Annotated in this window: 45 protein-coding genes and 1 tRNA gene; 22 read left to right on the forward strand and 24 right to left on the reverse strand. The window is 71.0% G+C overall.

Features of this window, described 5'->3' with window-relative positions:
* The 5 genes from ABGB21_RS34400 to ABGB21_RS34420 all read left to right on the forward strand — a co-directional run.
* The coding region (locus ABGB21_RS34400) for an aldo/keto reductase (protein ID WP_347681334.1) at nucleotides 1–708 on the forward strand (708 nt) is incomplete at its 5' end.
* Nucleotides 709–1,887: 1,179 nt separating this feature from the next.
* A complete protein-coding gene (locus ABGB21_RS34405; RefSeq protein ID WP_347651356.1) occupies nucleotides 1,888–2,229 on the forward strand; it encodes a toxin-antitoxin system HicB family antitoxin in 342 nt (113 codons plus the stop codon).
* 296 nt (nucleotides 2,230–2,525) lie between these two features.
* Complete coding sequence (locus ABGB21_RS34410; protein ID WP_347656710.1) at nucleotides 2,526–2,891, forward strand: helix-turn-helix transcriptional regulator; 366 nt, start codon at nucleotides 2,526–2,528, stop codon at nucleotides 2,889–2,891.
* The gene (locus ABGB21_RS34415) at nucleotides 2,888–3,883 is read left to right on the forward strand and encodes a hypothetical protein (RefSeq protein WP_347656711.1); all 996 of its coding nucleotides are present in this window, start codon (nucleotides 2,888–2,890) and stop codon (nucleotides 3,881–3,883) included. Before ABGB21_RS34410 ends, ABGB21_RS34415 begins: the two co-directional genes overlap by 4 nt.
* 445 nt (nucleotides 3,884–4,328) lie before the next feature.
* A complete protein-coding gene (locus tag ABGB21_RS34420) occupies nucleotides 4,329–4,562 on the forward strand; it encodes a hypothetical protein (protein ID WP_347656715.1) in 234 nt (77 codons plus the stop codon).
* Between the two features lie 71 nt (nucleotides 4,563–4,633).
* Here ABGB21_RS34420 and ABGB21_RS34425 read toward each other — a convergent pair.
* Nucleotides 4,634–4,723, reverse strand: a tRNA-Ser gene (locus ABGB21_RS34425).
* 76 nt (nucleotides 4,724–4,799) lie between these two features.
* Here ABGB21_RS34425 and deoD point away from each other — a divergent pair.
* Entirely contained in the window at nucleotides 4,800–5,507 is a 708-nt protein-coding gene (gene deoD / locus ABGB21_RS34430; RefSeq protein WP_347656747.1) for a purine-nucleoside phosphorylase, read from the forward strand.
* 127 nt (nucleotides 5,508–5,634) lie between these two features.
* On the opposite strand, the gene ABGB21_RS34435 is transcribed toward deoD, so the two are convergent.
* The gene (locus ABGB21_RS34435) at nucleotides 5,635–7,041 is read right to left on the reverse strand and encodes an FAD-binding oxidoreductase (protein WP_347681336.1); all 1,407 of its coding nucleotides are present in this window, start codon (nucleotides 7,039–7,041) and stop codon (nucleotides 5,635–5,637) included.
* A gap of 53 nt (nucleotides 7,042–7,094) precedes the next feature.
* Nucleotides 7,095–8,108 (reverse strand): alcohol dehydrogenase catalytic domain-containing protein, encoded by a 1,014-nt coding sequence (locus ABGB21_RS34440; RefSeq protein ID WP_347681338.1) that lies wholly within the window; start codon nucleotides 8,106–8,108, stop codon nucleotides 7,095–7,097.
* Between the two features lie 402 nt (nucleotides 8,109–8,510).
* Here ABGB21_RS34440 and ABGB21_RS34445 point away from each other — a divergent pair, with 402 nt between their 5' ends.
* Nucleotides 8,511–9,131 (forward strand): TetR/AcrR family transcriptional regulator, encoded by a 621-nt coding sequence (locus tag ABGB21_RS34445; protein WP_347681340.1) that lies wholly within the window; start codon nucleotides 8,511–8,513, stop codon nucleotides 9,129–9,131.
* Between the two features lie 139 nt (nucleotides 9,132–9,270).
* On the opposite strand, the gene ABGB21_RS34450 is transcribed toward ABGB21_RS34445, so the two are convergent.
* The 4 genes from ABGB21_RS34450 to ABGB21_RS34465 are packed head-to-tail and all read right to left on the reverse strand — an operon-like array spanning nucleotide 9,271 to nucleotide 12,951.
* Complete coding sequence (locus ABGB21_RS34450; RefSeq protein ID WP_347656754.1) at nucleotides 9,271–10,488, reverse strand: ABC transporter permease; 1,218 nt, start codon at nucleotides 10,486–10,488, stop codon at nucleotides 9,271–9,273.
* Nucleotides 10,488–11,225, reverse strand: coding sequence for an ABC transporter ATP-binding protein (locus ABGB21_RS34455; protein ID WP_347656809.1), 738 nt, complete (start codon nucleotides 11,223–11,225; stop codon nucleotides 10,488–10,490). The genes ABGB21_RS34450 and ABGB21_RS34455 overlap by 1 nt, the downstream gene beginning before the upstream one ends.
* A 14-nt stretch (nucleotides 11,226–11,239) precedes the next feature.
* On the reverse strand, nucleotides 11,240–12,379 hold the full coding sequence (locus ABGB21_RS34460; RefSeq protein WP_347681342.1) for a peptidoglycan-binding domain-containing protein: 1,140 nt from the start codon (nucleotides 12,377–12,379) through the stop codon (nucleotides 11,240–11,242).
* 32 nt (nucleotides 12,380–12,411) lie between these two features.
* The gene (locus ABGB21_RS34465; protein WP_347656758.1) at nucleotides 12,412–12,951 is read right to left on the reverse strand and encodes a hypothetical protein; all 540 of its coding nucleotides are present in this window, start codon (nucleotides 12,949–12,951) and stop codon (nucleotides 12,412–12,414) included.
* A gap of 186 nt (nucleotides 12,952–13,137) precedes the next feature.
* Between ABGB21_RS34465 and ABGB21_RS34470 the strand changes: the two genes are divergently transcribed.
* Nucleotides 13,138–13,794 (forward strand): response regulator transcription factor, encoded by a 657-nt coding sequence (locus tag ABGB21_RS34470; protein ID WP_347656760.1) that lies wholly within the window; start codon nucleotides 13,138–13,140, stop codon nucleotides 13,792–13,794.
* Nucleotides 13,791–14,969, forward strand: a complete 1,179-nt coding sequence (locus tag ABGB21_RS34475; RefSeq protein WP_347681344.1) for a HAMP domain-containing sensor histidine kinase — start codon at nucleotides 13,791–13,793, stop codon at nucleotides 14,967–14,969. Before ABGB21_RS34470 ends, ABGB21_RS34475 begins: the two co-directional genes overlap by 4 nt.
* Before the next feature lie 246 nt (nucleotides 14,970–15,215).
* Here ABGB21_RS34475 and tadA read toward each other — a convergent pair whose 3' ends face one another.
* From tadA to ABGB21_RS34495, 4 genes are all read right to left on the reverse strand, one after another.
* Nucleotides 15,216–15,725, reverse strand: a complete 510-nt coding sequence (gene tadA / locus ABGB21_RS34480) for a tRNA adenosine(34) deaminase TadA (protein WP_347656810.1) — start codon at nucleotides 15,723–15,725, stop codon at nucleotides 15,216–15,218.
* Nucleotides 15,689–16,228, reverse strand: coding sequence for a tRNA adenosine deaminase-associated protein (locus ABGB21_RS34485; protein ID WP_347656764.1), 540 nt, complete (start codon nucleotides 16,226–16,228; stop codon nucleotides 15,689–15,691). The genes tadA and ABGB21_RS34485 overlap by 37 nt, the downstream gene beginning before the upstream one ends.
* Before the next feature lie 161 nt (nucleotides 16,229–16,389).
* Entirely contained in the window at nucleotides 16,390–16,557 is a 168-nt protein-coding gene (locus ABGB21_RS34490) for a hypothetical protein (RefSeq protein WP_203857601.1), read from the reverse strand.
* Between the two features lie 118 nt (nucleotides 16,558–16,675).
* Nucleotides 16,676–16,981, reverse strand: a complete 306-nt coding sequence (locus ABGB21_RS34495) for a hypothetical protein (protein WP_347656811.1) — start codon at nucleotides 16,979–16,981, stop codon at nucleotides 16,676–16,678.
* Between the two features lie 439 nt (nucleotides 16,982–17,420).
* On the opposite strand from ABGB21_RS34495, the gene ABGB21_RS34500 reads away from it, so the two are divergent.
* Complete coding sequence (locus ABGB21_RS34500) at nucleotides 17,421–18,245, forward strand: M23 family metallopeptidase (protein ID WP_347681346.1); 825 nt, start codon at nucleotides 17,421–17,423, stop codon at nucleotides 18,243–18,245.
* A gap of 28 nt (nucleotides 18,246–18,273) precedes the next feature.
* Nucleotides 18,274–19,284, forward strand: a complete 1,011-nt coding sequence (locus ABGB21_RS34505; RefSeq protein WP_347681348.1) for a prephenate dehydrogenase/arogenate dehydrogenase family protein — start codon at nucleotides 18,274–18,276, stop codon at nucleotides 19,282–19,284.
* Between the two features lie 90 nt (nucleotides 19,285–19,374).
* Here ABGB21_RS34505 and ABGB21_RS34510 read toward each other — a convergent pair whose 3' ends face one another.
* Nucleotides 19,375–21,222: a M48 family metallopeptidase gene (locus ABGB21_RS34510; protein WP_347681350.1), complete on the reverse strand. Its 1,848-nt coding sequence runs from the start codon at nucleotides 21,220–21,222 to the stop codon at nucleotides 19,375–19,377.
* 187 nt (nucleotides 21,223–21,409) lie between these two features.
* On the opposite strand from ABGB21_RS34510, the gene ABGB21_RS34515 reads away from it, so the two are divergent.
* Nucleotides 21,410–22,483: a PHP domain-containing protein gene (locus tag ABGB21_RS34515; protein WP_347656772.1), complete on the forward strand. Its 1,074-nt coding sequence runs from the start codon at nucleotides 21,410–21,412 to the stop codon at nucleotides 22,481–22,483.
* Nucleotides 22,484–22,507: 24 nt separating this feature from the next.
* Here ABGB21_RS34515 and ABGB21_RS34520 read toward each other — a convergent pair whose 3' ends face one another.
* Nucleotides 22,508–23,482, reverse strand: a complete 975-nt coding sequence (locus ABGB21_RS34520) for a DMT family transporter (RefSeq protein ID WP_347656774.1) — start codon at nucleotides 23,480–23,482, stop codon at nucleotides 22,508–22,510.
* 138 nt (nucleotides 23,483–23,620) lie between these two features.
* Between ABGB21_RS34520 and ABGB21_RS34525 the strand changes: the two genes are divergently transcribed.
* On the forward strand, nucleotides 23,621–25,291 hold the full coding sequence (locus ABGB21_RS34525) for a DUF885 domain-containing protein (RefSeq protein WP_347681352.1): 1,671 nt from the start codon (nucleotides 23,621–23,623) through the stop codon (nucleotides 25,289–25,291).
* A gap of 89 nt (nucleotides 25,292–25,380) precedes the next feature.
* On the opposite strand, the gene ABGB21_RS34530 is transcribed toward ABGB21_RS34525, so the two are convergent.
* On the reverse strand, nucleotides 25,381–25,995 hold the full coding sequence (locus ABGB21_RS34530; protein WP_347681354.1) for a lytic polysaccharide monooxygenase: 615 nt from the start codon (nucleotides 25,993–25,995) through the stop codon (nucleotides 25,381–25,383).
* A gap of 334 nt (nucleotides 25,996–26,329) precedes the next feature.
* Between ABGB21_RS34530 and ABGB21_RS34535 the strand changes: the two genes are divergently transcribed.
* From ABGB21_RS34535 to ABGB21_RS34555, 5 genes are all read left to right on the forward strand, one after another.
* Nucleotides 26,330–27,877: a sensor histidine kinase gene (locus ABGB21_RS34535; RefSeq protein ID WP_347681356.1), complete on the forward strand. Its 1,548-nt coding sequence runs from the start codon at nucleotides 26,330–26,332 to the stop codon at nucleotides 27,875–27,877.
* The gene (locus tag ABGB21_RS34540) at nucleotides 27,865–28,512 is read left to right on the forward strand and encodes a response regulator transcription factor (RefSeq protein ID WP_347656782.1); all 648 of its coding nucleotides are present in this window, start codon (nucleotides 27,865–27,867) and stop codon (nucleotides 28,510–28,512) included. Before ABGB21_RS34535 ends, ABGB21_RS34540 begins: the two co-directional genes overlap by 13 nt.
* A gap of 152 nt (nucleotides 28,513–28,664) precedes the next feature.
* Nucleotides 28,665–29,795 carry an SMP-30/gluconolactonase/LRE family protein gene (locus tag ABGB21_RS34545; protein ID WP_347681358.1) on the forward strand — a complete coding sequence of 377 codons (1,131 nt, stop codon included), beginning with the start codon at nucleotides 28,665–28,667 and terminating at the stop codon, nucleotides 29,793–29,795.
* A gap of 104 nt (nucleotides 29,796–29,899) precedes the next feature.
* On the forward strand, nucleotides 29,900–30,394 hold the full coding sequence (locus tag ABGB21_RS34550; protein WP_347656786.1) for a DinB family protein: 495 nt from the start codon (nucleotides 29,900–29,902) through the stop codon (nucleotides 30,392–30,394).
* 43 nt (nucleotides 30,395–30,437) lie between these two features.
* Nucleotides 30,438–31,064: a hypothetical protein gene (locus ABGB21_RS34555; RefSeq protein ID WP_347681360.1), complete on the forward strand. Its 627-nt coding sequence runs from the start codon at nucleotides 30,438–30,440 to the stop codon at nucleotides 31,062–31,064.
* Between the two features lie 166 nt (nucleotides 31,065–31,230).
* Here ABGB21_RS34555 and ABGB21_RS34560 read toward each other — a convergent pair whose 3' ends face one another.
* The 3 genes from ABGB21_RS34560 to ABGB21_RS34570 all read right to left on the reverse strand — a co-directional run bounded on the left by ABGB21_RS34560 (nucleotide 31,231) and on the right by ABGB21_RS34570 (nucleotide 32,551).
* On the reverse strand, nucleotides 31,231–31,716 hold the full coding sequence (locus ABGB21_RS34560; RefSeq protein WP_347681362.1) for a DinB family protein: 486 nt from the start codon (nucleotides 31,714–31,716) through the stop codon (nucleotides 31,231–31,233).
* 162 nt (nucleotides 31,717–31,878) lie between these two features.
* The gene (locus ABGB21_RS34565; RefSeq protein WP_347681364.1) at nucleotides 31,879–32,244 is read right to left on the reverse strand and encodes a hypothetical protein; all 366 of its coding nucleotides are present in this window, start codon (nucleotides 32,242–32,244) and stop codon (nucleotides 31,879–31,881) included.
* 13 nt (nucleotides 32,245–32,257) lie between these two features.
* Complete coding sequence (locus tag ABGB21_RS34570; RefSeq protein WP_347656794.1) at nucleotides 32,258–32,551, reverse strand: hypothetical protein; 294 nt, start codon at nucleotides 32,549–32,551, stop codon at nucleotides 32,258–32,260.
* Nucleotides 32,552–32,840: 289 nt separating this feature from the next.
* Here ABGB21_RS34570 and ABGB21_RS34575 point away from each other — a divergent pair, with 289 nt between their 5' ends.
* Together ABGB21_RS34575 and ABGB21_RS34580 are read left to right on the forward strand one after the other, a co-directional pair.
* The gene (locus ABGB21_RS34575; protein ID WP_347681366.1) at nucleotides 32,841–33,614 is read left to right on the forward strand and encodes a helix-turn-helix transcriptional regulator; all 774 of its coding nucleotides are present in this window, start codon (nucleotides 32,841–32,843) and stop codon (nucleotides 33,612–33,614) included.
* Nucleotides 33,605–33,799: a DUF397 domain-containing protein gene (locus ABGB21_RS34580; RefSeq protein WP_347656797.1), complete on the forward strand. Its 195-nt coding sequence runs from the start codon at nucleotides 33,605–33,607 to the stop codon at nucleotides 33,797–33,799. The genes ABGB21_RS34575 and ABGB21_RS34580 overlap by 10 nt, the downstream gene beginning before the upstream one ends.
* A gap of 101 nt (nucleotides 33,800–33,900) precedes the next feature.
* Here ABGB21_RS34580 and ABGB21_RS34585 read toward each other — a convergent pair whose 3' ends face one another.
* The 3 genes from ABGB21_RS34585 to ABGB21_RS34595 form a co-directional block, all read right to left on the reverse strand.
* Nucleotides 33,901–35,673: a serine hydrolase gene (locus tag ABGB21_RS34585; protein ID WP_347681368.1), complete on the reverse strand. Its 1,773-nt coding sequence runs from the start codon at nucleotides 35,671–35,673 to the stop codon at nucleotides 33,901–33,903.
* Nucleotides 35,674–35,997: 324 nt separating this feature from the next.
* Nucleotides 35,998–36,219, reverse strand: coding sequence for a hypothetical protein (locus ABGB21_RS34590; protein WP_347681370.1), 222 nt, complete (start codon nucleotides 36,217–36,219; stop codon nucleotides 35,998–36,000).
* A gap of 250 nt (nucleotides 36,220–36,469) precedes the next feature.
* Nucleotides 36,470–37,273 carry a helix-turn-helix transcriptional regulator gene (locus ABGB21_RS34595; protein WP_347656812.1) on the reverse strand — a complete coding sequence of 268 codons (804 nt, stop codon included), beginning with the start codon at nucleotides 37,271–37,273 and terminating at the stop codon, nucleotides 36,470–36,472.
* A gap of 136 nt (nucleotides 37,274–37,409) precedes the next feature.
* Between ABGB21_RS34595 and ABGB21_RS34600 the strand changes: the two genes are divergently transcribed.
* A complete protein-coding gene (locus tag ABGB21_RS34600) occupies nucleotides 37,410–38,132 on the forward strand; it encodes a DUF1330 domain-containing protein (protein WP_347681372.1) in 723 nt (240 codons plus the stop codon).
* 83 nt (nucleotides 38,133–38,215) lie between these two features.
* Here ABGB21_RS34600 and ABGB21_RS34605 read toward each other — a convergent pair whose 3' ends face one another.
* Genes ABGB21_RS34605 through ABGB21_RS34615 form a run of 3 tightly spaced genes read right to left on the reverse strand, consistent with a single transcriptional unit; the run spans nucleotide 38,216 to nucleotide 42,733 of the window.
* Entirely contained in the window at nucleotides 38,216–40,267 is a 2,052-nt protein-coding gene (locus ABGB21_RS34605; RefSeq protein ID WP_347681374.1) for an ABC transporter ATP-binding protein, read from the reverse strand.
* Nucleotides 40,264–41,997, reverse strand: coding sequence for an ABC transporter ATP-binding protein (locus ABGB21_RS34610; protein ID WP_347681376.1), 1,734 nt, complete (start codon nucleotides 41,995–41,997; stop codon nucleotides 40,264–40,266). The genes ABGB21_RS34605 and ABGB21_RS34610 overlap by 4 nt, the downstream gene beginning before the upstream one ends.
* Before the next feature lie 34 nt (nucleotides 41,998–42,031).
* Complete coding sequence (locus ABGB21_RS34615) at nucleotides 42,032–42,733, reverse strand: helix-turn-helix domain-containing protein (protein WP_347681378.1); 702 nt, start codon at nucleotides 42,731–42,733, stop codon at nucleotides 42,032–42,034.
* Nucleotides 42,734–43,056: 323 nt separating this feature from the next.
* Between ABGB21_RS34615 and murD the strand changes: the two genes are divergently transcribed.
* On the forward strand, nucleotides 43,057–44,475 hold the full coding sequence (gene murD / locus ABGB21_RS34620) for a UDP-N-acetylmuramoyl-L-alanine--D-glutamate ligase (protein WP_347681380.1): 1,419 nt from the start codon (nucleotides 43,057–43,059) through the stop codon (nucleotides 44,473–44,475).
* 1 nt (nucleotide 44,476) lies between these two features.
* Here murD and ABGB21_RS34625 read toward each other — a convergent pair whose 3' ends face one another.
* The gene (locus ABGB21_RS34625; RefSeq protein ID WP_347681382.1) at nucleotides 44,477–45,469 is read right to left on the reverse strand and encodes a hypothetical protein; all 993 of its coding nucleotides are present in this window, start codon (nucleotides 45,467–45,469) and stop codon (nucleotides 44,477–44,479) included.
* Between the last annotated feature and the right edge of the window lie 76 nt (nucleotides 45,470–45,545).

Consider the following 45,545-nt stretch of genomic DNA (forward strand, 5'->3'; position numbering starts at 1 on the left):
CCCGCACAACCCTGCCCCGAGCAAGCCGACCACGTAATCGGCGAATCCACCCTGCCCCGAAACCACATCGGATCAAATCTATTCAACTGCGATCAACACGAACCGCATCGGTGGATCGAGGCTGAGGAGATCGTCGAGGCGCATCACGTCTCCGAGCGTCGTGGCCTCGGACGCTTCCGCACCGAGCAGCCGCCGTATTCGATCCTGGCCCGCGGGATCGAGGCCTCGGTCCTGCCCGTCTGCCAGCGCTACGGAATGGGCGTGCTGGTCTGGAGCCCACTGGCCTTCGGGTTCCTCACCGGCAAGTATCGCAAGAACCAGCCCATCGACCTCTCAACCGGCCGTCCCACAATCCGGCCGGAACGATTCGATCCCACGATCGCGGAAAACGCCGCCAAGCTCGACGTCGTCGAGCAGCTCGTCGAACTCGCGGAAAACATCGGTTGCACCCTCCCGCAGCTCGCCATTGCGTTCACCGTGGCCCACCCGGGGGTCACCTCGGCGATCATCGGACCGCGGACCATGCCGCAGCTGGAGGATCTCCTCAAGGGCGCCGCGCTAACCCTGGACGATGCGGCCCTCGACCGGATCGACGAGATCGTGCCGCCCGGGACCAACCTGTACAACCCCAACGCTCCCTTGCCCCCGCGCTCACTGACCGACACCGCGCTGCGTCGCCGCACACTCGCCGACCGCGCCGCGGCCTGAGCGAGCTGATAGTTGGTGGGCCAGATTTTGAATCGAGGGAGACGGGCGTCCCCCCGTCTCCCTCGCGCTTTCCGAGTCTTCTGGTTCGGTGAAGCCGTCAGCCCTGTTCGGTACCGCGACCACGGCGACGCTGCTGTCGCTGCTCGCGGCCACGCAGCTGGATGCCGGTCCGCCGGATGGGAGTCCTGGCGGCGGCGAGCTGGTCACCATGGCTAATCCTCGGCCTGCCAGCCGGTGCGCTCGCCGACCGGTGGTCGCCCCGCACGACGATGATCGTGAGCGATCTGGCCGCGACCGCCGCTGCCGCGATCGTGCCGTTGCTGTGGGTGACCGGCACGCTAACGCTTGCGGCACTGATCGCGGTCGCGTTCGTGATCGGGACTTCTACGAGGACAGTCTCACGGTCGCCGAGGCGCTCAGCGACCGAAACTGCGACCACAGGCAGAACGCCCGGTGGGTCGTTTCTGACCCACCGGGCGTTCTGCCTGTTCAGTGGCGGTGGCGGCGGGATTTGAACCCGCGGAGGGCGTAAACCCTCACACGCTTTCGAGGTCTGCCGGTCACCGTTCAACCAAGACCGGCGCCGTCCGTGGACTGCGGCGATGGCCGTTGCCCGGATGCGGCCGGTCGCCGCTGAACGCGCCTGAACGAGACGACGATTGAGACGACCTCCGCCTCCGGCACACGCCGCCACTACGCACCCGTCGACACGCACCGTCGGCCCGGTGAGGCGGAAACCACAACGGCTGTTGTCGGCGAGCTTCGCAGCTACACCCTGCTCGACGCCAACCAACCCCCGTCGATGGCAGCTCCCGGGACATCCTGCTGTCGGAGGCGTGGTCGAGGGTCGAACAGCCACAGGCACAGACATGGCTACGGGTGGGCACGACCCAAAGCATTGCCGCCCTGGTACCACCAGCAGTACTATCAAGGTGTGCCCTCGGTAGAAAAGATCATAGAGGCGATGCGAAGCAACCCGCAGAACATCACTTACAACGATCTCAAGAGGGTGTGTGAACACTACTTCGGAGAGCCTCGACAAGTCGGCACTTCCCACGCAGTGTTCAAAATGCCGTGGGCGGGAGACCCGCGCGTGAATATACAAAACGACAAAGGCAAAGCCAAGGCGTATCAGGTAAGGCAAGTACTGAAGGCGATCGCCAGGAAGGAGGGCATGTAATGCAAGCCACCCATCCCGAGGTGACCCACTACACCTACCGCGTTACGTGGTCAGCCCAGGACAACGAGTTCGTCGCCACCTGCGCCGAGTTCCCATCCCTCTCGTGGTTGGCCTCCTCCCAGATCGAAGCCCTGCAGGGGCTTCAGGACGTACTGCGTGACGTGGTCGCAGACATGCAGCAGCGGGGCGAGGAAGTACCGGAGCCATTCGCCGAACGTAGCTACTCAGGAAAGTTCAATGTTCGCGTCGGAGAAAGCTTGCACCGCGAGCTGGCAATCCACGCCGCAGAGGACGGGCTGAGTCTCAACCAATATGTCCTACGGAAGCTGACGGCAGCCTGATCATCGCGAGACGCCTCGGCCCCTGCAGGGATGTCGGGGCATCTCGCCGCTGAACCCGAGTACAGCCGCGAATGAGACTACGGGTGGGCGTCGTCCCGACGGAACATCGCCGGACAGCGGTTCGCGATCGACCCGGCACCCTGTCGGCTCGAAAGGCCCAGGAGCCACCGCCTCGGCGTGGCCGACGGAGGGTATCGGCTACCGGCACATGGATGCGCCGCGACCAGCACCGACCGGGTCAGACGTTCGTCAACGATCTGCCACTGCCATACCTTCGCGGCCGATATATTGCCAGGGTGAACACACCGCTGCAGGAACCGACCTTCTGGATCCTCACCGCTCTCGCTGGCCCGCCACTGCACGGCTACGGGATCATCGGGGAGGTGGCGGCCCTTTCCTCGGGTCGGCTATCCATGCGGCCCGGCACCTTGTACGGCGCACTCGACCGGTTGGTGGAGGCGGGCCTCATCGAAGTCGACCGGGAGGAGGTCGTGGACGGTCGCCTGCGCCGCTACTACCGTCTCTCGGTCGCCGGCAATGCCACCCTTGCGGCCGAGACCGAGCGCCTGCGGCGCAACGTGGAGGCGGCCACGGCCCGCTTGGGCCACCCGACTCCGGCGGCCCGGCCCCTTATCCCACGTGCGCTGGCAGGACTGGCATGAGGGACCTGGAACGCCGATACCGGCGACTGTTGCGGGCCTACCCCGCCGGCTACCGCCAGGCACGGAGCGGCGAGATCGTCGGCACGTATCTCGACCTGGCCGGCCCCGACCGCCGTTGGCCGTCGATCCTCGACACGGTGGACGTGCTGGTGGGGGGTGTCCGTGAACGCCTACGCGCTGCCGGCGCTGCCGATCTCATACCCGGCCTGCACCTCGCCGCTGTCCTGAGCTACATCACCGCGACCGCGCTCGCCGGCTTCTGGATCGCTGCCGAAGTGGTCACCATCTCAGGTCTGTGGGGCTCGCCAGCCTTCGGGCCATTCGCTACCACTGGCGTCATCGTATGGGCCTGTTGGCTGCTGGCCGCCGTCGTTCATATCTTCGCCCCATCCCGGTGGGCGCGCGTTGCCATCGGACTGGCACTGTTGCTCACCGTTGCCGTGGTACCCGTCGCCGCTCTGTTCGACCTGCCCCGCCCGTACTTGCTCGTCCTGCTTCCCCAGGCGGCGCTGGGCCTGCTGGCGCTGGCAATTCCCTCCCACACAGCGTTGCGCCATCGCCTCATACCCTTGGCGACAACGCCGGCGGCAGCCCTCATCGCAGTCGGTGCGCTGTCCGGGAGCAGCGCATGGTTCTACCGGTTCAGCTATGGAGCCGCAATCCTCCCGGAGGCCGGCGCGGTTCTCTTGCTAACCGCCATGCTCGCCGCAGCCATGCTGTCTCTGCGCGGTGACGCCCGAGGGCTCTGGGCGCTCCTCGTTCTGCTCACCCCGGTCGGCCTACTCGCGCTGTATCCCCTGTCCGAAAACATCGCCCCCGTCGTGGGCGCCGGATACGCCGACTTCCGCGTCATCACCGGGACCACCGCCGCCATATTCATCCTGGGCGGGGTAACCCTGGCTGTGGCGCTCGCGATGCGGGCACGTTCCAGCGAGACAGCTGGCATTCCGACAATCTCCGTCCACGACCGTTGCCCGACCTGCGGCAAATAGCGGCTCACGAATCGTGGTATTGGCGCACGCGGTGCGCCAATACCGGCAGTTGCGGCGCAGGCCGTCCCGTACGGCCGTCTCGTCTCCTCGCACCGCCGCCTCGGCCACCTTCCGGTGCTGCTCGCGGATACCGCTCCCGTCGACCTTGATGACGAGGGGCCACGACGGCACATCCCGCAGCACGGCGACGGCCGCCGCGGTCCGAGGCCCGTCTCCGGCGGTGTAGGCGGTCAACCACTCGGCTTCCCAGGCGCAGGCTGCCCAGAGGGCGTACATCGCCTGCACGGCAGTCACCTGTATCGTCGCCGGTTCGTCGCCCAACCCGGTGATGAACACGTTGACGTCCGGGGTGAAGGAGTAGCCCGGCGGTGCCGGTACCTCTGCCGGACGCAACTGCTCGACCACCTGGCGGAAGTCGACGCCGTTGGTACGCAGCTTCTCGCTCGTGTCGTTCTCCGTGTATCCCGGCTGGCCGTACTCGCCGGTGCGCGCACTGTCGGCCTTCGCGAGGGCGGTGCCGGTGGTCAGGAACACCACGAGTACCCCTACGGCGGCGGCCGCCCGGCAGGTCCGGCGGGACATCGCGAACCCCGTCGGTGGGCTGCGCTGGGAGGGGCCGAACGTTCCGGCTGACGATGGCGACCAGGGCGCCACCGGGGCCCGCGTACCCGCCCGTTGAGGGACAACTGAGACCACAAGCAGAACGCCCGGTGGGTCGTCTCCGACCTGCCGGGCGTTTCGCCTGTTCAGTGGCGGTGGTGAAGGGATTTGAACCCTTGGAGGGCGTAAACCCTCACACGCTTTCGAGGCGTGCTCCTTAGGCCACTCGGACACACCACCGCCGAGAAGGGTACCTGACGCCTCCGGCGTACGTCGCGGCGGTATCCGTCGGGCCGACGTGGCAGGATCACCTCACATGAGTACGCACATTGGCGCCAAGCCTGGCGAGATTGCCGAGCGGGTCCTGATGCCGGGCGACCCGCTGCGGGCCAAGTGGATCGCGGAGACCTACCTCGAGGACGCCAAGTGCTACTCGACGGTGCGCGGCATGCTCGGCTTCACCGGCCGCTGGCACGGTACCGAGGTATCGGTGCAGGGCTCCGGGATGGGCATGCCCTCGGCCTCCATCTACGCCCACGAGCTGATCAACGAGTACGGGGTCCGTTCACTGATCCGGGTCGGCTCCTGCGGGGCGCTCAGCGACGACCTGAACCTGCGGGACGTGATCGCGGCGAACGGCGCCTCGACCGACTCGAACATGAACCGGGTCCGGTTCGACGGACTGATCGACTACGCCCCGGTCGCCGACTTCGGGCTGCTGCGTACGGCGGTCGAGGTGGCCCAGCGGCGCGGCATCAGCATGCGGGTCGGGCCGGTGCTGGCCGCGGACGCCTTCTACACCGACCGCCCCGACCTGTACGACAGCCTCGCCGAGTACGGCGTACTGGCGGTCGAGATGGAGTCGGCGGCGCTCTACACGATCGCGGCCCGGTTCAAGGCGCGGGCGTTGACCGTGTTGACCGTCAGTGACCACATCAAGCGGGGTGAGGCGACCACCGCCCAGGAGCGTGAGCAGACCTTCGGGCAGATGGTCGAGGTCGCCCTGGACACCATCGTCGCCTGACCGCCCGTCGTCCCACCAAGAGATCTCGGAGGACCACGAGCAAACCCGAATCGACACCGCCCGCAGGTCCTGCCCGGTACCAGTTACCGGGCAGGACCCGCGGGCGGGATTACCTGTGCCCGTAGTGTCAGGCGGGCGGGATGTTGTGGTTCAGCCGGAAGATGTTCTGCGGGTCGTACGCCTTCTTGACCTCGACCAGCCGCTGGTACGTCTCTGGGCGGTACCCGGCCGGTACCCCCTCGGTGGTGGCGTCGGCGGCGCTGAAGAAGTTCACGAAGCGTTGCCCGGTGCTCCACGGCTCCACCGCGGCGATCAGACCGGTCAGGTACCCGTCGAACGCCTCGGCCTGGTCGGGGCCGCCGAAGGCGACACCGTAGAGGAGGAACGCCGAACCGCGGGTGTCGATCGCGTTCCCCGACCCGGGTCGGCGGTCCAGCGCGCCGCCGAGGTGCCTGATCTCCAACGCGACGAGCGGGCTCTGCACGTCCGGGCCGGCGAGCTGGACGACCGTGTTGACGACCTCCGGGCTGAACTCCCGGAGCAGGGTCGAGCGGTCGTGGAACGGGATCGGCATCGGCGGGTCGCTGTGGATCGAGCCGACGGCGACGTAGGGCAGGTCCGCCACCGAGTCGATCAAGGTCGGGCCGATCGCCCGCAGGGGCGCGACCAGTCGCGCGCCCTCCTCGGCCGGTCCGACGTACGCGATCCGGACGTGGACCACGAACTGTCCCCGCAGCGGCTCCGGCAGTTCGGGGGCCGGGGGCAGCCGGAGCAGCGCGATCGACGAGGTCATCTCGTCCGGCAGGTCGGCGGTCCAGGCGCTCCAGGCGGTGAGTACCTCGGCGGCCCGCTCACCGGGAAAGTAGAGGCCGCCGCCGTAGATCCGGTCGAACGGGAAGAGGTTGAACTCCAGGGCGGTGACGACGCCGAAGTTCCCCTTGCCGCCGCGCAGCGCCCAGAACAACTCCGGCTCCTGCTCCGCACTCACCTCACGTAGGGCACCGTCCGCGGTCACCAGCTCGATGCGGCGTACGTGGTCGGCGGCGTAACCAAAGGTCCGGCCGATCGGGCTGAGCCCACCGCCGAGGGTGTAGCTGACCGCGCCGACGGTGGGCGCCGAGCCGCTCAGCGGCGCCAGCCCGTACCTGCTGGCCTCGTCGATGACCTGCTGCCAACGTACTCCGGCCGCGATCCGGGCAGTTCGCCGTTCGGCGTCGATGGTCACCGAGTCCATCCGGCGGGTGGTGATCAGCACCGCTCCGTTCGAGGAGAGTGCCGAGTGACCGGTGGCCAGCACGGCGACCGGCAGGTTGTGGGCGACCGCGAACCGCACGGCTGCCTGGACGTCGCCTGGGCTCGTGGCACCGACCACGATCGCCGGCCGGTGTGGGGTGGCCAGGTTGTACGCGGCACATTCGGCCGCGTACCCCTCGTCGCCGGGCAGCAGCACGAGCCCGTCGGTGGCGGCGACCAGTGCGGCGACCGCCTCCCCGCTGAAGGGTGTGGGACTCGGATGACCTGCGGTGGGTTGCAAGACTGCTCTTCTCCTGTGATCTCTGTGACGGATACGCCGGACGGGACTGTCGGTCAGGCGTAGGTGATGACGCTGCGGAAGCGGGCTTTTCCGTCCGCAGCCCGCTGGTACGCCTCGGCGGCGCGGTTCTTGTCGTAGGTCTCGACCATCGGGGTGACCTTGCCCTCGGCGGCGATCCGCAGGGCCTCCACCAGGTACCGGGTGCCGTTGTGGGCGGAGCCGAGAAGCTGGAGGCTGTTCATGATCATCGGCATGTTGGGTACGGCGAAGGTGTCGAACCCGATGCCCATGAGCACGACACGGCCCCGGGGCGCGACTCCCTGGAGGGCGTCCGCCGCGGCGCTGTTGGAGCTGTTGGTGTGCAGCAGAATGTCCGCTCCGCCCGCTTCCCGAAGCTCGGCGCCCGTGGCCACGACGATGTCCGCGCCGAGTTGGCGGGCCAGTTCCTGCTTCTCGGGTGAACCGGTGACGGCGATGGTGGTGAGGCCGCTCGCCTTGGCGTACTGGATCGCGAGGTGGCCCATGCCGCCGATGCCCGAGACCGCGATCCGCTCGCCCGGCTGGGGGTTGGCCCGGCGCAGGCCGCTCCACGCGGTGTAGCCGATGCACATCAGCGGGGCGGCGTGCTCGTACGGCAGCCCGTCGGGCAACGGGACGGTGGCGTTCGCGGGGATGGCGACGTAGTCGGCGTGGGCGCCGTCCACGTTCATTCCGGTCAGCACCGGCTGCGCACAGTTGGCGGCGGTGACGAAGTCCAGCGGCTCGGCCCGCCGACACCAGGCGCAGGTCCCGCAGCCGCTCTGCAGGGTGAGCAGTCCGACCCGGTCTCCCACCGAGCGGGCGGTCACCCCCTCCCCGACGGCGACGACCTCACCGACACCCTCGTGTCCGAGCCGCATCGGGAAGTCGACGCCGAACGACAGTTTTCCCTCGGTGATCCACACGTCGGTGCCACAGATTCCGCTGGCGTGGACCCTGACGAGGACCTTCCCCGCTCTGACCTCTGGAACGTCCGCGCTCCTCAGCTCCCATGGCTGGCCGAGCCCGGGTACGACTACCGACTGCATCTGCGTCACCGTGCTGTCTCCGTCTCTGATCCGCCCTGTCGGGCGCGGTGCCGTCAGCGCAGGGGCGGGCGGCGGGGGTGCGACGGCGTGGGCGGGCCGGCCGACGCGCCCGGGTAGCGGGTGGGCGCCGGCGGGCCAAAAATTTCACCGCACACCAACGTTCCCTGAAAATGTAGCGGCGGCCCGGCGGACCGGCAAGTTTCGCAGAACACACGTGTACATTGAAATTAGAGGCGACGCCGAGAGCGGACCGGGGCAAGCGGAAGCCGACAGACAGAACAACACGGCACATCAGCGAATGAACCTGAAGCACCGGTACGGAAACTCCCGACCTCCGTCCACCCCCGGCCGCAGCGGGCCACTGTCGGGCACACTTGCGGCAGGAACGCCAGGAGAGAGGCGATGGCTGACGGTAAGGGTGTCACCCGCAGGTACGAGCTTCGGCGTCGCGCCGAGGCGATGGCCGAGACGCGTCGACGTATCACGGACGCGGCGATCGAACTGCACGGGACGGTGGGACCGGCCCGAACCACCATTGTCGACATCGCGGCGTTGGCGAGAGTGCAGCGGCACACGGTCTACCGGTACTTCCCGACCGAGGCGGACCTGCTGCAGGCATGCTCCACCGAATACTGGAAGCGTCACCCCTGGCCGGACGTCACGGCGTGGCAGGCGCTCGAACCACCCCGCGAGCGGATCGCCACGGCGCTCGAGGAACTCTACGACTTCTATGCTGCGGTGGAGCCGGTGCTGGCCAACACCCTCCGGGACAGTGACCGGTCCGCCGAGATCAAACAGGTCATCGAACCCTTCGCCGAGTATCTGGACACGGTCGGCGAAGCCCTGACCGGAGGGTATTCGTCCACCGCCGACCGTTCCCTGCTCCAGGCGGCCGTCGGCCATGCCACGGCCTTCAGCACCTGGCAGTCCCTCGTACGCAGAAACGGTCTCGACGTGACCGCCGCCGCGGGCCTGATGTGCTCGCTGATCGACTCGGTCATCGCACGGTCGGCCACCCGCTGAGTTCGGGCACCGCCGCCAGACATCCACATCCCGGCCGATGACAGGCGCTCGACGTCGGCCGACGGTGGAGCCCCTGACGGCCGGGACCCGCCCCGGGGAGGGAGCCGGTTTCGCCGGCTGGGGCGGGCCCCGGAACCCGTCAGGGGGTGGCGAGGGCCTCCGTCGGGGCGAGCCGAGCGGCCCGGATCGCCGGATAGAGCCCGGCGACCGCGCCGATCAGCAGCGTGGCGGCGACCCCGCCGGCCATCGCCCAGCTCGGCACGACGGTCGGCCAGTCCCGGGAGAGGGCGTACCCGGAGGTGACCCCGATCCCGATCAGCACCCCGCCGACCCCGCCCAACGCGGAGAGCAGCAGCGACTCGGCGAGGAACTGGGTGCGTACCTGGCCCCGGGTGGCGCCGAGCGAACGGCGCAGCCCGATCTCGGCCCGCCGTTCCAGCACCGAGATCACCATCGTGTTCGCCACCCCGACCCCGCCGACCAGCAGCGCGACCGCGCCGAGTCCGAGCAGCAGCCCGGTGAACGCCTCGTCGGTCGCCTGCTGCGCGGCGAGCGCGTCCGAGGGCCGGGAGACTTCCACCTCGTTCGGCGCCTGCGGGTTGGCGGTGGCGCCGAGCACCGCCCGGACCGCCTCGACGGCGTACTCGGCCGACCGGGTGTAGACGGTGGTCGGGTGGCCGTCGAAGTCCAGGTACGTCTGGGCCGCCGCCCAGCCGACCAGCGCCGACAGGTCCAGTTCCGGGGCGAGCGGTGCCGGGGTCAGGATCCCGACGACGGTGAACCACCTCCCGCCGACCTGGATCTGGACGTCCGGATCGGCGCTGCCGATCCCGAGCCGCTGCGCCGCCGACGCGCCGAGGACCACCGCCGGATAACGCGCGGTCGCCTCGTTCAGCCAGGTGCCGCTGGCGACCGTCACCCCGACCGTGTCGAGCAGGTCGAGTCGAGCGGCCCGGGCGGCGATCCCACCGCTCTCCGCCGCCGGGATCCGGTCGCTGCGGTAGACCCGGGCCTCCGAAAGGGTGCCGGTGGCGGAGACCTGCTGCACCGGACCGATCCGGCCGATCATCGCCACCGACTCCTCGGGCAGCTGCGCGTCGTCGCCGAACATGGTGCTGCCGGGGGCGACGGTCAGCAGGTTGGTGCCGAGCGCGGCGAGCGTCCGGTCCAGCTCGGCCCGCGACGACGAGGAGATGCCGACCACGGCGATCATCGCCGCGATCCCGATCGCGATGCCGAGCGCGGAGAGGAAGGCCCGCAGCGGCCGGGTCCGCAGCCCGACCCCGCCGACCCGCAGCACGTCTCGCGGCCGCAGCCGGGCCGGCACCAGCCGGGCGGCACGGTCTGACCCGACCATCAGCGCACCCCTTCCGGTACGGCGACCGCCCGCCCGACGTCGACGGCCCGGGACCCGACGCGGGTGTCGGTGTCGGTGCCGGTGTCGGCGACCACCCGGCCGTCCCGGACCTGGACCTGCCGGGGCAGACTCGCGGCGATCTCCCGGTCGTGGGTGATCACCACCACCGTCGTCCCGGCCGCGTGCAGTTCGCGTAGCAGCGCCAGCACCCCCGCCCCGGAGGTCGAGTCGAGGTTGCCGGTCGGCTCGTCGGCGAGCAGCAGCGGCGGATTGCCGACCACCGCCCGGGCGATCGCCACCCGCTGCCGTTCACCGCCGGAGAGTTCGTGCGGCCGGTGGTCGAGCCGGTGCCCGAGCCCGACCCGGACCAGCGCGGCCTCCGCCCGCCGTCGGCGCTGCCGCAGCGGTACGCCCGCGTAGAGCAGCCCGTCGGCGACGTTGTCCACCACCGGCACGCCGGGAGCCAGGTGGAACTGCTGGAAGACGAACCCGATCCGGGACGACCGCAGGGCGGACAGTCGCCGGTCGGAGAGCTTCGCCACGTCGTACCCGTCGATGTGCACGGAACCGTCGGACGGCCGGTCCAGGGTGCCGATCAGGTGCAGCAGGGTGGACTTGCCGGAACCGGACGCCCCGACGATCGCCACCAGTTCCCCGGCCCGGATGGTCAGCGAGACCCCGCCGAGTGCGGTCACCCCGCCCGGATAGACCTTCGTCACCCGGTCGAGTACGACGATGCCCTGCTCCCCGGTCACTTCGGCATCCCCACGGTCGCCCCCTCGGCCAGCCCGTCACCGGAGATCTCCACCCGGCCGGAGGCGAACAACCCGGTCTGTACCGCCACGATCCGGGTGCTGGTCCCGTCGACGACCTCGACGCCGTACCCGCCCTCGGCGAGCGCGAGCAGCGCGGCGACCGGCACGGTCAGCACGTCCGTACGTTCCTCGGCGGTGAAGGCGACCTCGACCGACGCCCGGTCGAAGCCGGCCAGCTGCTTCGGGTCGTCGGCCGCCACGGTCACCTCGATCTTCGTCTCCGGTTCGGCGTTGGCGCCGCTACCGGTCTCGATCACCGTCTCGGTGCCGGTGATCTTTCCGGCGACGTCCTTGCCGTCCGGCAGGGTGATGGTGACCTCGGCGTCCCGCTTCGCCAGCCGCTGGTCGTCCACGTCCAGCAGGACGGTCACCACCCGGGCCGTCCTGGTGTAGCCGAGCACTCCGGCCCCCGGCTGGACCGCGTCCCCGACCGTCGCCTCGTGGCTCTCCACCCGGACCTCGCCGGAGGCGTACACGACCTGGCCGAGTTCCACCCGACCGGTCTGCTCCAGCCCGAGGTCGTCCTGCCACTCCTCGACCACCTCGGCGGTCGCCGACGTGTACTCGTCGTCGACGGTGAACCCGTCGTAGCCGAGTTTCGCCAGGTTCTTCTCGAACTGTTCGACGTCCGCACCGGTCAGCCCGGGACGCAACGTCCGGTACGCCGGCAGACTGCCGTAGAGCAGGACGGTCTTGTGGTTATCGACCGCGTACAGCGGTTTGCCCCGGCCGACCCGGTCGCCGGTGTCGGCGAGCCAGGTGACCGTGCCCGGGGTGCGGGCCACGGCGGTACGCGTCTCGCCGTACCCGAGCTCGCCGTCGGCGGTCTCCGCGTCGACCAGCGTCTGCCGGGTGACCTGGGCGGTCGCCGGGGGCAGCACACTGGCGGTCGCCGTACCCCCGTCGTTGCCGCCGTAGCCGACCGCGGCCGCGACCCCGGCCGCCACCGCGAGCACGGCGGTGGTCGCGACCGCCACCCCCCGGACCCGGCCGGACCGGCGGCGCCGGCCCGGACCGGTCGGGGACGGCTGTTCCTGGGCCCGGTCGTCGGTGTCGGTGGCGGACGCCGTCGACACCGACGGACCGGCTGGTACGGGTGTGCCGGTCGTCACTTGCCGCCCCCACCCGTGATCACGACCGGGCCGCCCTTACGGCACTTCTCCAGACCGGCCTTCAGCTTCGGGTCGTCCAGCTTGAGGCCGAGCGACTTGAGGTCGAGGCTGCCGTCCGGGTTCGGGTCCGGAAAGTCCGGAACGCCGTTCTCCCGCATGCACTTCGCCATCTCCCGCATCCGCTCGATCTGCTCCGGGCTGAGATCCAGTGCCTTGCCGCCGTTGGGCAGCAGGTGGCGGCACTGCTCCATCGCGGCCTGCGCCTTCTCCGGGTCGACGTTCCCACCGAGCCGGATCCGGGGGCCCTTGCCGGGCTCCGGGTCCGGCATCTCGACACCGTTCTCCCGCATGCAGCGGGCGAACTCCCGCTGCCGGTCCTCGTCGCTGACCGGCGCGGCGCTGGTGCTCGGTGACGCGCCGGCCCCGCCGCCGGCGGTGGCCACCTCCGGCCCGCTCGGCCCACCGGCACACCCGGCGAGCACCGGACCGAGCAGCAACGGCAGGGCCAGCAGGCCGCCGAACAATCGTCGGCGCATGGCACAACTCCTTCCGTGGGGCCGACGCGGTCCGCCGGCCGATACGGACGAGTCGACACCGTCGGCGGTATCCCGGGCGTAACCGTCGACGTTTACGCCCCGGTTATCCGCCCCGGTCGCCCTTCCCGGGCAGTCGCCGGGGCGGCGTTAACGGCGGGGTTACCGGGAGCGAGTCACCATTGGGCGATGCGGGTGCTGGTGGTGGAGGACGAGAAGCTGCTCGCGGACGCGATCGCCGAGTGGTTGCGGCGGGAGGCGTTCGCGGTCGATGTCGCGTACGACGGCGACGCCGCCCTGGAGCGGCTCGGCGTCCACGACTACGACGTGGTGGTGCTCGACCGTGACCTGCCGGTGGTGCACGGCGACGACGTGTGCCGGGCGATCGTCGACGGCGGGGGCGAGACCCGGGTGCTGATGCTCACCGCCGCCTCGGCGGTCCGGGACCGGGTCGCCGGGCTGGCCATCGGCGCCGACGACTACCTGGGTAAGCCGTTCGCGCTGGTGGAGCTCTCCGCCCGGGTGCACGCGCTGCTCCGGCGGGCCCGGCCGGCGGCACCGCCGAAACTGGTCCGGTCCGGGATCGTGGTCGACCCGGCCCGGCACGAGGCCTACCGCGACGGCCGGTACGTCGCGTTGTCCCGCAAGGAGTTCGCCGTGCTCGCCGAGCTGATGCGGGCCGGCGGAGCCGTGGTCTCCGCCGAGGAGCTGCTGGAACGGGCCTGGGACGAGCACATCGACCCGTTCACCAACGTGGTCCGGGTGACGGTGATGAAGCTGCGCCGCAAGCTCGGCGACCCGCAGGTCGTGGAGACGGTGCCGGGAGTGGGGTATCAGATCCGGTGAAACGACTGACCATCCGCGCCCGCCTGACCCTCGTCTACGGCGGTCTCTTCCTGCTCGCCGGCATCGTCCTGCTCGGCGTGACGTACGTGCTGGTCGGGCAGCAGATGCCCAGCCCGGTCGGGGTCAAGCTGGCCGACGTCAAGCAGTTGGCACCGGGGGTGGAGCCCGGTAAGTTGCTCTCCCCCGACAACATCGACCAGCTGCGGATCTACGCCCGGCAGCTCCAGGACGAGGCCCGGGCGAACGCGCTGGAGTCGCTGCTCACCCAGGGTGGCATCGCGCTGGCCGTGGTGTCGACGATCGCCGTCGGGTTCGGCTGGCTGATCGCCGGCCGGGCGTTGCAGCCGCTGCACCAGATCACCGGCACCGCCCGGCGGATCGCCGGCGCCGGGGTGGCCGGGCACGGGCTGCACGAACGGATCGCCCTGCGCGGGCCGCACGACGAGGTGAAGGAGCTGGCCGACACCTTCGACCTGATGGTGGAACGGTTGGACCGGTCCTTCGACGGGCAGCGCCGGTTCGTCGCCAACGCCTCGCACGAGCTGCGTACGCCACTGGCGTTGAACCGGTCACTGCTGGAACTCGCGGTGACCCGCCCGGACGCTCCGGCCGAGCTGCGCCAGCTCGGCGAGACGCTGCTGGCGGTCAACGAACGCCACGAGCGGCTGATCGACGGGCTGCTCACCCTCGCCGACTCGGAGCAGCGGGTCGTCGACCGTACGCCGGTCGACCTCGCCGAGGTGGTCACGTACCTGGCCGACCAGGCGTCCGCGACGACCGACATCCCGGTACACCTGCGGTCGACGCCCGCGCCCACCACCGGTGACCCGGTCCTGCTGGAGCGGCTGACCCAGAACCTGCTGGAGAACGCGGTACGACACAACGTCCCGACCGACGGGTGGGTGTGGGTCAGCACCGACACCGTCGACGGCTGGGCGCGGCTGATCGTGGCGAACACCGGGCCGGTCGTGCCGGGGTACGAGATCGAGACGATCTTCCAGCCGTTCCGGCGACTGCGTCAGGAGCGGGTCGACGGCGGACGGGGTTTCGGGCTCGGCCTGTCGATCGTCCGGGCGGTGGCCGGTGCCCACGGCGGTACGGTGCACGCCGAGCCGCGCGACGGTGGCGGCCTGGTCGTGACGGTGACGCTGCCGGCCGTCGCGGCCCGGTCCTGACGGTGACGCTGCCGGCCGTCGCGGCCCGGTCGGACCAGTAACGTTTCCACAGTCCGGGAACCCGGCCGTGGTACCGGAAGGAATCGGGGACAACGGCCCCGTCCGGGCCCGTCCACCGGTCATGATCACTGAGAATGCGACCGTCCCCGGGCTTCGGGATGCCGGCGCCGGGCGCTCCGGGACGAGCGTCGTACACACGTTTTCCACAGGTTCCCCAAGTTGTCCACAACCCTGTGGAAAAGCTGGTCAGCGGAAGAAGGTGCGGAGTGCGGTGGCACACTCCGCTGCCAGCACTCCGCCGTACACCTCGGGGCGGTGGTTGAGCCGAGGGTCGCGTACCACGTCCCAGAGTGAGCCGACCGCGCCGGTCTTCGGCTCCCATGCGCCGAAGACCAGGGTGGAGATCCGGGCCAGCACCAGCGCGCCGGCGCACATGGTGCACGGCTCCAGCGTCACGACCAGGGTGCAGCCGGTCAGCCGCCACTCGCCGACCACCGTGGCGGCCCGGCGCAGCGCGAGGATCTCCGCGTGCGCGGTCGGGTCTCCGGTGAGTTCCCGCTCGTTACGCCCGACCGCGAGTTCGGCGCCGTCCGGCCCGTAGACCACCGCACCGACCGGAACGTCGGGCTGCGGCGGGAGGGCAGCGGACTGCGGTGGGAGAGCGACGGAGACCTCCAGGGCCCGCCGCATCCACGACTCGTGCCGCTGCCGGCGTCCGATCACGCCTCGCGGAGTTCCTCGACCTCGTTGCCACAGCCGAGCACCTGACAGACCTCGGTGGTGACGTCGGCCGGCATCATGCCCTCGTGTGCGCAGAGCGCGAGCAGGCGGTGCGCGGAGATGCCGAGGTCGGCGAGGAGGTCCGCGTCACCGACCGGGTCGGCGTCGGGATCTGTCGCCGGTTCGTCGTCGGCGTCGGCGTCGGCGGTCGAGCTCGCCGAGGCTCCGGCCGGCTCGGCCACGTCGTCGATCTCCAGCGCCGGCGCCTTGAGGTCGCCGACCAGCAGCGCGCCGAGTCGCGACTCCTCGGCGTACGCCGAGTCGGAGCCGAAGATGCGCAGATCCTCGCCCTCGTCCAGCCGCATGATGGCCAGATACGTGTCGTCCGACTCGACAAAGAGCAGTGAGATGTCGGCGTCCGGGTCGACATCCCGGAGCAGGTCCGCCACCTCGTCGACGTCGCCGGCGCCGTTCAGATCCACCTCTGCGGCGGTCCAACCGGACGCGTGGCGCACCACGGCCGCAGCGAAGTACGACACGGTCCCCCCAATTACCCCGCGGCCCCCAGCCGCACATCACAGCCGACTCGTCGTGTCACAGCCGACCCTCTGTCACGCGTGACGGTATCCGGTCGTATCCGGGTGGGCCCACCCAACGCCCCGAAGGAGCCGGTGGGAATCGAGCGGGCGGTCCGCCCGGGTCAGTTCGCCAGACGGCGACGGGTGGCGATCAGCTCCCGCAGTCGGTCGACGCGGGCGCGGCGCGGATGCTCCCGCTCGCGCACCGACTTGGCCCCGGCGAGCTCCGCGAGAAGCTGCAACCGACGGCGGCTGCGGTCGGGGTCGAGTCGATGTTCTGTCCAGGCCATAACGCCGAGAGTGCCGAGTCCCGGGCGGTTCGTCAAGGCCGGTAGCGGGCTGCATCCACAGCCTTACCGAGCGCCGCGACCGAAAGGTGATCTGACCGATTTCAGACAGTCCGCGCGGTCACCAGAGCGGCCAGTCGGCGGTCGACCGCCAACGTGTCAACAGCAGCCCCATGGCGATCGCCCAACCCACCGCGACGGCGATCGCGACCCCCACCGCGGCACCCCGGTCACCACGACGGACCAGCAGCAGGGCGACCAGCCAGGCCACCGTACCGGCGAACCACGTCCACCAGAGGTAGCCGGCGAGGTCACGACCGAGCAGGCCGAACATCAGCAGCCAGAGGGCCGCCGACCCGGCACCGGCGAGGGCCGCGCCGAGGCGTACCGGATGGGGTTCCCGGTAGGTCGGGCGCGGTGGCGGCAGGGACGGGCGGGCCGGGAAGAGACCGGACGGGCTGCCGGGCGGCGCCGGCCACTGCCAGGCTGGCCGGGCCTGCGCGCCGGGGGGTGGCGGCGCGGGTGGCGCTCCGGGCGGCGACTGCCACGCGCCGGGTGACGGCGGCGGCCCGCCGGGCGGAGCCGGCGGCGCTCCGGGGTACGGCTCGAACGCCGGCTGTCGCGACATCCGTCCTCCTCCGGTCGGCCCTCCACGGCACAGCCGCGGAACCCCGGCCACCGTCTGGCGTTCCCACCGACGGTGGCCCCGACACGCAGCCTACCGGGCCGCCGGCGAGCCTCCGCCCGTCCGCACGGCACCGCGCCGTCACCCGGCGACGTCCCGGCCGCACGGCACCATGACGGACGGTCCCGGTCACCCCGGGGACGGGCCGGCGGACGACGGAACGATCTGCCACTATGGCCGGATGTTCCGGGATGGAAACAGCGGCACGGGCGGGCACCCGGTCGACCGGGTCAGGCGGCGGGGACACCGGACGGCCCGACGCTGGCTGGCGCCGGTCGGCGCCGCCCTGCTGGTGACGGCGCTCGCCGCCGGCTGTGCCGACGTACGACGGCCGCCCGAGGCGCCGCGCTTCGAACCGCCCGAGCTGGCGGCACCGACCGCGACCACCGACGGGCCGCCGACGGCGCGCCCGACCCCCACCCCGACCGGGTCGGCCAGCCCGAGCCGGTCACCGTCGCGCAAGCCCACCAGCTCGCCGGCGACAACCGGAACCCACCGGTACGCCTTCCCGGTCCGGACCGGAAACGTCGACTACCACCCGACACACTCGGGATATCCGGGCACCGACATCTTCGCCAACTGCGGCTCACCGGTGGTCGCCGTGACGGCCGGCAAGATCCTCGAGGTGAGCCGGGTCGACAACTACAGCAAGTCCGGCCCGCAGGGGCCGAACAACGGCGGGAAGTCGGTCTCGCTGCTCGGCGACGACGGCGTGCGCTACTACGGCTCACACCTGAACACGGTGGCCAGCGGCATCAACGCCGGCGTACGGGTCCAGGCCGGCCAGCAACTCGGCACGGTCGGCCGGACCGGGAACGCCAACAACGTCTGTCACCTGCACTTCGGCATCTCGCCGGTGTGTGGGCGTACCGGGGACTGGTGGATCCGCCGGGGCGCGGTCTGGCCGGCGCCGTTCCTCGACGCCTGGCGGAAGGGGCGGCACACCTCGCCGGCCGCCAAGGTCAGGGAATACCAGCGCGACAAGGGCTGCCCGAGCAAGCCGTGACCGGCGCCGGTGTGCGAGAGTCAGCCCCGTGAACGTCGCGGTGGTCGGCCTCGGTCTGATCGGCGGGTCGGTGCTGCGCGCCCTCGCCGCCGCCGGACACCAGCTGCTCGGCTACGACGCCGACCCGGCCACCCGGGCCACCGCGCGGACCGCCGCCGCCCAGGCGCCGGCCAAGCAGCGCTGGCAGGTCGCCCGGACGATCCGGGACGCGGTGGCGCACGCCGACCTGGTGGTGGTCGCGGTCCCGTTGCCGGCGGTGGCCGGGGTACTGGCCGAGGTGGTCGGCACCGGCTACACCGGCCTGGTCACCGACGTCACGTCGGTCAAGGAGCCGGTACGTGACCTCGTCGACCGCCACCTGGGTGACGGTGCCGGCCGGCTCGCCGGGTACGTCGGCGGGCACCCGATGGCCGGCCGGGAGACCTCGGGCTTCGGGGCCGCCGACGCCGAGCTTTTCACCGGCTGTGCCTGGGTGCTGTGCCTCGAGCCGGGGGTCACCGCGCTGCCGGACTGGCTGGAGCTGGCGACGCTGGTCACCGGGCTGGGTGCCCGGGTGGTGCCGGCCACCGCGGTCGAGCACGACCGGGCGGTGGCGGCGGTCAGCCACGTACCGCACCTGCTGGCGGCGGCGTTGGCGGCCGTCGCGGCCGACGATCCACTCGCCACCGCCCTGGCCGCCGGTTCGTACCGGGACGGCACCCGGGTGGCCGCGACCCGGCCGGAACTGATCGCCGCGATGTGCGGTGGTAACGCGGCGGCGGTCGGGCCGGCGTTGGACGCCGTACTCGCCGCGTTGGGTACGGCGCGGAGCGCGCTCGAGACCGGCGACCCGATCGACGCGCTGCGCGACTGGCTGTCGCCCGGCTCGGCCGCCCGGCGGGCCTGGCCGCCCCGGGCCGGCAACCCCGTCGAGCTGCCGGCCCGGACCGACGAACTGCTGGCGCTGGGCCGGGCCGGCGGCTGGGTGACCCGGGTCGCCGCCGACCGGCGTACGGTCACCGCCGTCCGGCCCGTTCCGCCGCCGACCGCCACCGGCTGACCGCATCGACGGTCCGGGGCCGGACGAGCTTCCGGCTACCGCCAGACTCCGTCGACCGGCGCCGGCGGTCCGGGCCGGACGGCGTTCCCGCTACCGCTGGGCGACCGTCTGCAGCGCCTCCAGCAGGGTGTCCCGGCTCTTCTTCTCCAACAGTTCGCTCGACCACTGCTCGTGCAGGGTGATCGTGCGACCGTCGTGCAGCGCGATCTGGGCCTTCAACGGCACCTGCTTCTGCACGGCCGCGCCGGTGAACTCCTCGAACGGCAGGAACTGGTGCCGACCGGCCAGCTCCGCGACCGGAACCGAACTGACCAGCTCCTGGAGCCGCTTGGTGCCCTTGTCCGCCTTGCCCGGGCCGCCGATCAGGACGAGCCCACGGTTGAGCACCAGGATGTCGTGCTCCACCCCGTCGACCTTGATGTTCGCCAGTCCGGCCAGCAGCCGGGAGCCGTCGGCGCTGGCCCGCCGCTGCACGATCCGACCCTGCTCCGGGTCGATGCCGAGCGCGGCGAGCCGGGCGAGCGCCTCGGGCAGGGTCTCCGGGCGGACCGCCAGGGCGGCGATCTCCGTCAGGTCGAGCGGTTCGCCGTCCCGCCCGACCAGCCGGGCCGGTTCGGACCAGGAGTGCCGCCACTGCGCCGCACCGGCGGTGGCCGCCGCGTTCACCAGCAGGGTGTCCATCACGTCGACGAACTCACCGACCGCCTCCTTGCGGGTGTGGTCGGGGAAGAGCTGCTCGGCGAACTCGGGGAACCGGCGCGACTCGACGAGTTCGAGCAGGACCGGCAGGCCCGGGTCCTCCGTACCGGTGAACCGGCCCAGCGCCCGGTAGACGTTGTCCGCCATTCGCTGCATCCCGGCGGCGACCATCGCGTGGGTGAACTCCGGCCAGGGCAGTCGGGTCCGGTCGCCGGCCTCGACCACCAGTTCCTGCAGCTGGCGGCCGGCGGTGCCGAGGTCGGGCAGCAGGATGCCGGCGGGTCGGTCGTCCGAGGCGGCGGGGTTGTCGGGCATCGCGGCGATGGCGGCGATCCGCTCGCCGATCGGCGGGTGGGTGTCCCACCGGGAGCCGGTCTCCTCCGGTTCGTTCGCCCGCAGCTTCGCCAGTTCCTCGGCCCGGGCGGCGACGAGTTCGGCGAAGCCGCCGAAGAGATCGTCGGGGAGGTACCCGGCGGACCAGCCGGGCTGCACGTACCGGGTGTGGAAGAAGCCCCAGGCGGCGTCGAGCACCGGCAGTTCCCGCAGCGCGGACGCGGCCGCGTCCCGGCCGGCGACCTGGACCGAGGCCTGGTCGGCCTCCAGTTCCTGACGCCGGGAGACCGCGTTGTCGACCAGCAGGTAGAGCCGGGCGTAGCCGCGGAAGACGTAGCCGACCGGGTTGCGGGGGCCGATCCGGCCGATGGTGCCGCCGATCGCCAGCCGTCCCCGGTACGCCACGCCGCCGAGCCGGGTGTGCCGGCCGGAGTAGTGCCCCAGCTCGTGGGCGAGGACGGACCGGATCTGGTCGAGGTTCATCGCCTGGAGCAGTGGCAGTCCGATGTAGAGGATGCGCCGGCCGCCGACCAGGCCGAGCAGTTTGGTGTCCTCGCTGACCGCCGCGTTGACCTCGGGCACGAGCCGGATCTCGTCCGGCGTACGGGTTCCCACCACGTTGGCCAGTTCGTGCACCGTACGCCACAGTTCCGGCGCCCGGTCCGGGCCGAGCGGCAGCCCGTGCGGCGGCTCGGGCTTGCTCCGGACCGCCTTCCAGAGCGCGACCAGGACGGCGCCGCCCGAGGCGGCGATGAGCGGCAGGGTGAGCTTCACCGCCAGCAGCCCGGGTATCACCGTGACGAGCCAGACCACCAGTGCCAGCGCGGCGCCCAGTTGGAGCAGCGCGACGACGTAGAACCCGGCCAGCATCACCACCGACGCCAGGGCACGGAAAGTCGCGGACATCCTGTCCTCCCCCGTTTCTGTCTCCCGCACCGGGTCACGGCGCGGTCACCGCCCTGATCAGAGGACGGCGCAGGGACATTACGACGATGATCATCAGTGCGCAAACCTCTTACGGCTGGACCTGGATCAGCCGTCCGACCAGCCTGCGTACCGTGCGCGGCGGAGGTCCGGTGGCTACGGTGTCGGTATGACCGCCCGGGACCCCGTCGCCGACCTGCGCCGGATCGCCTTTCTGCTGGAGCGTGCCAACGAGGCGACGTACCGGGTCCGGGCCTTCCGGTCGGCGGCCGCGACCCTGGCCGGCCTGCCCGCCGGGGAGTTGGTCGCCCGCGCGGAGGCGGGGACGCTGACCGAGCTGGCCGGGGTCGGTGACGTGACCGCCCGGACGGTCGCCGAGTCGCTGCGCGGCGAGGAACCGGTCTACCTGCGCCGGCTGCTGGCCACCGAGGGGCTCGACCTGGACGAGACCGCGACCGCGCTGCGGGCCGCGTTGCGGGGCGACTGTCACACCCATTCGGACTGGTCGGACGGGGGTTCGCCGATCGAGGAGATGGCGCTCGCCGCGGTCGAGCTCGGTCACGAGTACCTGGCGTTGACCGACCACTCGCCCCGGCTGACCGTGGCCCGGGGCCTGACCGCGGCCCGGCTACGCGAGCAGCTCGACCGGGTCGCCGCGGTCAACGACGCACTGCCGGAGGGGTTTCGGATCCTGACCGGGATCGAGGTCGACATCCTGGAGGACGGTTCACTCGACCAGGACGAGGAGTTGCTGGCCCGGCTGGACGTGGTGGTCGGTTCGGTGCACAGCAAGCTGCGGGACGAGCGCCGCCGGATGACCCGGCGGATGGTGACCGCGGTCGGCAACCCGCACCTGGACATCCTGGGGCACTGCACGGGCCGGATGGTCGCGGCCCGCCCGCCGGGGGTGACCGGCCCGGGTGACCGGGGGCACCGGGCCCGGACCCGGCCGGAGAGCGACTTCGACGCCGACGCGGTTTTCGCCGCGTGTGCCGAACACGGCAAGGCCGTGGAGATCAACTCCCGGCCGGAGCGGCAGGATCCGCCGAAGCGGCTGATCCGGCTGGCGGTGGAGGCGGGCTGTCTCTTCGCGATCAACACCGACGCGCACGCGCCGGGTCAGCTCGACTGGCAGCGCTTCGGCTGCGACCGGGCGGCGCGGTGCGGCGTACCGGCGGATCGGGTGGTCAACACGTGGTCGGCGGAGGGCCTGCTCGACTGGACCGGCTCGCACGCCGGCTGACCGCCCGATCCGGTGCCGGCGGGCTCAGCGCCGGGCTGACGGGACCGGTTCGGGGGCCGCCGCCCGGGCCTGCGCCCGGGGACGGCTGCGGCCCAGCAGTCCCTGGGAGACCGCCACCCCGGCCAGCACGATCGCCGCCCCGACCGGCTGGTACCAGGCGAGATGCTCGCGCAGCGCGACGACCCCGATCAGCACCGCGAAGATCGGAATGACGTACGTGACGGTGGAGGCCGTACTCGCCCCGGCCAGCCGGATGTTCCGCATGTTGATCACGAAGGCCAGGCCGGTACCGAGCGCGCCCAGCGTCAGCACACTGGCGATCGCCTCGGCGGAGAGCCGGGTCGGCACCGGCGGGGCCCCGGCCACCAGCGGCGCGACAATCGCGAGCTGCGCGGTCGCCATCAGCAGCTGGGCGGCGGAGAGCGCCAGCCCGGACTCGGTCCCGCCGGCGATGAACCGCTTCTGGTACGGAATCGAGACGCCGTAGCAGGCCGCCGCGCCGAAACACATCAGCTGCCCGGTGAACTGGGCACCGCCGAGCCCCTGCCACACCCCGAGCACCACCAGTACGCCGACGAAGCCCAGCCCGAGCCCGACGCTGCGGCGCAACGTCATCCGCTCGGTCCGGAACACCAGCACCGCCAACGGCAGCACGATCAGCGGCGTGGTGGCGTTCCAGATGCCGGCGAGCATCGACGAGACCCGCTGCTCCCCGTAGCCGAAGAGGGTGAACGGCACGGCGATGCCGATCGCCGCGAAGACGGTGAGGTGCAGCCAGAGTTTCGGGTCGCGGGGCAGCCGGTCGCGCAGCAGTGCCAGCACCACCAGCAGGGTCAGCGCGCCGGTGGCGACCCGGCCGAGGGTGACGTAGAGCGGGTGCATCTCCCGGACCCCGAGTTTGATGAACAGGAAGCTGGAGCCCCAGATCGCAGCCAGGACAAGAAAGCCGGGCAACCAGGCCCGGGAGGGAACTCTGTCAGGAGTGGCAGCGGCAGTCACCCCTGACACTCTGCCCGAGCCGTACGACGGTGTCGCGCGACTTCCGGGCCCGGTGTCGGAGACCACACCCACCACGCCGACACCGGACGGCGGTAACACGGATGAGGGAGTCGGCGGTCATCACGTAGGGTCGGGACCGTGGGACGAATCAACGAGCTGGCCGACCGGTACGTCGACGACTGGGCCCGACTGAGCCCGACCGGTGCGACGTACGCCGGCATCAAGGGATACGACGACCAACTCGGTGACTTCTCCCCGGAGGGTTACGCCGCCCAGGCCGACCTGACCCGGCGGACCCTCGCCACACTCGACGCCACCGAGCCGGACACCGAGGCGGAACGGACCGCCAAGGAGGCGATGCAGGAGCGGCTGGGTCTGGAACTGGCCCGGTACGACGCCGGCGAGGTGACCAGCGAACTGAACGTCATCGAGAGCGGGCTGCACGAACTGCGCCAGGTCTTCGACCTGATGCCGACCGAGGGCGAGGAGGCGGTCAGCAACATCGCCGCCCGGCTGGGCCAGTTCTCCGGCGCGCTGCAGGCGTACAAGACGACGCTGGCGAGTGCCGCCGACGCCGGGCACGTCAGCTCCCGCGCCCAGATCGTCGAGGTCGCCAAGCAGTGCGACGTCTGGACCGACCCGGACGGCGACAACTTCTTCCACAACCTGGTCGAGAGCCTGACCGCCGGTGACGCGCTCACCGCCGACCTGCGCCGTTCGGCCGCGGCGGCGACCGCCGCCACCGCCGAGTTCGGTCGGTTCCTCCGCGACGAACTCGCGCCCCGGGGCCGGGAGAAGCAGGCCGCCGGGCTGGAGCGCTACCAGCTCGCCTCGCAGTACTTCCTCGGCGCCAAGGTCGACCTGCACGAGACGTACGCCTGGGGGTTCGCGGAGCTGGCCCGGTTGGAGGCCGAGATGCGGGCGGTGGCCGCCCGGATCGCCGGCCCGGGCGCCAGCGTCGACCAGGCGGTCGCCGCGCTGGACGCCGACCCGGCCCGGCAGATCCAGGGCAAGGAGGCGTTCCGGGACTGGATGCAGGCGCTGGCCGACAAGGCGATCGCCGACCTGCACGGTACCCACTTCGACATTCCCGAACAGGTACGCCGGATCGAGTGCTGCCTCGCGCCGACCAGCGACGGGGCGATCTACTACACCGGCCCGAGTGAGGACTTCTCCCGTCCGGGTCGGATGTGGTGGGCGGTGCCGCAGGGCATCACCGAGTTCTCCACCTGGCGCGAGGTGACCACCGTCTTCCACGAGGGGGTGCCCGGGCACCACCTGCAGGTGGCCCAGACCCAGGTCCGGGCCGACCTGCTCAACCGCTGGCAGCGGCTGCTCTCCTGGTCGTCCGGGCACGGCGAGGGCTGGGCACTGTACGCGGAACGGCTGATGGACGAACTGGGTTACCTGGAGGATCCGGGTGACAAGCTCGGCATGCTCGACGGGCAGGCGTTCCGGGCCGCCCGGGTGATCGTCGACATCGGTTTGCACCTGGAGTTGGAGATCCCCAAGGACAACCCGTTCGGTTTCCACCCGGGTGAGGTGTGGACGCCGGAGCTGGGTTGGGAGTTCCTCCGGGGGCACTGCCGACTGCCGGACGAGAACCTGCGTTTCGAGCTGAACCGCTACCTGGGTTGGCCGGGGCAGGCGCCGTCGTACAAGATCGGTGAGCGGATCTGGTTGCAGGCCCGGGCGGACGCGCAGGCCCGCAAGGGTGCCGACTTCAACCTGAAGGAGTTCCACCGGGCCGCGCTCGACCTGGGCTCGATCGGTCTCGACCCACTCAAGGCCGCGCTCGCCCGGCTCTGACCCGTCGGGTACGTCGACAGAACGTCAAAACGCTCCGGCCCAGGACGGGATGTCCTGGGCCGGAGTGGTACCGCTGTCGGTGATGCCGATCAGCTGAAGTTCACGTCACTGCACCACATGTACGCCTGGTCGAGGTGCGAGGCCTGCCAGATGACGAACACGATGTGCCGTCCGGTGTAGCCGTTGGTCGAGACGTTGAACGAGATGTTCTGCGCCGGCGCGTACCGCCCGGTCTGCGTGATGAAGTCGAGGTTGCCCCACCCGAGGGTCTGGGTGGTGGGGTTGAACCCCTGCTTGCTGACGTAGACCCGGAAGTAGTCGGCACCGTGGCTGGCCTGGTCGTACAGCTGGACGGTGAAGTTGCGACTGATGTTGGTCGCCTTCCACTGTCCGGCCCGGTTCAGGCTGTTGTTGCGGGAGAGGCCGTTGCTGCAGAGCTGCCCGTCCGGGGTGCGGGCCTGGAACTGCCCACCGAGGCCGTCCCGCAGCGCGCTCATCCAGTTCCACATGGTGTCCGGGTTGGCCTGGAAGGCCTGGTAGCACATGGGGTCCTGTTGCTGCATGGCCGGGTTCATGTGGTTGTTGCCCCAGTCCTTCCAGCACTGGTACTGGCGGGACTGCGGGTTGATGATGGTGCCGTGGGCCTGGGCGACGCCGGACCAGGGCAGCATGCCGACCACCATGGCGAGCAGCAGGGCAAGCACGCGGAGGGGCTGCCGTACGGCCGACCGGGATCGCCGGCCGGATTGATCGGGCTTACGTGGAAGCACAGTACATCCTCCGTTCTCAGGTACTCATGATCGGCATGGGAGCGCTTTCCACAAGTGTTACACCTACGGACCGAAACATCAATAACCGTCTATTAATATCGGAGCCGGCCAGGCTGGGCCGAGCCTACCAAGGCAGCGATATCCGACTATACCTACGTCAGAGGTAATGAAACTCCGTCAGTCTGCGGTCAGCGGGCCGGCCGAGTTCGGCCGGTTCCTCCGCGACGACCTCGCGGATGCCCGAGCTGCGGGGTGTCATCCTGGTCGGGTGTCAGCCGCATTCGTAGTCGTCGTCGCGTCGAGTTTCGTGGCCGCCGGCTCCGTGATCTGGTACGTCCGTCCGCGCAACCGGTCCGGACCGCTCCTCGTCGCCGTGGGTCTGCTGTGGACGCTGGCACGACTGCCGGTCCCCGACGGCATTGACCGGTTGGTCGGCGGGCTCTGGGTCGCGGTCCTCGCACACGTCATGCTGGCGTTCCCGTCCGGCCGGTTGATCGGCCCGGCGGCCCGGGCGGCGGCCGGGTTGGCATACCTGAGCGCCGCGATGACCGGGCTGCTCCAGGCGCTGGTGCCGGCGTCGCCCGGCGTCGCAGCCGGCGCCGGCACCGTCGGTGCGGTGCTCAGCGGCTGCGCGGTGATCGCGGTGCAGGCGGCCCGGTGGCGTCGGGGCACGGTGACGCAGCGGCGTCTGCTCGCCCCGGTGACGGGTGCGGCACTGCTGGCGACGACGCTGTTCGTGGTGGTGAAGCCGGCGATGATCGCCGGCGCACCGATCCCGTACCTCACCGCCGTCACACCGTTGGCGTTCGCCGCGATCCCGGTGGCCTGCCTGGGCACGCTGCTCCGAGGCCGGATGGACCGGGCGGGGGTCGCGGATCTGGTGGTCCGGCTCGGTGCCGGGGCCGGGACGCCCAGCATTCAGCGGGCGCTGGCCGAGACGTTGCACGATCCGACACTGCGCGTCACGTACCGGGTGCCGGGCGTGGACCGGTACGTGGACCTGGACGGCCACGACCTGCCGCCGGACGCCGGGGCCGCGGTTACCCGGATAGACCGCAACGGCGAGCCACTCGCCCTTCTGGTGCACGACCGCACGCTGCTGGACAACCCCGAGTTGGTCGACGCGGCGTGCGCGGCCGTTGCGCTGGCGCTGGAGAACGAACGCCTGACCGCCGACCTCCGCGCCCGGCTGCGCGAGGTGGCCGAATCCCGGAATCGCGTTCTGCGGGCGGCCGAGGACGAACGGCGGCGGCTGGAACGAGACCTGCACGACGGCGTCCAGCAGCGGCTTCTTTCGATCCCGCTCGTGCTGGGCCTGGCCGACGCGGCCCTCGATGAGCGCCCGGAGCGGACCCGCGCGCTGATCACCGAGGCCCGGGGTACCGCGTTCGCGGTGCTGGGTGAGCTACGGGCCATCGGGCAGGGCATCCACCCGCCGGTGCTGACCGAGCGGGGTCTGGAGGGCGCGGTCCGGGAGCTGATGGCACTGACACCCGTGCCGGTGTCGCTGCGCGTCCGGCTCGCCGCCCCGCCGCCCGCGTCGGTGGAGACAACGGCGTACTACGTGGTCGCCGAGGCGCTGGCGAACGTCACCAAGCACGCCGATGCCGGTCGGGCCGAGGTACGGATCGACGCGGACACCGGGCGGTTGACCGTCGAGGTGGTCGACGACGGCCGGGGCGGGGCGGACACCGCGGCCGGCACCGGGCTGCGCGGGATCGCGGAGCGGGCCCGCAACAACGGTGGCAGGCTGACCCTGACCAGCCCGCCCGGTGGCGGCACCAGGGTGGAGGCGGTACTGCCGTGCGAGTCGTGATCGCCGAGGACAACACCCTGCTGCGTGAGGGCGTCGCCCGGCTGCTCACCGAGGCCGGATTCGCGGTGGTCTCCCGTGTGGCCGATGCGGACGCGCTGCTCGCCGACGTGGCCCGGCACCGCCCGGACGTTGCCCTCGTCGACATCCGGCTGCCACCCACCCGGACCGACGAGGGCCTGCGCGCGGCACGGGAGATCCGGCGGCGGCACCCGGGGACCGGCGTACTGGTGCTCTCCCAGTACGTCCGGGTCAGCTACACCGTGGAACTGCTCGACGGCGGGGCCCGGGGCGTCGGCTACCTGCTCAAGGACCGGGTGTCCGATCTCGCGGAGTTCGCCACCGCGGTACGCCAGGTGGGCGCCGGCGGGTCGGCGTTCGATCCGATCGTCATCGACCAACTCGTCGGGCGGCGCGCCGACGCCGATGATCCGCTGCGGGTGCTGACCGAGCGGGAACGGGCCGTCCTCGCGCTCATGGCGGAGGGCCGGGCGAACCAGGCCATCGCCCAGCGGCTCGGCATCGCCGAACGGACCGTGGAGAAGCACTGCACGAGCATCTTCGCCAAGCTCGGCCTGCCGGCCCGGCCGGACGACCACCGCCGGGTCCTCGCGGTGCTGCGTTTCCTGAACGCCTGAACGACGCGCGCCGGGGTGTGGGCAGCCGCACCACGCACCGGGTGCCTCCCCGGTGGCTGATGGGTGCTGTCCGGCTTCTCGGCAGCACACCAGCGCCGAAGAATCGGCCCGTGAACATCTCCCACGCGACTCGCGGCGGCAATCTCGGCCGGGTGCGTACGCGATTGAGGCGACCGTTGAAGCTCCTGGTCATCGGCGTGACGGCGTTCGTCGTACTGCTCGTCGTGCTGGTGACCGGTTTCGTGGTGTTCCGTGACCCGCCGGTGGAGCCGTTCGAGCCCGTGGCGTGGGATCCGGTCGCGGGCTTCGCCGTACCGTCGGAGAAAATCGACGGTGTGGCGGCGGCAGGCATCGCGCCCCTGGTCGACGAGGTTGTGGACGGTCCGGAGGACCTGGCCGTGGACACGGCGGGGCGGGTGTACACCGGCGACCGTCAGGGGCGAATCCTGCGGGTGGATCCCGACCACGGGCGGATGGAGGTGTTCGCCACCGTCGGCGGCCGGCCGCTCGGCCTGGTGTTCGCCCCGGACCGGCACCTGATCGTGGCGAACCACGGCGTCGGCCTGCAGTCCGTCTCGCCCACTGGTGAGGTGACACTGCTGGCGGGGACGGCCGGCGGGACGCCGATCCGGTTCGCGAACGACGTCGCGGTCACCGCCGACGGCACGGTCTACTTCTCGGACGCGAGCGCCGAACACCACCGGGCCGCGCTCGGCGACGTGTCCTCGTACGCCCTGTACGACTTCCTCGAAGGACGTCCACATGGCCGGTTGCTGCGCTACGAGCCGGCCACCCTACGGACCACGGAGCTGTTGACCGGGCTGTATTTCCCGAACGGCGTGGTCGTCACCAACGACGGGGCGGCGGTGCTGGTGGCCGAGTCCACCCGGTACCGGATCACGCGGTACTGGCTCGGCGGCGGCCGGGCCGGCAGCTCCGACGTCCTGATGGACGGATTGCCCGGCGTGGCGGACGGCTTCACCCGCGACACAGACGGCACCCTGCTGCTGGCGATGTACGACCGGGTGCCGGCACTCGACCGGTACGTGCTGCCGTCGGGTTGGGCGCGTCACCTCGCCGTACGACTGCCACAGTCGATGCTGGTCGACGAGGACAACCCGCAACCTGGCTCGATCCTGGTGCTCACCGAGGCCGGCGAGGTGGTCCGGCACATCGTCGCCGCCCGGCCCGCCGTGGCGAACGTGGTGCCGTACCAGGGCCGTTGGCTGCTCGGCTCGCTCACCGGGAACCGGATCCGGGTCATGTCGCCGCCGGCCGTCTAGTCCGTCCCGCGACTTCCGTCCCGCGACCGGAAGGTCGGGCATGGTACGGCGGACGGCAGCTCAACGAGTTGCTCCGGCGACACGGTTCCTGGCACGCTCTGCGGGTGTCCTCACTGCCGACCACGTTCGCCGAAGACGTCCACCAGCCTCTTCAGACTCAGTTCGAAGCGTTCGTCGACGAGCACCGTCGGGCACTGCACGACTGCCTGGACGGGCTGACCGAGGAGCAGGCGCGGCAGTCCCTGGTCCCCTCCCGGACCACGCTGCTCGGCCTGGTCAAGCACGCCACGGTCGTCGAGAAGGTCTGGTTCGACGAGGCGGTGACCTGCCGGTCGCGGGCCGAGATCGGCATCCCGGCGACCCCGGACGAGTCCTTCGTCCTGACCGACGACGACACCATCGCGAGCATCCAGGCGGCGTACCGGGAGGCGTGTGCGGACTCCCGCCGGGCGACCTCGTCGCTCGGGCTGGACGACGTGCTGCCCGGCAACCGGCGCGGCCCGCTGCCGCTGCGCTGGGTGTACCTGCACGTACTGCGTGAGCTGGCCCAGCACTGCGGGCACGCGGACATCCTGCGCGAGCAGATCCTGAGCCGGTGACACGTCCGGGATCCGGACGGCCGGACAGTCCCAGGCTCCGGCCGTGACGATCGCTCCGGAGGTCCTGGATTCGGCGGCAACCGACCCGACGTCACCGGCCTGGGACCGGATCTGGCGGGAGTCGGGTGACCAGGGCAGCTTCGCCCCGGCCAGCGCGGCTCTGCTGCCCTGGCTGGCCCGGACCTGCGCCGCCTTCGCCCCGAGGGACCGGGAACGGGCGGTGGTCCTCGCCGGTTTCATCGCGCTCGACGCCACCGACGCAGACCGTGCGGTCTATGCCGACCAGGTCGCGGCCCTACGGGCGCTTGCGGTGGAGTGCCTGTCAGTCGCCTCCACCGACGACATGTTCGTCCAGCTTCAGCAGGCGGTGGCCGGCTTCGACGGTGACGAGATCTGGGGCAGGGAACTCGACCGCGTCAACGCCGGCGAGGTCGACGTCCAGTGCCCCGATTGCGACGAGGAACTGCTGGTCGACCTGCGGCGCGGGCACGCGGTGATCGAACCCGGCCTGCCCTCGGAGTTGGCCCGCCGGTTGCACGCCGAGGCTGTTCAGGCGGGCCGGGAGTCGGTTGCCGCCGCCCTGACCCGCCTGTTCGGCCGGTTCAGCTGTTCCGAGTGCGGTGCCGGCTTCGTCCTCGCCGACCACCTGGCCGGTGTCTCCGACCGCTAGGGTCCGGCATCGGCGACCCCTGGGGTCCGGCATCGGCGACCGCCACCCTGGGAGTTGTCTCTCGTCCGGGTGTCATGCCTGAGCGGCATATTCATGACTCTGAGGCATGACGCTCACGGTCGTATCGTGGTTTCCGGGACCCGGGCAGTACCGGAGACCACCCGCGTTACCGGGGCCCCAGCCCGGTCTTGCCGTCGAGCAGCTCCCGGGCGATGTCGAGGTGACCGGCGTGCCGGGCGGTCTCCTCGATCATGTGCAGGATGACCCGGCGCAGGTCGGTGATCTCGTCCCCGAGGTCGCCGGGGTGCCGGTTGCGTGGGGCAGCGTCCAACGGTGTGGCGGCGGCGATCTCGTTGGATCGGGCACACTGCGCCTGATAGAAGCCGAGCACGACGTCCGGCGGTCGCGGAGTGGTCAGCGGCGCGCAATCGTCGTCGGGCCAGGGCATCGGATCCAGGGAGCCGGCGACGATCTTCTGGAACCAGTGCCGTTCGGCGTGACTGAGGTGTTCGATCAGACCCAGCGGGGTCCACCCCGAGGGCACGACGGACTTGGTCAGGGCTTCCACCTCCAGGCCGTCGATAATCGCCAGTACGCTGCTGCGTTGCGCCTCCAGGAACATCAGCAGCGTCTGCTTTTCGGCGTCGTCCACCTGATCCCACACCCTCTCGACGTCTCTTCCGGAGATCCGGTCATCGGGACCGACGACGAGTCGGACCCGGCGCGGCGCACGCTAACAGCCGGCGCCGACAGTCTTTGATGGACAGACAAACCCGCTGTCGTGGCGGTCGACGACGGCCGGCGGGGCGGCAGCCTATCCGCCGCTGTCGGTGGTCCGCCGGCCTCCGTACCCGTCGGTCGGGGGTGGCGGGAAGCAGCCGGTGTACGCCCGGAGCAGCAGTGCCCGCCGGACCATCCGGGCCACCGGGACCCAGGCGATGAACCGGGCGTGCAGCTCGGCCGGGTCCGGTCCCGGGTTCGGGTGGAGCCGGTGCAGGTCCCCGGCCGCTTCCTGCAGGCAGAGGCCGAGGTAGACGAAGAGCGCGAGCGGGTCGAGCCGGTACTCGACCCGCAGGGTCGCCTTGGCGGTGTCGCACGGCCACGCCGTCTCGCAGACCCGGCAGGTCCAGGTGGGGCGTCGGGGAGTGTGCTCGACGCCGGGGCGTTCCGGGGTTGTCATGCCGGGCCGCCCGTCAGCCGCGGTTGTCGCCGGTGCGGGAATGCTGGGCCGGGGTCAGCGCGCCGGCCCGGCCGACCCGGTGGCCGAACCAGGTCGGGCCGTTCCAGGCGCTCCGCTGGTTCCACCCGCGAGAGCCGGCCGGCCCGTTGGCGGCGGGCCGGTCGTGCACCGTCCGTTGGTTCCGCGCCCCGCCGGGGTCGGGGTTGAACGGCATCGGTACGACGGGTGCCACGTCCGGGCACGTCCAGCGCAGCCCGCACCAGCAGTACCGCCAGAGTCGTCGCCAGTCTCGTCGGTGTGGTCGCACGGTGTCACCTCGCCGCCAGTTCGCACGGATCTGTGGGGTACGGGGACCGCCCGCGCCCGTACGGGCGGGCGCCGCCGGTGGGCGGTCCCCGTCGACGGAGCACGACCCGGTCCACGGGCGGGGTACGCGGGGGGAACGCCACCGCCCGGCGGGTTGGACCTCATCAACTCCGTCGATATCCACCCTGGACTCTGCACCCAGAGTGGCGGAATATAAACGATCAGCAGCGAAGGTGACAGTTCGGCTGAATCACGGGGAAGGAGCAGGAATGTCGATTCACTACGGAGGAATGGGAAGAATCCTCAAGTTCGCCCGGACCAAGGCCGGGCTGACCCAGGATCAGCTCGCCCAGCGGCTGAACGTCTCGACCTCGCTGATCGCCAAGTTCGAGACGAACCGGCTGGTGCCACAGTCGGACACGGCCCGCAAGCTCGACGTGGTCTTCGACGCCGGTGACACGTTCCAGGAGTCGGCGGCGGAGGCCCGCGCCTTCGCCCCGGACACCGCCTGGTTCCAACCCTGGCTGGACTACGAGCAGCACGCCACGATGGTCCGGAGCTTCCAGTTGGCGGTGGTTCCCGGGCTGCTGCAGACCGAGGAGTACGCCCGGGCGGTGCTGCGGGACGCCGGCACCCGGGTGCCGGACGTCGAGGTGAAGGTCGCCGAGCGGCTCGCCCGGGCCGAGATCCTGCGCCGCGAGCAGGACCAGTGCCGACTCTTCGCCGTGCTCGACGAGGCGGTGCTGCGGCGCCCGGTCGGCGGGTCGAAGGTGATGGCCGACCAGTTGCACGCGATCGTGCAGGCGTGCGCCCGACCGAACGTCAGCGTGGTGGTGGTGCCGGCCTCGGTGGGCGCCTATCCCGGGCTGAACGGGCCGCTGGCGCTGGCCACCGTGCAGGGTCGCACCGTCGCCTTCCTCGACGATCCGCTGGACGGCCACGTGATCGAGGATCAGGAGCGGGTGACCGCGCTGGAGGAGGCCTGGGAGGCGATCCGTGGGTACGCTCTACCCGGACAAGCGTCCCTCGAACTGCTCATGGAAGCGGCGGAGTCATGGAGCTGAGCAACATGCCGCGCTGGCGGAAGTCCTCCCGCAGCAACGGCCAGGGCGGTGACTGTGTCGAGGTCGCCGACAACCTGCCCGGCCACATCCTGGTCCGGGACAGCAAAGACCCGGCCGGCCCGTCGCTCACCTTCACACCCGCCGCCTGGCGCAACTTCGTCGACCTCGCCCGCCAGCACCACTGACCCGAGGGTGAGGGTTTGGCCGGCGGCCAGGTAGACGGCTCCAACCCACCGCGCGGGATCCAGGTGTCCGCATACCGGCCACCTGGATCCCCGCTGGAGCATCAACAAGCTTTCTGGACGATCTCCGGCTGGTCGGCGCAGAACACCGCTTGGATCAGTCCGGCCAGTGCCTGGGGGAACACGGTTGCCGGGTCGAGGTCCCTGGTGGTCAGCGAGGCGGTCAGCGTCTTGCGGCCGTCGGGCGTGCTGATCATCAGTGCCCCGTAGCCGCCGGGCGCACCGCCGTTGTGGTGGACGATGACACCATTGCCCGGGCCCAGGTCCTGCACCCACAGCCCCAGGCCGAGGTTGAACTTGCCGTGCGGAGTGAGCATCTCGGCCAGCAGCGGGGCCGGCAGCAGCTTGCCGCCCAGCAGCGCGGAGATGAAGGTGCCGAGGTCCTTGGCGGTCGAGATCAGGTCACCGGCGCCGGCCAACAGGGAGGGGTTCTGACGGCTGACGTCCGTCACCTTCCACTCGCCGGCGTCCTGGTAACGGTAGTAGCCGTGGGCGTGCGGCCCGGGCAGGTCCGGCGAGGTGGCCGACACCACGGTGTCCGACATCCCGAGCGGGCCGAGAATCCGCCGCTGCATTTCCTCAGCGTACGACCGGCCGGTGACCTTCTCGATCAGCAGCAGGGCCAGGGTGTAGTTGGTGTTGGAGTAGCTCTGGTCGGTGCCCGGCTCGAACCTCGCCGGTTTGGCCAGTGCGAACCGGATCAGCTCCTCGGGCCGATAGGTGTGGAACCGGTTGTCCACCCACTCCTTGCCCTGGGAGGGGAGTCCCATCACGAACGTCCCGTCCGCCTCGGGCTCGCCGGTGTAGTTGTACAACCCGCTGGTGTGCCGCAGCAGCATCCGTACCGTGATCCGCTCGTCCAGGCCGAGTTCGGGTAGGTGGTCGGCCACCGGGTTGTCCAGCCCGAGCCTGCCCTCGGCCACCAACTGGAGCACCAGGGTCGCGGTGAACGGCTTGGCGACGCTGCCCGCCCAGACCTGCCCGTTCGCGGGCGGCTCGGCGGTGTCCCCCAGCTTGTTCACCCCCGCGCGGCCGGTCCAGTCGCCCTGCTCGTCGTGGATACGCATCTCCACACTGCCGAACCCGGCGTCGACGAAGTCCTTCAGGATCTGGTGCAGTTCCGGACGTTCCTGCCCGGCGTCGTCGGCCGCGAGGCTGTGGGCGGTGATGTCGCCGTAGCTGGTGGTGGCACGGATGTCGAGTTGGGCGGTGGCGCCTTCGCTGTTTCTCAGCGTGTTGCGGATCCGGCCGGAGGAAGTGCCGGCATCCAGGGTGGCCGAGACCCCGTGGGCAGCGCCGATCGAGATCGCGCCGTACTCGGTGCGCAGCACGACCGTGCCGCGCACCGCCTCGGCGATCCGGATGTCGCCCTTCTGGGTGCTGATCTCCGCCGGGCCGCCCAGGCGGCCAATCGAGATGTCGCCGGCGTGGGCGACAAGGCGCAGGCTCGCGACCTCGTCGAGCTCGACCGCGCCGTGCGCACCGTCGAAGGTGACGTCGCCGAGCCGTCCGGCGACGCGGAACTCGGCGGCGGCCGCCTTGGCCTCGACCCGTGACCCGGCGGGAAGACAGACCGTCAGCTCGATGGAGCCGGACGGGCCGATGATCTGGTTCCGGGTCGGGGTCTCGATGCGCAGGAGGCCGTCTCGGTATTCAACGGTGGTCTGCTCCGCCGCCTTCACGTCGCGGCTCTTCGAGGCGTCCGTGGGCGCGACCTCGACTGTGGTGTCGGCCCGGTCGGTGGCGACGACCCGGACCCGCCCTGCGGGGATGTCCAGGACGGCGGCGATCGGGGTCGGGGTGTCGAACTTCTGCATGGTGCTCTCCTGAGGGTCCGTCCCCCTGGCGGGGACGCATGTGGTGGGCGTGAACCTGGCTGCGGTCGATGAGTTGTGTACGAGGGCTACGATCGTCCGCCGCCCTGACAGCGGACGGTCATGCCGCTGACGCGGCTTCTGACATGGCGTCACCGGACGTCAGGACGGTGGCGGAGAACGCCACCGCGCCGGGCGCCATCGCTCGGGAACGAACGGCAGGACGCCGCCCCGCTCGCTGTGGGCCTGCTCGAACGCGCCCAGCTGGCCGCCCAGGGCATCACCCACGTGCTACGCGTCGGCATGCTGCCCACCAACGGCTACGACCTACGGCCGGATTGGGAAGCCTTCCGGACCCGCCACCCGCAGTGGAAACTGCGCCTCCGGTTTGCGTCCTTCGTCGACCCGTTCGCCGGGCTCCGCCGTGGCGAGTACGACGTCCTCGTCGCCTGGCTTCCGGTCGAGGAGTCCGACCTCACCGTCGGCCCGACCCTGTTCGTCGAACCCCGGTTCGTGGGCGTGGCGGCCGACCATGAACTCGCCCGGCACACATCGACCCTGTTGGAGATGCTGGGCGACTTTCAGCAGCCCTGGTCGCGGCCGGACATCACCTTCCTGCCGGTCCGCGACCTGAGCGCACTGCGGTACGCCCTAATGTGGCACTCCGAGTCGGAGAACGACCCCATCCGGGCCTTCGCCCAGACCGTACGGGACGTCGGCCGGTCAACACAGCAGACCTGGCCGCGCGTCGGTACTCCAGCCGCGCCCACGCACGGCATCTCCCCCTCGCCCGGCCCGGTCACTGCACCCCGTCGGCGAAGGCGCGGAGCAGGTCGGCGGTGCCGGGGTCGGCGGGGAAGAACCCCTCGATGGCCAGTCCGGCGACGGTGACGTCGAGCGGGGTGCCGAAGACGGTGGTGGTACTCAGCAGTCGCAGTTCCCGGTCACCGTGGCGGTAGCGGAGCGGGACGAGGAGATCGGCCATCCCGCCACTGCTCTCCACCGGCACGGGCCCGTCGTCCCCGGGCAGGCGCCGGAGGTCGTCGTACAGCTCCTGCAGTCGCGGGTCCCCGGTGGCCGCGACCTGCCGGCGCAACCGGTCGAGGAGATGGGCACGCCACTCGGGCAGGTTGACGATCCGGGGCGCCATGCCCTCCGGATCCAGGCTCAGCCGCAGGACGTTGACCGGCGGGGTGAGCAGCCGATCGGCCGCGCCGGCGGTGAACAGGCCGACCGCGGGGTTCGCCTCGACGAGATGCCAGTGCCGGTCGACCAGCACGGCCGGATTCGGGCCGTACGCCCGCAGAATCTGCCGTACGGCGTCCCGGATCGACGCCATCTGCGGGTCACCCAACTCGTGCTCCGGATAGGCCGGGGCGTACCCGCCGGCGAGCAGCATCCGGTTGCGATCGGCCAACGGCACGTCGAGATGCTCGGCCAGCCGGAGGAGCAGCTCCGGGCTCGGCCGCGCGCGACCGGTCTCGACAAAGCTCAGATGCCGGGTGGAGATGCCGGTGTCGACCGACAGTTCGAGCTGGCTGAGCCGGCGTCGCTGGCGCCAGCCACGCAGGATCTCGCCGACCGGCGGTGCCGTCCCCCTCACGACCATGGTGCCAACCCTACGGACGGCACTGCCACCAGCCCATTACCTGCGAGGTAATCGACAGTCCTCGGGTCGGCGACAACCATCGGTCGTACCGAGGCGGTGATCATGCCGCCCGGACCGAGAGGAGATTCCCGTGTCTGCTGCGGACTTTGCCGAACTGGCGGAGCGTTACATAGCCGTCTGGAACGACACCGACCCGAAGCGGCGACGCCGGGCCATCGACGAACTGTGGGCGGAGGACGGCCGCTACGTCGACCCGATGGGCGTCGCCGAGGGCCGGGACGCGATCGACGCCACGATCGCCGCCGTACAGAGCCAGTTCGCCGGCCTGGTGTTCCGGCTGGCCGGGTCGGTAGACGGCCACCACAACCAGGCCCGGTTCACCTGGCAGCTCGGGCCCGCCGACGGCGAGCCGCTGGTGGTCGGGTTCGACGTCGCGGTCACCGACGGGAACGGGCAGCTGAGCCAGGTCCTCGGGTTCCTCGACCGGGTCCCGCTGCCGGCGATGAAGCCGCCGCCCGCGTACGCGATCGCCCACCTCCGCCGGGCACCCGTCCACCCGGACGTGTTGGAGTACCTGGAGCGCATCCAGGGCACCCTCGACCCCTTCGGGGGGCGGTTCGTCGTCCATGGCGGCAGCGTCGACGTACGGGAGGGCGACTGGCCCGGAGATGTGGTCATGATCGAGTTTCCGGACCTGGCCCGGGCCCGCTCCTGGTACGACTCGGCTGCCTACCAGGCGATCAAGCCGCTGCGGACCCGACACCTGCCCGGCGAGCTGATTCTGGTCGAGGGAGTTTCCGCCGACCACGACAGCGCCGAGATGGCGGCCGACCTCCGTACCCGTCTCGGGTGAGGCCGGCCATACTCAGGGAGCGTTCGACATGCCTGGACATGTCGAACGCTCCCTGAGCACGAAGGCGCCCGGAGCCCAGCCGGTCAGCGCTGGCGGGGCATCGCGCCGACCGGCGGCCCGGCCGGTACGACCACGTCCTCCTCGTCCACCACGGGCTGCGAGAACTGCGCGTGGTAGAGCCGGTGGTACGCGCCCTCGGCGGCGAGCAGTTGGGTGTGCGTACCCTGCTCGACGATCCGGCCGCTCTCCATCACCAGGATCAGGTCGGCGTCCCGGATCGTCGACAGCCGGTGGGCGATGACAAAACTGGTCCGGTCCTGCCGCAGTGCCGCCATCGCCCGCTGCAGCAGCACCTCGGTACGGGTGTCGACCGAACTTGTCGCCTCGTCCAGGATCAGCAGCGACGGGTTGGACAGGAACGCCCGGGCGATGGTGATCAGCTGCTTCTCACCGGCGCTGACGTTGTTGCCCTCCTCGTCGATGACGGTGTCGTAGCCGTCCGGCAGGGAGCGGACGAACCGGTCCACGAACGTCGCCTTCGCGGCTTCGACGATCTGCTCCTCGGTCGCGTCCGGGTTGCCGTACGCGATGTTGTCCCGGATGGTGCCGCCGAACAGCCAGGTGTCCTGCAACACCATGCCGATCTGGCCGCGCAGCTCGTCGCGCCGCATCGTGCTGATGTCGACCCCGTCCAGGGTGATCCGGCCGGCGTCCAGCTCGTAGAAACGCATCACCAGGTTGACCAGGGTGGTCTTGCCGGCTCCGGTCGGACCGACGATCGCCACCGTGTGGCCCGGCTCGGCGACCAGGGACAGGTCCTCGATCAGCGGCTTTTCCGGCTCGTACCGGAAGGAGATCTGCTCGAACTCGACCCGGCCGTGCCGCTCGGTCGCCCGGGCCGGCTCGGCCGGGTCCGGGGTCTGCTCGGTGGCGTCCAGGACGTCGAAGACCCGCTCCGCCGAGGCGACCCCGGACTGCAGCAGGTTCGCCATCGACGCGACCTGGGTCAGCGGCTGGGTGAACTGCCGGCTGTACTGGATGAACGCCTGCACGTCGCCGAGCGACATCGAGCCGGAGGCGACCCGCAGCCCGCCGATCACCGCGATCGCCACGTAGCTCAGGTTCCCGATGAACATCATCGACGGCATGATGATGCCGGAGACGAACTGGGCGGCGAAGCTGGCCTTGTAGAGCTCCTCGTTCTTGGCGGCGAAGGCCGCCTCGACCTCCCGCTGCCGGCCGAAGACCTTGACCAGCTCGTGACCGGTGAACGCCTCCTCGATCTGGCCGTTGAGCGCGCCGGTGTGCTGCCACTGGGCGATGAACTGCTTCTGCGACCGCTTGGCGATCTCCCGGGTGACCAGCACCGACAGTGGCACCGCGACCAGCGCGACGACCGCCAGCAGCGGCGAGATCCAGAACATCGCCCCGAGTACGCCGACCACGGTCAGCAGCGAGACCAGCAGCTGGCTCAGGGTCTGTTGCAGGCTCTGCGCGATGTTGTCGATGTCGTTGGTGACCCGGCTGAGCAGTTCACCCCGGGGCTGGCCGTCGAAGTACGGCAGCGGCAGCCGGTTGAGTTTCGCCTCCACGTCGGTACGCAGCTGCCGGATCGCCCGCTGGACGATGCCGTTGAGCAGGTAGCCCTGCCACCAGGAGAGCAGGCTGGCGGCGAGGAAGAGGGCCATCGCCAGGGCCAGCACCTGACCGAGCCGACCGAAGTTGATGCCGACCCCGGGGACCAGGTCGGTCATCCGGGCCAGCATGTCGGCGAAGCCGTCGTTGCCGGCCGCCCGCGCGCCCTCGACCGCCTGCTCGGGGGTGCTGCCGGGCGGCAGCTGCTTGCCGATCAGGCCGGCGAAGATGAGGTCGGTGGCGTGCCCGAGGATCTTCGGGCCGACGACGCTGAAGGCGACGCTGACCACGGCGAGCAGGATCACCGCGACGAGCTGCAGCCGTTGCGGCCGGAGCCGGCCGAGCAGCCGCTTCGCGGACGGGCCGAAGTTCATCGACTTCTCCGCCGGCATCCCGGCGGCCATCCAGCGCGGTCCGCCACCGCCGCCGCCTCCACCGCCCGGCAGTCGGGACGGTGCCTTGCCGGCCGCCGGGCCGGGGGCCTTTGTCGGTTGGCTCATGACAGGGCCTCCACGGTGAGCTGGGAGTCGACGATCTCCCGGTAGGTCGGACAGCTCTCCAACAGGTCGTCGTGTCGGCCGATGCCGACCACCGCCCCGTCCTCCAGCACGATGATCTGGTCGGCGTCGATGATGGTGGAGACCCGCTGGGCGACGATCACCACCGCGGCGTCCGCCGTCACCGGGCGCAGCGCGGCCCGCAGCCGGGCGTCGGTGCCGAGGTCGAGGGCGGAGAACGAGTCGTCGAAGAGGTAGATCTCGGGTCGGCGGACCAGGGCGCGGGCGATCGCCAGCCGCTGCCGCTGCCCGCCGGAGAGGTTGGTGCCGCCCTGGGCGACCGGGGCGTTCAGCCGCTCCGGCAGCTCCTCGACGAAGTCCCGGGCCTGGGCGATCTCCAGGCTGGTCCAGAGTTCCTCGTCGGTCGCGTCCGGGTTGCCGTACCGGAGGTTGCTGGCGATCGTCCCGGTGAAGAGGTACGGCCGCTGCGGCACCAGCCCGATCTTGTTCCACAGCAGGTCCGGGTCGAGGTCCCGGACGTCGACGCCGTCGACGTAGACGGTGCCGCCGGTGGCGTCGAACAGGCGCGGGGCCAGGGAGATCAGGGTGGTCTTGCCGGCGCCGGTGCTGCCGATGACCGCGGTGGTCTGACCGGCCCGGGCGGTGAACGAGATGTCCCGCAGCACCGGCTCGGCCGCGCCCGGGTACTGGAAGCGAACGTTGCGCAGCTCCAGTTCGCCCCGGACCGGCACCTCGGTGACGCCGTGGGTCGGCGGGACGACCGACGGGTCGGTGTCGAGGACCTCGGTGATCCGTTCGGCGCAGACCGCCGCCCGGGGCACCATGATCACCATGAAGGTCGCCATCATGACCGACATCAGGATCTGCATCAGGTAGCTCAGGAACGCGGTCAGCGCGCCGATCTGGATCTCGCCGCTGTCGACCCGGTGCGCACCGAACCAGAGCACCGCGACACTGGACGCGTTGAGCACCAGCATCACGATCGGGAAGACCACCGCCATCAGCCGGCCGACCCGCAGCGCGGTCGCGGTCAGGTCCCGGTTCGCGGTGTCGAAGCGCGCGGTCTCGTACGGCTCCCGAACGAACGCCCGGACCACCCGGATGCCGGTGATCTGCTCCCGGAGCACCCGGTTCACCGTGTCGATCCGGGTCTGCATCAGCCGGAACTGCGGCACCATCCGCTGGATCACCAGGCCGATCGCCAGCACCAGCACCGGTACGCAGACCGCCATCAGCCAGGAGAGCCCGACGTCCTCGTTCAGCGCCATGATCACGCCACCGACGCACATGATCGGCGCGGCGACGAGCATCGTGCAGGTGACCACGACGAGCATCTGCACCTGCTGCACGTCGTTGGTGTTCCGGGTGATCAGGGACGGGGCGCCGAACTGGCCGACCTCGCGGGCGGAGTACCCGACGACCCGGTGGAAGATCGCCGCCCGTACGTCCCGACCGAAGCTCATCGCGGTCCGGGCACCGTAGTAGACCGCGGCGATCGAGCAGGCGATCTGGACGGCGCTGACCAGCAGCATCCAGCCGCCGATCCGGACGATGTAGCCGGTGTCGCCCCGGGCGATCCCGTTGTCGATGATGTCGGCGTTGAGGCTGGGCAGGTAGAGCGAGGCCATGGTGCCGACGAGTTGCAGCAGCACCACGGCGGTGAGCGGTCGGCCGTACGGCCGCAGATAGGTCCGTAGTAGTCGGGTCAGCATGAACGAACCCCCGTGGTCAGGGCATGGTGACCGGTCATCGCCGGTCCGGTTGTGATGGGTCTGGCTGGTGGTCCGCCGCGCGCTGGTCCGGGTCGCGGCGGTCCGGGTCGTGGTCGCGTACGCCGTCGAGCAGTACGGCGGCGATCATCTCGGCGCTGAGCGGGTTGTGGTCGGTGATCCGGGGGTGTGAGCCGGCGAAGGCGAGCAGCCGGAGCAGCCGGGCGACCTCGGACAGCGGGTAGCGGAACCGGTGCTGGTCGGGCTCCAGCACCCGGCTGATGGCCTGGTGGATCTCCTCGTTCGGTGGGGTGAGGCGCGGCGGTTCCCCTGGCGCCCCTTGCCTGGCCCGCTCCTTGTCGTCGTCCGGCGGCCCGTGCATGCCGACCGAGTGCAGCAGATTAAAGATCTTGGTCAGTCGTCGTTGGAGGATCTCGGCGAGTTCGACGAGCCGCTCCTCCAGCGGGCGGGTCAGGTCCAGCTCGGCCAACTCGTCGAACAGCGGTGCCGGGTCCAGCGCGGTCTCGACGGCCACCTGGACCAGCCCGCTCTTGTGCGGGAAGACCCGGAAGATCGTGCCCTCGGCGACCCCTGCCGCCTCGGCGATCTGCCGGGTGGTGACCTTGACCCCGTGCTCGGTGATCAACTCCAGGGTGGCGTTGATCAGCGCGGCGCGGCGTTCGTCGGGCGGCAACGGCCGGGCCCGGCCGGACGGTGGCGTCTGATCCTGGTCGGTCACGGCGTCTGATCCTGGTGAGGCACGGCGGCAACAGTAGTGAGTGAGCGACTCACTCACAAACGATTTTCCTGGCTTGTGTCCGATCAGTGGAGGGGATCACACCCCTGCGGCCCCACCGGAACGTGTCACCCGCGCATGCCGCCGTGCCGCACAGTCACCAGGGTGACTGTGCGGCACCTCGTCGAACGGGGATATCCAGGCCGGAGAGCCGGGTCCGGCGGGTACGCGGTCACCACCACGTGCCCCGGACGTCCTCGTCTAGAGTTTGGGCGCGTACCAGGGTTTTTCGGCGGGTCGAACCGGACAGGCAGGGGTGTTGTCGGGTGCAGTTGACGGACTTGCGCGGTCGTCGGGTCGCCGTCTGGGGCACCGGCCGGGAGGGCGTCGCCGCGGTCAACGCGATCGCCCCGGTCGGGCCGGCCGACCTGGTCACGGTGATGGACCGGGAGACGTACGCGGCCAACCCGTGGACCGGCCGGCTCGCCGAGCTCGCCCCCCTGCACACCGGCCCGGCCGCGCTCGACGCCCTACTCGCCGCCGACGTGGTGGTCCGGTCCCCGGTGATCGGCGAAACCCACCCCTGGGTGGTACGCCTGCGCGAACACGGCACCCCGATCACCAGCGGCACCGCGCTCTGGATGGCCGAACACGCCGCCGCCACCGTCGGCGTGACCGGCAGCAAGGGCAAGAGCACCACGACAAACCTGATCAGCCACCTGCTCGGCGCGGTCGACCGGCCGAACGTGATGGGCGGCAACATCGGCATCCCCGTCCTCGACCTGCCGCCCGCCGACCGGTACGTCCTCGAACTCTCCATGTACCAGTGCGCCGACCTGACCGACTCGCCCGGCGTCGCGGTGCTCACCTCGCTCGCCCCGGAACACCTCGACTGGGCCGGCGGGGAGGCCGAGTACTACCGGCACAAACTCAACCTCGTCGGGCACGGCCCGGGTGCCGTCGTGTTCAACGCCAACGACCAGCGGCTGCGCGGCGAACTCGCGGCCCGCCCCGGACTGCCCCTGGTCCCGGCCGGCAGCGTCGACGGCGCTCCCGCCGGCTCCGCCGCCGACTCTGCCGGGGGCCGACCCGACGCCGCCGACCCGTTCCACGTCGCCCCCGGCCCGGACGGCACCGACTGGGTACGCCTCGGCGACCAGCCGCTCTTCCCGCGTACCGCGCTGCGGCTCGTCGGCCGGCACAACGGGTGGAACCTCTGCGTCGCGCTCGCCGCACTGCGGGCGGTCGGCGTCGACTGCGTCGCCGAACGGGACCGGCTCGCCGCCGCCCTGGCCACCCTGCCGACGCTGGAACACCGGCTCACCCCGATCGAGGACCCGTCCGGGATCACCTTCGTCGACGACTCCCTCTCCACGATCCCGCAGTCGGCGATCCACGCCATCGAGGCGTACGCGGACCGGCCGTTGACGGTGATCGTCGGCGGCGAGGACCGGGGTGTCGACTACACGCCGCTGCGCGAGTTCCTCGCCGAGCACGAGGTCACCGCCACCCTGATCGGCATCCCGGACAGTGGCCCCCGGATCCTCGACGCGGTCAAGGACCTCGGCACCATCACCACCGTGCTCGCCGACGACCTGGTCGAGGCGGTACGCCTCGGCCGCGAACGTACCCCGGCCGGCGGTGTGGTGCTGATGTCCCCGGCGGCACCCAGCTACGGCCGGTTCGACAACTTCGCCCACCGGTCCCGGGTCTTCCGGCAGGCGATCACCGACACCGCCGGCTGACTCAGGCCGCGCCGAGCAGGTTGCGCATCGAGCGGACCGTCGAGCGGATCTCCTGCAGGTACTGGTGCGGGGCGTACCGCTGCGGCCCCGTACCACCCGTAGCGCCGAGGCGGGCCGGGTCGAGGCCGACCGTGTCGACCCGACAGCCGTAACCGAACCGCAGCGACCGGACCGCGTCACAGTGCTGGAACGGCACGTAGAGCTGCGAGGTCACCACCAGGACCCGGTCCCCGGCCGCCGGTCGTACCTCGTCGGCCCAGAAGTGGTACGTGTCCGAGGTGTGCGCCCGTCGGCTCTCCGGCTCGGTCGACGGCGCCGCCAGTACGTGCACCGGCGGCCCGTCCGCCGGCCGGTAGCTGCGGACCGCCCAGGAATGGTGGGTGATCGGGCCGGTCGACGCCCGCTCCTCGGCCGGCTCGGCGTACCCGAACCCGAGGCGGATGCCGACGTCCATCACGTCCACCTCGTAGCCGAGCGGGGCGCCGGGGCTCTCCGGCAGGTCGAGGTCCGCAGTCTCGGCCGGCCGCAGCGGGCGGAAACTGCCGAGCGCGGCGACCTCGTCGACCGTCACGTCGCCGCCGCGGACCAGCTCGGCCGCGTACGCTGTCCGGTGCAGGCAGGAGCGGGCCAGCCCGCCGAGGACAAGCAGGTGGTCGTACCGGTGGGTCGGGGCGGGACGCGGCTCGACCAGGCCGAGCGCGGTGGCCGCCGCCCCGACCAGCTCGACGGTCTCCGGCGGCAACTCGGAGACGTTTATCTCGTCCCGCTCCACCGAGCCGGACCGGCTGCGGAAGTCCCAGTACACCGCCGAGAAGCCGTCGAGCCATTCGAGCAGTTCCGCCGGCGGCAGTCGGTCCGGCAGCCCACCGCCGAACGCGGCGACCAGGTCGCGAAGCGGCGGCGCGCAGACCCAGCCGACCACCCCGGCCGTCACCTCGGCGCGGGACGCCTCCGCCGCCCCCGTCGGCAGCGGCACCGGTTCGTAGCGGGTCACCCGTGTCCTTCCCTCTCACCGCCGCGCGCCCAGGGCGGCGCACACCCCGGAAAAAGCGAGCCGCGGGCCCGCCCCC

The organism is Plantactinospora sp. B24E8, from assembly GCF_039871735.1.
Lineage (GTDB): Bacteria > Actinomycetota > Actinomycetes > Mycobacteriales > Micromonosporaceae > Plantactinospora.

Bases quoted from the DNA above. Each gene is read 5' to 3' on its own strand.
- ABGB21_RS34445 (WP_347681340.1), top strand. From the start codon at position 8,511: ATGGCTGACGGTAAGGGTGTCACCCGCAGGTACGAGCTTCGGCGTCGC.
- ABGB21_RS34440 (WP_347681338.1), bottom strand. From the start codon at position 8,108: ATGCAGTCGGTAGTCGTACCCGGGCTCGGCCAGCCATGGGAGCTGAGG.
- ABGB21_RS34580 (WP_347656797.1), top strand. From the start codon at position 33,605: ATGGAGCTGAGCAACATGCCGCGCTGGCGGAAGTCCTCCCGCAGCAAC.
- ABGB21_RS34415 (WP_347656711.1), top strand. From the start codon at position 2,888: ATGAGGGACCTGGAACGCCGATACCGGCGACTGTTGCGGGCCTACCCC.
- ABGB21_RS34610 (WP_347681376.1), bottom strand. From the start codon at position 41,997: ATGCTGACCCGACTACTACGGACCTATCTGCGGCCGTACGGCCGACCG.
- ABGB21_RS34575 (WP_347681366.1), top strand. From the start codon at position 32,841: ATGGGAAGAATCCTCAAGTTCGCCCGGACCAAGGCCGGGCTGACCCAG.
- ABGB21_RS34565 (WP_347681364.1), bottom strand. From the start codon at position 32,244: ATGACAACCCCGGAACGCCCCGGCGTCGAGCACACTCCCCGACGCCCC.
- ABGB21_RS34405 (WP_347651356.1), top strand. From the start codon at position 1,888: ATGCAAGCCACCCATCCCGAGGTGACCCACTACACCTACCGCGTTACG.
- ABGB21_RS34470 (WP_347656760.1), top strand. From the start codon at position 13,138: ATGCGGGTGCTGGTGGTGGAGGACGAGAAGCTGCTCGCGGACGCGATC.
- ABGB21_RS34585 (WP_347681368.1), bottom strand. From the start codon at position 35,673: ATGCAGAAGTTCGACACCCCGACCCCGATCGCCGCCGTCCTGGACATC.
- ABGB21_RS34465 (WP_347656758.1), bottom strand. From the start codon at position 12,951: ATGCGCCGACGATTGTTCGGCGGCCTGCTGGCCCTGCCGTTGCTGCTC.
- deoD (WP_347656747.1), top strand. From the start codon at position 4,800: ATGAGTACGCACATTGGCGCCAAGCCTGGCGAGATTGCCGAGCGGGTC.
- ABGB21_RS34605 (WP_347681374.1), bottom strand. From the start codon at position 40,267: ATGAGCCAACCGACAAAGGCCCCCGGCCCGGCGGCCGGCAAGGCACCG.
- ABGB21_RS34510 (WP_347681350.1), bottom strand. From the start codon at position 21,222: ATGTCCGCGACTTTCCGTGCCCTGGCGTCGGTGGTGATGCTGGCCGGG.
- ABGB21_RS34515 (WP_347656772.1), top strand. From the start codon at position 21,410: ATGACCGCCCGGGACCCCGTCGCCGACCTGCGCCGGATCGCCTTTCTG.
- ABGB21_RS34450 (WP_347656754.1), bottom strand. From the start codon at position 10,488: ATGGTCGGGTCAGACCGTGCCGCCCGGCTGGTGCCGGCCCGGCTGCGG.
- ABGB21_RS34500 (WP_347681346.1), top strand. From the start codon at position 17,421: ATGTTCCGGGATGGAAACAGCGGCACGGGCGGGCACCCGGTCGACCGG.
- ABGB21_RS34490 (WP_203857601.1), bottom strand. From the start codon at position 16,557: ATGGCCTGGACAGAACATCGACTCGACCCCGACCGCAGCCGCCGTCGG.